This window comes from Streptomyces sp. NPDC006512, from assembly GCF_040611935.1.
Lineage (GTDB): Bacteria > Actinomycetota > Actinomycetes > Streptomycetales > Streptomycetaceae > Streptomyces.
In genome coordinates this window covers 55,647-112,217 of the sequence record NZ_JBEXPG010000023.1, presented here as the reverse complement: position 1 = coordinate 112,217, position 56,571 = coordinate 55,647, and the positions used below count along the sequence as shown (strand labels likewise).

Genomic DNA, 56,571 nt, shown 5'->3' with positions numbered 1-56,571 from the left:
GCCGTCGTGCAGCCTCGGCCGGGCGTGCGCGGTGCGGGCCAGGGCGGCCACCAGCAGTACGTCGTGGGGATGCGGGGCCCCGCCGGCCGGCTCCGTCGCGGCGGGCAGTTCCAGCCGGGTGACGACCCGGTGGCCCTCGGAGGTCGGCGGCCAGCTCCGCCCGGCGGTGCCCCTGGTCAGCTGCGTCCAGTGGGTGAGCTCCGCGATCCGGGACCCCGCCCCCGCCTCCGCGCCGAGCCGGGCCGCCCAGTCCAGGAGGCCGCCGGCGGGGCCGGGCGGGGCGGCGGGGGACTCCCCGTAGAGCAGCGGGAGTTCGTCGGCCAGCGTCTGCCAGCCGATGCCGTCCACCGACAGCAGGTGCGCCACGAGCAGCAGCAGTCCGGGCTCGTCCGGTCCCGCGTCGAACCAGACGGCCCGCAGCACCCGGGCGCTGCCCGGATCCAGTTCACCGGCGGCCGTCCGGACGGCCGCCGCGACGAGCCGGTCGCGGTCCCCGGCCGGCATCCCGGCGACGGGCACCCGGCGCAGGGTGTCGGCGTCGGTGCAGGCGGGCGCCGCCGAGGCGGGCCGCACCTCCTGGCTCCAGACGCCGTCCGAGCGGTGCAGGGCCAGCCGCAGGGCCGGGTGCCGCCGGGCCAGCCCGGCCAGGGCCCGGCGCAGCGGGGCCGTGCCCAGCCCGGCGGGGACGCCGAGCAGGACGGCCTCGTGCGCCGAGTCCACCGGGCCGCCGGCCGCGCGCAGCCGGTGCGCGGCGGGCAGCAGGGGCAGGGGCCCGGCCTCGCCGTCGGCCGGGACCGGGGCCGGTACGGCCGACGCCGTCGCCGAGCGCCGGGCGGGCCGGTCGGGGGTACGGCCCAGGGCGGTCAGCATCGCGGCGAACCCCCGCGCGTGCTCCTCCAGCGAACCGGCGTCGTACAGGGCCGGGTTGCCGTCGACGTCGAGCCGCAGGCGGCCGTCCGGACCGCAGGACGCGGCCACCGAAAGGTCGTCCACGGGGCCGGAGGCCAGGCTGACCACGTGCCCCGCCGTGCCGCCGAAGTCCAGCTCGGTCTCGAAGGGACGCAGGTTGACCAGCAGCCCCGGGACGCGCCCCCCGGGCAGGCGCCAGATGTGCCGGGCGAGGACCTCGCCCCGCACCCTCTGGTGGCGGCGCAGGAAGTCCAGTTCCGCCGAGGCCTGCCGGAGCAGGTCGCGGAAGGTGTCGTACGGGCCGGCCGTCAGGCCGGCCGGGAGGATGTTGACGGCGGTGCCGGGGACCCGCAGGGTGCCGGGCGCCGTACGGGCCGTCGTGTACAGGGCCATGGGCGTCCGGCCGCCCTCGCCGTACGGGGCGAGGTGGGCGGCGCACGCCGCGAGCACGGCCTCGCCCCACGTGCCTCCGGCGAGCCGTGCCGTGGCGGCCACGGCTGCGCTGTCCGCGCGGCCGAGGAGGACGGTGCGCCGCACGGTGGCATCGGAAGCGGGGGCCTCCCGCCCGGCGGGACGGACCGGCACGGGCGGTACGGGATGGCGGCGGGACCAGGCTTCCAGGTCGGCCGCGTGGGCGGCGGAGCGGAGGTAGGCCCGTTCCGCGCGGGCCAGTACGGACACCGGGGCGAAGGGTGAGGCGGGCGGACGGGAGCCCGTCACCAGGGCGGTGTAGTGCTCGCTGACGCGGCGGCTGAGCAGGGACACGCCGTAGCCGTCGACGGCGAGCTGGTGGAAGTACTGCACCAGCAGGTGGTGTTCGGGGCCGAGGGTGACGAGCACCGCGCCGACCAGGTCCGGGGTGTGCTCCGGCGCGGGCGGGTCGAGCAGCAGGTCCAGGCGGGGCGGGCAGGCGAGCTGTCCGCGCACGAGGTCCAGGGCCGCGGCGACCGGGTCCGGGGCTCCGGAGGTGTCCAGCCGCGGCAGCCGCCGTCCGGCGGGCCGCGCGGTCACCGGGGCCTGGCCGTAGCGGCCGTCGTCGAGGGTGAGGCGGAACCGCAGCCAGGGGGCTTCGCCCAGGGTGAGGCCGAGGGCCTCCTCCAGGGCGGCGGCGTCGAGCGGGCCGACGAGTTCGATGTACTGGCCGACGTGGTGGCCGGCGTACGAGGGGTTCGCGCGCTGCGCGGCGAGTACGTGGGCCTGGGCGGCCGTGAGTTCCTCGGGGGCCGGGCCCGCGGGGGCGGTCGCGGTGGCGGTGGTCGCGGACACGGGTCAGCTCCGGGAGGGCGCGGTGGGGTGCGCCGACGGGGTCGCCGTGACCGGCGGGCCGGTGCGGACGGTGCGGCCGGAGCCGTGGCCGGACCGGTCCCGTACGGCGGGGTCTTCATTCCCGGTTCCGGGGTTCGCACGTGGTGCTGACATGCCCATCCTTCCTCTGTCCTGCCCAGGTCGTCAGGCAGGGCGTACCCAAGCTGACTTATGGGGTGATACGTGTCAAGTAGCCCTGAAATCGGCCTAATTGCTCGCTCGGTGGTTCCTTGGTGGTTCCTCGGTGGCCCCGTCCCGAGCGCCGTCGGGCCGGGTCCGGGCGCGCGGAGAGGACCCTGCGGCCCGTACGGGCGAGGGGGCTCCGGGGCGGGCTCCGGGCGCGCCGTCGCGGCGCGTACGGAACCCGTCGTGGGCAGGGGCGCGGGGGCTTACGGCGGGTCGTGCTCCGCATCCTGGCCCGGGGTGTCGCGGGGGGAGGTGAAGGATCGTTCCGCCTCCCGGTCGTGACCCGAAGACGGCGACGGGCGTCCGACCAGCCGCGGAGACAGCAGGGGGTCGTCCATGTGCACGAGGCGGTATCCGGCCGAGGACCTGCCCCGGGCGGAACCCGGCCCCGGTCCGGACCCCCGCGCGCGCCTGGCCGTGCCGGCGCGGGCCTTCGGCCGGGCCCGCTGGGCCGCCTCCACCAGGGCGCCGACGGCCGGCGCCTCCTGGCGCAGCCGGTTGAAGCCGCGGATGGAGAACCCGGCGAGCTTCGCCGCGTACGGCCAGGGAGCACCCTGCCGGATGGTCCGCAGCACGAGGTGGATCATGGCCGGTGTGGGGTCGTGTCCCGCGTGCAGGCCGCGCGAGGCGGCCAGGGACCGGGCCGCGGACACGGCGTGTGCGAAGGCGGGATCCTTCTCCAGCCAGTCGTGCAGCATCCGTTCCGTCAGACCGGCCGCCGCTGCGGCCGCCTCGGCGGACAGGCCCTGGGCCGTGGCCTTCAGGGCCTCGGCCATCCGGCTCGCGATGTCCCACCGGTGGCTCGCCATCTCGGGCAGTGCCGCCCGCAGCCGGCCCTCCGCCTCGTCGTGGCCCTCCAGCCAGTCGACCAGGTCCTCCGCCCAGTCCTCAGGTCCGGGCGCCGTGTTCCGATCCGCGTGCACGGCCTACACCCCCACGGGAACGCGGCCGGAGCCGTCCCCGTACGCCCGCCCGCCCCGCTGCCGCCGGTCCGGCGGTGTGCTGTGAACCCTCATGCTTCCTGCCCCCTTCAGGTCCGTCCCGGGTGCCGCGGCGCGGAACCCGGGACGCCACGTCCTAGATGTCGCCGACGGCGGGCGCGAGCACCCACAGCCGGTGGTCCCAGCCGATGTCCCGGCAGTCGCGGACCCGCAGGCCCGCGCCCTCCGCCAGCTCGGTGATCTCCTCCTGCGAGCGCACCGCCGATCCGAACGCCGAGGCAAGGCGCAGGTGGTGCAGGGCGGCCTCGACGTCGTCGGCGTCCGTACCCGTCACCTGCTCGACCAGCAGCAGCGTTCCGCCGGCCGGCAGCGCGGCGCCGCTCTCGCGCAGCACGAGGGCCGCGTCCGCGTCCGGCAGCAGGTCGAGCAGCCGGCACAGCAGGACGGTCTCGTCGCCGGGCGGGACCGGGCCGCTCGTGCCCAGCAGCTCCACCCGGGGCAGCACGTCGGCGTCCAGCACGCGCTCCCCGAGGACCCGCAGGGCCGAGGGCTGGGCGGCGACGGTCACCTTGAGCCCGGGGAAGGCCCGGACCAGGGAGTTGACGACGGCTCCGGCCCCGTGTCCGCCGGCGGTCAGCGAGGCCGTCGACGCCCAGTCGTACCCGCCCACGACACCCGGCGCGATCCACAGCGCCTCGTCCTCGACGGCCGCCCGCGCCGACCCGGCCAGCCGCTCGTCCGATGCCATCGCCTCGGCCAGCGGCAGCCCCGACAGGGTCCGGTAACCCGCCCGCCCCGTCCACAGGCTCTCCGCCAGACCGGCGAGGGACAGGTCGAGCGCCGCCTGCGCCCCGCGCAGGTCGTACTCCTCCAAGGAGTGGTCGTCCTCGACGAGTTCCTCGCCGACCGGGGTCAGCGCGTAGCCGCCCCCGTCCTCGGCGAAGACGTCGAGCGCGACCAGGTACGTCAGCAGCGCGCCGAGCGTGCGCGGCGCCGCCCCGGTACGGGCGGCCAGCTCCGGCGCCGTCCGTACGCCCTGGTAGACCAGGTCCACCAGGCCGAGCGTGACGGCGGCGCGGACGGCCAGGCCCGGCGCGAGATCGGTGAGCTCGTGCAGCCGGTCGTGCGGGTCCTGCTCCTCCGCGGCCACGGCGGCGTCGGCCGGCCCCTGGACCGGGGCGGGCTCGGCGCGGCGCCAGTAGCCGGTGATGTGCGTCCGCTCGCGCGGCACCTGACGGTCCGCCGCGAGGTGGCGGCGGATGCCCTTGAGGGTGACGGCCTCCCCGGCGGCCCAGGCGAAGACCTCACCCGGCAGCCACCGCATGCCGCGCACGGCCCGCTCCAGCAGGTCGGTGCTGCCGGCCGGGGCGCCGTCACGCACCAGCCAGGTGATCTCGGCGTCGGCCCGCGTCGGGAGCTCCTGGCGGTGGCTCTCCTCGGCGACCTCGACGAACACGCGGGCCACCGTCCCGGCCGGCATCTCCTCCAGCCACCGCGCGATGGCGGGCAGGGCGGTCTCGTCCCCGATCACCAGCAGCCAGTCGGCGCCCTCGGGGTGGCCGTGCGACATCTTGGGCCCGGCGATCCAGGTGACGTCACCGGGCTTCGCCGCCTGGGCCCACGACGAGGCGACCCCGCCCTCGTGGTTGACGAAGTCGAAGTCGATCTCCCCGGCCTCCGGGTCGTACCGCACCGGGGTGTAGTCCTTGGTCAGCGGCCGGGCGTCGGGCCAGTCCAGGCTGGAGACGTTCTGCCCGGGCAGCACCGGGTGCTCCGCGCCCTCCTCCGCGAAGAAGAACTTCACGTGGTCGTCGAAGCCCTCGGAGCGCAGCGCCGGCAGGTCCAGGCCGTCCTTGGCGAACGCGCCCAGCTGGGGCCCGCCCAGGGTCAGGCGCCGCATGCCCGGAGTGACGTCCCGGACCCGGAGCACGGTGAGCTCGCGCAGCACGATGGGGAAGGTGACGACCGGACGGGGATTGCGGCTGGACATCGGGAGGGCTCCTCAGGGGTTCGGGAAGGCACGTGGAGTGCGGTGCGCTCGGGGGCGACAGCCCCGGGCGCCTGGGGGTGGGGCCGGGCGTCGGCCCCCCCGCACCCGCAGGGGTGCGGGGGCCGCCGTACCGCGGGCCGGCTACTGGCCGGCGACCGCCTTGGCGAGCAGCGGGGTCAGCTGCTGGGTGACCCACGGAGCGCTCAGCGGGTCGGGGTAGGCGATCGCCGAGGCGAGGGTGTTGTCCGACGGGACGACGGCGAAGTGCTTGTTCTTCACCGAGTTCAGCGACTGGAAGAGCTTGTTGCCCTCCAGCTCCTTCGGGCTGATGACACCGCGGTCACCGAACGGGTACGTCACCAGCAGGACGTCGGCGTCGAGCTGGTCGAGGTTCTCCAGGCTCACCCCGTTCTTGTCGGGGCCGTAGTTCTTCGCCTTGTCCGTCTTCGTGAAGCCGAGCTTCTCGAAGACGCCCGGGTCCTGGGCCTCGTACGACATGAAGCTGATCTGCTCCGGGTGGACCACCGTGTAGGTGTAGGTCTTCCCCTTGAACTCGGGGTGCGCGGCGGCCGCGTCGTTGGTGGTCTTCTCGTTCGCCGCGATCACCTCGGCGGCCTTGTCCTCCATCCCCAGGGCCTTCGCCGCCGTCTTCAGGCGGTCCTGCCACGTGAGGGTGTCGGCCTGGGCCTTGTCGGTGAAGGTGACGACCGGGGCGATCGGGGACAGCTTCGCGTAGTCCTTGTCCATCTCCCAGGTGTTCATGCCGAGGATGACGTCCGGGGCCTCGGCGGCGATCGCCTCGTAGGCGGTGCCGTCGGTGTCGTCGTACGTCTTGAGCTTGCTCGCGCCGAGCTTGGTGATCGCCGCCTGCTTGTACTCGGCGACCGGGGAACCGTCCTCGACGTCCGGGGTGATGACCGGGACCAGCCCGAGGGCGAGCGCGATCGCGGTGTCGCCGTCCGAGACGGTGGCCACCTTGACCGGCTTCTTCTTGACCTCGGTGGTGCCCCAGGCGTTCTTGAGGCTGACGGGGGAGAAGGCCTTGCCGCCGTCGGCCGCGCCGCCGGAGGCGGCGGGCGTGCCCGCGGCGTCCCCGGAACCCTCGCCGCAGCCGGCGAGCAGACCGACGCAGACGGCGGTGGCCGCGAGGGCGGTGAGGGTACGGCGTCTGTTCACGCTGTGCACGGGATGTCTCTCCTACTGGATGGTGTGACGGCCCAGGGGGAAGATCTGGGGCCGGTCGGATCGGGGATGGGGGACGACGAGGCAGTCGAGGCCGAACACGTCGGCGACCGTCCGCTCGGTGAGGACCTCTGCCGGAGTGCCCTGCCGTACGATCCGGCCGTCGCGCATGGCGACGATCGTCGAGGCGTACAGGGCGGCCTGGTTGAGGTCGTGGGAAACCAGGACGATGGTCTTGCCGGACTGCTCGTTCAGTTCCGCGAGCAGGTCCATGACCTCGATCTGGTGGGCGATGTCCAGGTAGGTGGTCGGTTCGTCCAGGAGCAGCAGCGGGGTCTCCTGGGCCAGTGCCAGGGCGATCCACACCCGCTGGCGCTGGCCGCCGGAGAGCTGGTCCACCGGGCGGCCGACGAGTTCGGCGGTTCCGGTGGCGGCCAGCGCCCGGGCGATGACCTCGTCCTCGGCGGCCGTACGGCGCTGCCCGAACCGCTGGTGCGGATGGCGCCCCCGCCAGACCAGGTCGGCGACCGTGATCCCCTCGGGGGCGATCGGGGACTGCGGCAGGATGCCGAGCCGCCGCGCCACCTCCCGCGTCGGCAGGGCGTGGATGTCCCGCCCGTCCAGGAGGACGGAGCCGGCGGCCACCGGCAGCAGCCGGGCCATCGACTTCAGCAGGGTGGACTTGCCGCAGGCGTTCGGGCCGACGAGGGCCGTGATCCGGCCCGGCTCGATCGTCAGCGACAGTTCCTCGATCACGTGCCGCCGGTCGTAGCCGGCGCTGATCGCCCGGGCTTCCAGCCCGGGGGCGCAGGGGCCGGCGGCGGCGCGGCCATGGGCGTCGGGGGTCATGAGGTCTTTCACGAGGGTGCTCCTTGCCGCCGCAGCAGCAGCCGGACGAAGTAGGGGGCGCCGATCAGCGCCGTCAGGGCGCCGGTGGGTACCGGGCTGATCAGCGGGCCGTGCTGGGCGAGTACGTCCGCCGCCAGCACGATCACCGCGCCGACCGCGGGCGCCACCACCAGGGCGCGTTCACCGCCGACCAGCCGGACCGCTATCGGCCCGCTGATCAGCGAGACGAAACCGATCGGGCCGGTCACGCCCGTGGCCAGCGCCGCGGCCGCCGCACCGAGCAGCAGGGTGGCGGTACGGGTGGCCCGCACCCGGGATCCGAGTCCGTGGGCCAGCTGGTCCCCGAGGGACAGGGCGCCGAGCGCCCGGCTCAGCGGTACCGCGCAGACCGCGGCGCAGCCGAGGGCGACGGCGAGGACGCCCACTCCGGTCCAGTCGGCGCCCGAGACGCTCCCGACGAGCCAGCGGGTGACCTGCGCGATGCTGTGCTGCCCGGCCGAGGAGAAGAGGTAGTTGACGTACGCGGCGCACACCGCCGACAGGGCGATGCCGATCAGGACGAGCCGGTGGGTGTCCACCCGGCCTCCGCGCCGGCTGAGCAGCATGATGGCGCCGACCAGCAGGAACGATCCGGCGAGCGCGGCGCCCTCCACCCCGTACGGGATGGCCGGGGCGAACAGCAGCACGGTGACGGCCCCCGCGCCGGCCCCCGCGGAGATGCCCACGATGTCGGGGGTGGCCAGCGGGTTGCGGATCAACCGCTGGTACAGGGCGCCGGAGAGTCCGAACAGCGCCCCTGCCAGCAGCGCGGCCAGGGCCCTGGGAAGCCGGATGCGGTGGATGACGTAGTCGGCGAGGCCGGTGCGCATCCCGAACGCGGCGGGCAGTACGTCCCCGCCGGGGATCCCGCGCAGTCCGCCGAGCAGCACCGAGGCGACGAGCAGGCCGAGCGACAGGGCGACGAGCACGGCGAGGACGACCGCCGCGCGGCGCCCCGCGGCGAGCCGGTCGCGGCGCAGCCGGGCAGCCGTGGCCGCGAGGGCCTCGGGGCGGGGTGCGGCCGGAGCCGCCGGGGGACGTACGGTCGCGGCGACGGCCGCGTTCCCGGGGGTGAGTTCCGTGTCGCTCATGCCCGCTCCGTCCCGCGGCGCCGGGCCAGCCACACGAAGTACGGGGTGCCCACGACCGCGGTCATCACCGAGACCTGGATCTCGCCGTGTTCCAGCACCAGCCGGCCCGCCGTGTCCGCCCCGACGACCAGAACGGCGCCGCAGAGCAGGGACAGCGGCAGCGACCAGCGGTGGTCGCTGCCGACCAGCAGCCGGGCCACGTGCGCCGCGACGAGGCCGACGAAGGCCACGGGCCCGACGGCGGCGGTCGCGCAGGCGCACAGGGTCACGGCGACGGCGGCGGTGGCGAGCTGGGCGCGCTCGACGCGCACCCCGAGCCCGCGCGCGGTCTCCTCGCCGAGGCCCAGCACGTTGAGGGTCCGGCCGAGCGGCAGTGCGAGCAGCAGTCCGACGATCGCGAACGGGGCGATCTCGTCCAGTACCTGGGCCCGTCCGGTGAGCTGCCCGACCGACCAGAAGCGCAGGGAGGAGTACACGGCCTCGTCCCGGACGACCAGGAGGGTGACGACCGAGGCGAGCACGGCGGCGGTGGCGACACCGGCCAGCACCAGTCCGAGGGCCGAACTCCCCGTGTCGGTACGGGTGCCGATCAGGTAGACGGCCACCGCGGTGAAGGCGGAGCCGGCCAGTGCCAGCCAGAAGAAGCCGCCCGCGTCCGAGACGTCGAGGAAGAGGATGCCCACCACCACGAAGAGCGCCGCGCCCTGTTGGATGCCCAGGATGCCCGGATCGGCGAGCGGGTTGAGCGTGAGCGCCTGCATGACGAGGCCCGAGGCGCCGAGCGCCGCTCCCACCAGGAGTCCCAGCAGGGTGCGGGGGATGCGCTCGGTCCACAGGACGTCGTGGTCGTAGCCGCTCGCTCCGGGGTGCAGCAGGATCTTGACGATCTCCAGGGCGGAGATGTCGCGGGCGCCGAGGCCGACGCTCGCGACGGTCGCCGCCGCCAGGATCAGGCCGGCGGTCAGCAGGGCGACCGAACCGCGCGAGAACCGGGTTCTCGGCGGCTGCGGTGCGGCTGCGGCCACCGGCAGGGCCGTTTGAGTCATGGGGGTGTGAGAGCTCCTCAGTGCGAACTTGAACTTAGGTTAGCCTTATCTAAGTCCGTCGATCCCTTGTGGAGCTCACGGCGATCGCACTCAGCGGCCGGAATGACTCAATCCGACACCTCTGGTGCCCCGGTGTGAATGCCGGAGGGGTGCTGCCGGGCGCTGCCCGGACATGAACGTACGGCCGCCGCGGGCGCGACGGCCGTACGTTTTCGTGCCCGGTCAGCCGTGGCTGAAGTGCGGCGGGCGCTTGTCCACGAACGCGGACATGCCCTCCTTCTGGTCGGCCGTCGCGAACACCGCGTGGAACAGACGGCGTTCGAACCGGACGCCCTCGGTCAGCGTGGTCTCGAAAGACCGGTTCACGGCCTCCTTCGCCATCATCGCGACCGGCTTCGACATGCCGGCGACGGTCTCGGCCACCGAGAGGGCCTCGGCGAGGAGCTCGTCGGCCGGCACGATCCGGGACACGAGCCCGGCGCGTTCGGCCTCCTCCGCGCCCATGGTGCGCCCGGTCAGGCACAGCTCCATCGCCTTGGCCTTGCCGACGGCCCGGGTGAGCCGCTGGGAGCCGCCGATGCCGGGGATGACGCCCAGCTTGATCTCGGGCTGCCCGAACTTCGCCGTGTCGGAAGCCAGCAGGATGTCGCAGAGCATGGCGAGCTCGCAGCCGCCGCCCAGGGCGTAGCCGGACACCGCGGCGAGCGTCGGCGTACGGACCTGACCGAGCCGGTCCCAGGCGGTGAACCAGTCGGAGAGGTACATGTCCATGTAGCTCCGCGGCCGCATCTCCTTGATGTCGGCGCCCGCCGCGAAGGCCTTCGCGGAGCCGGTCAGGACGATGCAGCCGACCTCCGGATCCCGGTCCAGCTCCTCCGCCGCGGCCACCACCTCGGTCATGACCTGGAGGTTGAGGGCGTTGAGTGCCTGCGGCCGGTTGAGGGTCAGCAGGGCCACCCGGCCCTTGCGCTCCAGCAGGATCGTCTCGTAGGACGTCCCGGTGTTCTTCGCTCCGGTGACGGAGTCGGTGTCGGTGTCGGTGTCGATGTCGGCGTCGGCGTCGGTGTTGATGTCGGTGTCGGTCATGCGGTCGTTCCGTTCTGCGGTCGGAGGGTGCGGACGATCGCCGAGAAGTCCAGTCCGGCGCCCTCGCCCCCGGCGAACGCGGCGTACAGTTCGGCGGCCTTCAGGCCCAGCGGCGCGTCCACGCCGCCGGCCCGCAGGGCGTTGGCGGCCAGGCCGAGGTCCTTGGCCATGAGCGGAGCGGCGAACCCGGGCCGGTAGTCGCGGTTGGCGGGACTCGTCGGAACCGGCCCGGGCACGGGGCAGTTGACGGTGAGGGCCCAGCACTGACCGGAAGCCGTGGAGGCCACGTCGTACAGGGCCTGGTGGTCCAGGCCGAGGCTCTCGGCGAGGACGAAGGCCTCGCTGACACCGATCATCGACACGGCGAGGATCATGTTGTTGCAGATCTTCGCCGCCTGTCCGGCGCCCGCCGCCCCGCAGTGCACGGCCTTCTTGCCCATGGCGTCGAGCAGCGGCAGCGCCGCCGCGTACTCCGCCTCCCCGCCGCCCGCCATGAAGGTGAGCGTGCCCGCCTCGGCCCCCACCACCCCGCCGGACACGGGCGCGTCGAGCGCTCGGTGCCCGGCCGCGGCGACGGCCTCGTGGGCGGCCCGCGCGTCGGCCACGTCGATCGTCGAGCAGTCGACGAACAGGGTCCCCGGCCGGGCGGCCGCGAGCAGCCCCTGCTCCCCGTACAGGGCCAGGACGTGACGGCCGGCCGGCAGCATGGTGATCACCACGTCGGCCTCCCGCGCCGCGGCGACGGCCGAGACGGCCGGCTCGACACCCGCCGCCGCGGCCGCGGCCAGCAGGTCCGGGACGAGGTCGAAGCCGAGCACGCGGTGGCCGGCCTTGACCAGGTTGGCGGCCATCGGGCCGCCCATGTGGCCGAGTCCGACGAATGCGACGGTGCTGCTCACCAGGGCACCTCCTGAGACGACGCGGGTGCGGCGAGGCGGAGTTCGCGCTCGCCGAGCGGGGCGAAGAAGCGGTCCACGTCCGCCGGGGCGACCGCCTCCAGCGTGGCGGGGGACCAGTGCGGATCACGGTCCTTGTCGATGACCTGGGCGCGGATCCCCTCGGCCAGGTCGGGGGAGGAGAGCGCGGCGCGCGAGACGCGGTACTCCTGCTCCAGGACCCGTTCCAGCGGCCCGAGCCCGCGGGCCCGGCGCAGCGCGGCGAGGGTGACCTTCACCGCGGTGGGGGACTTCGTCAGCAGCGTGGCGGCCGCGTCCTTCGCGGCGGGGACGCCCGCCGCCAGCCGCTCGACGATCTCCTCGGCGCCGCCGGCGGCGTAGCAGTGGTCGATCCACTCGCGCGCCCCGGCCAGTTCACCCGCCGGCGGCTCCTCCACGTACCGCTCCAGTACGGCGCGTACGGAGTCGCCCGCCAGGTCCCGCGCCAGCGCGGGCAGCGCCGCCGAGGGGACGAAGTGGTCGGCGAGCCCGCACAGCAGGGCGTCCGCGGCGCCCACGGCGGCGCCGGTCAGCGCCAGATGGGTGCCGAGCTCGCCGGGGGCCAGGCCCAGCAGGTAGGTGCCGCCGACGTCGGGGACGAAGCCGATGCCGGTCTCGGGCATCGCGACGCGGGAGCGTTCGGTGACGATCCGTACGCTGCCGTGGGCCGAGACGCCGACGCCGCCGCCCATGACGATGCCGTCCATGAGGGCCACGTACGGTTTGGGGTAGCGGGCGATGCGGGCGTTGAGCCGGTACTCGTCGCGCCAGAAGTCCAGCGAGGCGGTGCCGCCGCTCTTCGCGTCGGCGTGGATCGCCCGGATGTCGCCGCCCGCGCACAGGCCGCGTTCACCCGCTCCCTCGATGACGACGGTCTCGACGGCCGGGTCCCGCTCCCAGGCGGCGAGTGCCGCGTCGATGCGGAGCACCATGGGGTGGGTGAGGGCGTTGAGGGCCTTGGGACGGTTGAGGGTCAGGTACGCGGCGTGCCCCTCGGTGCGCAGGAGGACGTGGTCGTCGTACTCGGGGTGTTGGTCGTTCATCGCATGCTCTCCGTCAGTCCGCGGGCGACGATCACGCGCATGACCTCGTTGGTGCCCTCCAGGATCTGGTGCACCCGCAGGTCGCGGACGATCTTCTCGATGCCGTACTCGGTGAGGTAGCCGTAACCGCCGTGGAGCTGGAGTGCGCGGTCGGCGACCGCGTACCCGGTGTCGGTGGCGAACCGTTTGGCCATCGCGCACAGGCGCGGGGCCAGCGGATCGCCCGCGTCCAGGGCCTCCGCCGCCTGGCGGACCAGCGCACGGGCGGCGGCCAGTTCGGTGGCCATGTCGGCGAGGCGGAACTGGAGCGCCTGCGCGTCGAGGAGCCGGGCGCCGAAGGCCTCGCGGTCGGCGAGGTAGGCCACGCTGCGGTCCAGGGCGCTCTGCGCGCCGCCGAGGGAGCAGGCGGCGATGCCGAGCCGGCCGCCGTTGAGGCCGTTCATCGCGATGCGGAAGCCGTCGCCCTCGCCGCCGAGCCGCCGGTCGGCGGGCAGGCGCACGCCGTCGAGGACCACCTGGCGGGTGGGCTGCGCGTTCCACCCCATCTTGTGCTCGTTGGCCCCGAACGAGACCCCCGGGTCATCGCGTTCGACGACGAAGGCCGAGATCCCGCCCGGCCCGGGAGCCCCGGTGCGGGCCATGACGACGTAGACGCCGGCGGCTCCCGCGCCGGAGATGAACTGCTTCACGCCCGTCAGGACGTAGTGGTCGCCGTCCCGTTCGGCGCGGGTGCGCAGGGCTGCGGCGTCGGAGCCGGCGCCCGGTTCGGTGAGGCAGTAGCTGCCCAGGGTGTCCGCCGAGCAGAGCGCTGGCAGCCACCGCGAGCGCTGGGCGGCGTCCCCGTAGCGGTCGATCATCCAGGCGACCATGTTGTGGATGGAGAGGTAGCCGGCGATGGAAGGGCAGCCCGTCGCGAGGGTCTCGAAGACGAGCACCCCGTCGCTGCGGCTGAGCCCCGAACCGCCGTGCTCCTCACGGACGTAGACGCCGCCGAGGCCGAGGGCCGCGGCCCTGCGGATGACGTCGACGGGGAAGTGCTTGTCCTGGTCCCAGGCGACGGCGTACGGGGCCAGGTGCTCCTGGGCGAAGTCGAGGGTGACCTCGGCGAGGGCGAGCTGGTCCTCGGTGAAGGTGGTCACGGCGCTCATCCCATCGTGGGGATGGTGAAGCTCGCGCCCTCCTTGACCCCGGAGGGCCAGCGCGAGGTGACGGTCTTGGTACGGGTGTAGAAGCGGATCGAGTCCGGCCCGTGCTGGTTGAGGTCGCCGAACCCGGACCGCTTCCAGCCGCCGAAGGTGTGGTACGCCACGGGCACGGGGATCGGGACGTTGACGCCGACCATGCCGGCGCCCACGCGCCGGGTGAAGTCCCGGGCCGTGTCCCCGTCGCGGGTGAAGATGGCCACGCCGTTGCCGTACGGGTGCTCGGTGGGCAGGCGCAGGGCCTCCTCGTAGTCGGCGGCCCGTACGACGCTCAGCACCGGGCCGAAGATCTCCTCGCGGTAGATCCGCATGCGCGGGGAGACCCGGTCGAAGAGGGAGGCGCCGGCGAAGAAGCCGTTCTCGTGCCCCGCGAGGGTGAACCCGCGTCCGTCGACGACGAGTTCGGCGCCCTCCGCCTCCCCGATGCCGACGTAGCGGTTCACCCGGTCGAGGGCGTCCCGGCTGACCAGCGGTCCGAAGTCGGCGTCGGGATCGTCCGAGCGGCCGATGCGCAGGGTCGCGATCCGCTCCCTCAGCTTCGCCACGAGCGCGTCCGCGGTCTCCTCGCCGACGGGCACGGCCACGGCGATGGCCATGCAGCGCTCGCCGGCGGAGCCGTACCCGGCGCCGATCAGGGCGTCGACGGCCTGGTCGAGGTCCGCGTCCGGCATCACGATCATGTGGTTCTTGGCGCCGCCGAAGCACTGGGCCCGCTTGCCGTGGGCGGCGGCGGTCGCGTAGATGTGCGCCGCGATCGGGGTCGATCCGACGAAGCCGAGGGCCTGGACCCGCGGGTCCTCCAGCAGGGTGTCGACGGCCTCCTTGCCCCCGTTGACCACGTTGAGCACGCCCGGCGGCAGGCCCGCCTCCAGGAACAGCTCCGCGAGGCGCAGCGGCACGGAGGGGTCCCGCTCGGAGGGCTTGAGGACGAAGGAGTTGCCGCAGGCCAGGGCGGGCGCGGCCTGCCACAGGGGGATCATGGCGGGGAAGTTGAAGGGGGTGATCCCGGCGACGACGCCCAGCGGCGCGCGCAGGGAGTGCACGTCGATGCCCGTCCCGGCGTTGTCGGTGAACTCGCCCTTGAGCAGGTGCGGGATGCCGGCGGCGAACTCGACCACCTCCAGGCCGCGTTGCAGGTCACCGTGGGCGTCGGCGACGGTCTTGCCGTGCTCGGCGGACAACAGCCGTGCCAGGGAATCCCGTTCGCCCTCCACCAGCTGGAGGAAACGCAGCATGACGCGGGCGCGCCGCTGGGGGTTCCACTGCCCCCAGTCGGCCTGGGCCGCCTCGGCGTCCGCGATGGCGGCCTCGGTGTCGGCGCGCCCGGCGAGCGGGACGCGGGCCTGGACGGAGCCGGTGCTGGGGTCGTACACGTCGGCGTGGAGGCCGGACGTTCCGGTGACGTGCTTGCCGCCGATGAAGTGGGTGAGTTCGCGGACCATGGGTGCCTGCTCTCGTCAGGTGCGGATCCGGGGATGGCACGGCGGACCGGCGGCCGCGCCCGGTCGGGCGCGTCGCTGGGGAAGGCCGTGGGACTACGAACGCGCGAAGGAGGTGTGCGCGCGCTCCGCCGGATCACCAGGGTCGTGGGTACAAACCGGTGCCATGCGTGTCTTCTCCATCCTCGTGGACAACACGGAACGTTCCGCGGCCGGTATCCTGACTCCCGGATCCCCGCGTGCCACCCGCCTTCCCGACAGCCCTCGTCAGTGGCGTTGGACGGCAGCACACTCCCCGGTCACAGTGGCGGGACCGTGCCGGTTTTTCACCGGCTTCCCTGCACCGCGGACCTTATGGGCACGAACATATAGTTGGACGTCCTAGTAAGTCCACCCCCGCCGGCCGCGCGCCTACAGTCGGTCCATGCGCATCGTCTCCCTCCTCCCCGCGGCCACGGACATCGTCGCGGACCTCGGTCTCGCCCCCGACCTGGTCGGACGCACCCACGAATGCGACTGGCCGGCCGGGGCGGTCGCCTCCGTACCGGTCGTCACGCGGGCCGAATGGGCGGCGGACGAACTCAGCAGCCGGGAGATCTCCGACGCCGTCGGCGGGGCCGCCCACTCCGGCTCCTCGCTCTACACCCTCGACACCGGGGCGCTCGCGGCCCTCGCGCCGGACGTCGTCCTCACCCAGGACCTGTGCGACGTCTGCGCCGTGTCCTACGCGGGCGTCTCCCGCGCCGTGCGCGTCCTCGACGCCGGACCGCGCGTCCTGAGCCTGGAGCCGCGCACCCTCGACGACGTACTGGACTGCCTGGTCACGGTCGGGGAGCTGCTCGGCGTACGGGAGCGGGCCGAGCGGCGCCGGGAGGAACTGCGGGCGCGGCTCGACGGGGTGCGGCGGCTGACCGCGGGCCGCGCCCGGCCCCGCGTGGTGACCGTCGAATGGCTCGACCCGCTCTGGCCCGCCGGCCACTGGGTCCCCGAGCAGATCTCCTGCGCGGGAGGCGAACCGCTCCTCGCCGCCCCGGGCGAGCACACCACGCCGATGACCTGGGACGCCGTCCGCGCGGCCCGCCCCGACGTCGTCCTGGTCATGCCGTGCGGCTTCCCTCCCGAACGCACCCTGCGGGAGCGCGAGTTGCTGACCTCCCTGCCCGGCTGGGAGGAACTGCCCGCCGTACGGGCCGGGGAGGTCTGGGTCCTGGACGGGCCCGCCTACTTCAACCGCCCCGGCCCGCGCGTGGTCCGCGGCGCCGAAGTCCTCGCCCACGTCCTGCACTCCGTACGGGCGGGGGAGCCGGTCACCCCGGCCGAGGCGCGGCGCCTGGACTGACCGGCCGGCCCCCGCTCAGCCACGCCCCGGCCCGGCGGGAGCGCCCGTGACCGGGTACGGGACGAAGGTGCTGCTGTTCTCGTCCACCGCCAGGGCCCGGCCCAGCGGCGGCACGGCCCGCTGCGGGCAGTCCAGCCGCTCACAGAGCCGGCACCCCATTCCGATCGGCGTCGCGGCCGCGGCGTTCCCGAGGTCGAGGCCGTCGGCGTACACGAGCCGCGACGCGTGCCGGATCTCGCAGCCGAGGCCGATGGCGAAGGTCTTCCCCGGCTCGCCCCAGCCGCCGCGGTGGCGGGTGACGGCCCGGGCGGTCCACAGGTGCCGCTGCCCGTCGGGCATGGCCGCCACCTGCACGTGGATCCGGCCGGGCGCGGCGAAGGCCTCGTACACGTTCCACAGCGGGCAGGTGCCGCCCGCGCGGGAGAAATGGAAGCCGGTCGCGGACTGCCGCTTGGACATGTTCCCCGCCCGGTCCACGCGCACGAAGGAGAAGGGCACCCCGCGCAGCCTGGGACGTTGCAGGGTGCTCAGGCGGTGGCAGACCGTCTCGTAGCCGAGACCGAAATGGTCGGTGAGCCGCTCGATGTCGTACCGGAACTCCTCGGCGGCGGTATGGAAGGCCGTGTACGGAAGGATCAGCGCGGCCGCGAAGTAGTTGGCGATGCCGATCCGCGCCAGAGCGTGCACGGGGGAGCCGGCCGGGAAGTCCTCGGCCGCCAGCCGGTCCAGCTCGTCGCCGTACTCGATCAGCCCCAGCTGGGTCGCCATCCGGAAGGCCTGCTGTCCCGGCCGGAGCCGGTTCGACAGGTGCAGGACGCGCCCGGCGGCGTCGTAGTGGTGCAGCCGGTCGCAGTCCGCGGCGATCCTCACCCCGTGCCGGCCGGCGAGCCGGCGCGTCAGCGCGTGGACGACGTCCCCCGGGCGGATCCCGATCTCGCGGGCCAGCGCCTCGGCCGCGAGGTCGGCGTCGTGGAGGTAGTTCTGCCGCCGGTAGAAGAACTCGCGGATCTCCTCGTGGGGCGACCGCGGCGCGTCGGCCACCACGTCGCGGCCGTCGGCCGCGTCGGCGAGGCGCTCCGCCAGGAGCTGGCCGCGCCGCCCCAGGTCCAGCAGCACCGCGGCCACCGCCGGCATCCGCGTGGCCAGCTCCGCCAGGTCGGAGGAGGACACCCGGGCCTCGGCGACCTCCCCGGCCAGGGCCTCGCGCAGGTCCGCGACCAGCCGGCTCGTGTCCCGCTCGGAGAAGAAGCCCGGATCCACCCCGAAGGCCTCGGTGAGCCGCAGCAGCACCGGAACGGTCAGCGGGCGCGAGTCGTGCTCCATCTGGTTGAGGTAGCTCGGCGAGATGGCGAGCACCCTGGCCAGGTCGGCCTGGGTCATCCGCCGCTCCTCGCGCAGCCGCCGCAGCCGCGCCCCCGCGTACGTCTTGCCCACCGTGCTCCCCCTCGCCCCGCATGCCCTCGACGTACGCGTCACCCTATGCGGAACCGCGCCCGCCGAGGCATTGGCAAACATGGCAAAACCGCCTCCGAAGATTCGCAAAGCTTGGCAGACGTACCTCCTTGATGGCACCCAGTGCCAGTGCCAGAGTCAGTCCTGCGGCCCGCCGGAACCGGTAGCCGGGATGGACCAAGGACCCCCGAATCACGCCCTGATGTCGAGGATCACCGCAGTCCCCTCCCGTAGACCGGCAGCATTGCTCAGCTCCTTCCCACGGGCGGGTTCGGCGGCCGCACCCCCTTCTCAGGCACAGAGTGCCAAGGGCCGGACCGGAGTCCGGGCCCTTGGCAAGACAAGCGACGGATGGAAACGGTGACGGTCATGGCAGAGGCGAACACGACGGCGGCGGCCGAGCAGCTGGAGCAGCGGTGGGCCGACGACCCGCGCTGGGCGGGCATCGAGCGGACCTACACCGCACAGGACGTGGTCCGGCTCTCCGGCAGCGTCCGCGAGGAGCACACCCTCGCCCGGCGCGGAGCCGAGCGCCTGTGGCGGCAGCTCCACGAGCGGGACTACGTCCACGCGCTGGGCGCCCTGACCGGCGGCCAGGCCGTCCAGCAGGTCCGGGCCGGACTCCAGGCGATCTACCTCTCCGGCTGGCAGGTCGCGGCCGATGCCAACCAGGCCGGTCACACCTACCCCGACCAGAGCCTCTACCCGGTCAACTCGGTCCCGCAGGTGGTCCGCCGCATCAACAACGCCCTCCTGCGCGCCGACCAGATCGCCACCGCCGAGGGCGGCGCCGACACCACCGACTGGCTCGCCCCGATCGTCGCCGACGCCGAGGCCGGCTTCGGCGGCCCGCTCAACGCCTTCGAGCTGACCAAGGCGATGATCGCCGCCGGCGCCGCCGGCATCCACTACGAGGACCAGCTGGCCTCCGAGAAGAAGTGCGGCCACCTCGGCGGCAAGGTCCTCGTCCCCACCTCGCAGCACATCCGCACCCTGAACGCGGCCCGCCTCGCGGCCGACATCGCCGACACCCCGACCGTGATCATCGCCCGTACGGACGCCCTCGCCGCGAACCTGCTGACCAGCGACGTCGACGAGCGCGACGCGCAGTTCGTGACGGGGGAGCGCACCGCCGAGGGCTTCTACCGCGTCCAGAACGGCATGGCCCCGGTCATCGCCCGCGGCCTGGCCTACGCCCCGTACGCGGACCTGATCTGGGTCGAGACCGGCACCCCGGACCTCGCCCAGGCCCGCGAGTTCGCCGAGGCGATCCACGCGCGGTACCCGGACCAGATGCTCGCCTACAACTGCTCGCCCTCCTTCAACTGGAAGGCGGCCTTGGACGACGACCAGATCGCCAAGTTCCAGCGCGAGCTCGGCGCCATGGGCTACCGCTTCCAGTTCATCACCCTCGCGGGCTTCCACTCCCTCAACCACGGCATGTTCGACCTGGCCCGCGGTTACGCCGAGCACGGCATGACCGCGTACGTCGACCTCCAGGAGCGGGAGTTCGCGGCGCAGGCGCAGGGCTTCACGGCCGTCAGGCACCAGCGCGAGGTCGGCACCGGCTACTTCGACCTGGTCTCCACCGCCGTGAACCCGACCTCCTCCACCACGGCGCTCTCCGGCTCCACCGAGGAAGAGCAGTTCCACTGAGCCCACCCGGCCCACCCGACCTACCCAGCCCACCTGCCCCACCCGAGCCACCTGCCCCACCCGCGTCGCCGGCCCGGCCGGCCGCTCCCGACGGGTGCCCGGGGGACCTCCCCCCGGGCACCCACCGCCCCGCTGAGGAGAACCGCATGCCCCTCCCGCCCCTGACCAGCAGCGTCCAGGTCCTCGGTGCACCGGGTGAGCGCCACGAGGAGATCCTGACCCCCGCGGCCCTGGAGTTCATCGGCCGGCTCGACCACGCCTTCGCGGACCGCCGCCTGGAGATCCTCAGGGAACGCCGCCGACGCTCGGGCCACCTCGCCGGCGGCACCCCGCTCGACTTCCCGCTCGCCACCCGCGCCGTCCGCGACGACCCCCACTGGCGGGTCGCGCCGCCCGCACCCGGCCTCACCGACCGCAGGGTCGAGATCACCGGCCCCCCGGAGCGCCGCATGGCGGTCAACGCCCTGAACTCCGGCGCCCGCGTCTGGATGGCCGACTTCGAGGACGCCACCGCCCCGACCTGGGACAACGTCATCGGCGGTCAGCTCAACCTGCTCGACGCCATCGAACGCCGCATCGACTTCACCACCCCCGAGGGCAAGGAGTACCGCCTCGGCGACGACCTCGCCACCATCATGGTCCGCCCGCGCGGCTGGCACCTGACGGAGGAGCACCTGGAGATCGACGGCCGCCCCGTCCCCGCCTCCCTCGTGGACTTCGGCCTGTACTTCTTCCACTGCGCCCAGCGGCAGATCGACGCCGGACACGGCCCGTACTTCTACCTCCCCAAGCTGGAGAACCGGTACGAGGCCCGCCTCTGGAACGACATCTTCTGCTTCGCCCAGGAGCTGTTGGGCATCCCGCGCGGCACCGTCCGGGCCACCGTCCTCATCGAGACGATCACCGCCGCCTTCGAGATGGAGGAGATCCTCCACGAGCTGCGCGAGCACAGCGCCGGCCTCAACGCGGGCCGCTGGGACTACCTGTTCAGCCTCATCAAGACCTTCGGCCACCGCACCGACTTCCAGCTGCCCGACCGCGCCAAGGTCACCATGACCGCCCCGTTCCTGCGCGCCTACACCGAACTCCTCGTCCGCACCTGCCACAAGCGCGGCGCCCACGCGATCGGCGGCATGGCCGCCCACGTCCCCGGCCGGGACCCAGGAGCCGACGACGCCGCCCTCGCCAAGGTCCGCCTCGACAAGGAGCGGGAGGCCGAGGACGGCTTCGACGGCTCCTGGGTCGCCCACCCCGGCCTCGTCCCCGTCTGCCGCCAGGTCTTCGACGGCGTCCTCGGGGACCGGCCGGACCAGCGCGAGCGCACCCGCGAGGACGTCGAGGTCACCGCCGCCGACCTGCTGTCCGTCCGCAGGACCGCCGCCCCGCCCACCCACGAGGGAGTCCGCTCCAACATCGCCGTGTGCCTGCGCTACTTCGACGCCTGGCTGCGCGGCAGCGGAGCCGTCGCCCTGGGCGGGCTGATGGAGGACGCCGCCACCGCCGAGATCGCCCGCGTCCAGATCTGGCAGTGGATCCGCCACGAACGCGTGGACCGGGCCACCGTGACCGACCTCCTGGACGCCGAATGCGCCGCCCTGGAGGCCGAGGACCCGCGGGCCCGCGCCCTCGAAGCCAGGGAGGTCTTCGTGGACACCGCACTGTCGGTGCGGCTGCCCGCCTTCTTCACCCCCGAGGCCTACACGCGCCACCTGGTCCGCCGCGTCACCGCGGGGGTGACCGCGTGAGCGCCCCCGCACGCCCGGCCGGCATCCGGCGCGTCGGAGTCGTCGGCGGCGGCCAGATGGGCGCCGGCATCGCCGAGGTGTGCGCCCGCGCCGGACTCGACACCGTCGTCGCCGAAGCGGACGCCGCCGCGGCCCGGGCCGCCCGCGAACGCGTCGCCGTCTCCCTGGAACGCGCCGTCCAGCGGGGCAAGCTCGACCGGATCTCCGCCGAGGACGCCCTCGCCCGGCTCGTCTTCACCGGAGACCTGGAGGACCTCGCCGACCGGCAGCTCGTCATCGAAGCGGTCACCGAGAACCCCGAGGCCAAGACCGAGGTGTTCACCCGCCTCGACAAGACCGTCGAGGACCCCGGGGCGATCCTCGCCACCAACACCTCCGCGATCCCCGTCATGCGGCTGGGGATGGCCACCGGCCGCGCCGACCGGGTGGTCGGCCTGCACTTCTTCAACCCGGTACCCGTCCTGCCCCTCGTGGAGGTCGTGACCTCCCTCCACACCTCGCAGGACACCCTCACCCGCGTCGAGGACTTCGCCCGCGACACTCTCGGCAAGACCACCGTCCGCTCCCAGGACCGGGCCGGCTTCGTCGTCAACGCCCTCCTGGTCCCCTACCTCCTCTCGGCCATCCGGATGGCCGAATCCGGGTACGCGAGCCCGGCCGACGTCGACGCCGGCATGGAACTCGGCTGCGCCCACCCGATGGGACCGCTCAAACTCGCCGACCTCATCGGCCTGGACACCGTCGCGGCCATCGCCGACTCGCTCTACGAGGAGTTCAAGGAACCCCTGTACGCCCCGCCCCCACTGCTCCAGCGGATGGTGCAGGCAGGGCTGCTGGGCCGCAAGAGCGGCCGCGGGTTCCACACCTACGGCCGGGGCTGAGGGGCCCCGGCACGTTCCCCGGGCAGAGGGTGCGCCGGGGACGCGGGAGTGCGGCGCGGGTACGGCGAGTGGTGTCGCCGCACCCGCGCCGCATCTCATTTCCCCGTCCGGCATGTGGACGGTTGGACCGGTTCTCGACCGGGTCCGCCTACGCTGGCGTCCGCAGCTGGTTCGCCCCGTCCGCCAGACGGGATGCGTCGTAAGAGGGAACCCGGTGGGAATCCGGGACTGCCCCGCAGCGGTGAGCGGGAACGACCGCCGTCATACGCACTGGGACCGGAACCGGTCCTGGGAAGCGACGGCCAGTAGGTGCCCGCCGGGAGACCGGCAGGCGTGCCCGCGAGTCCGAAGACCTGCCCGTTGCCCGTGCGCGAACGACCGCGCACGGTTTCCCGGTGACCTCGTGGGCGGGTCGGCGTGCACCTCAGGCGGATCCTCCCCGTCGCGTACCCCGTCGTACGCGGTCCCGGCGGTCCGCCCGTTCCGGCACCCCTTCGCACCCTCGGACCGTCACCGGGTCCATGGAGACACGCTCGCGAAGGAGAGTTCCGTGACCACCGAATCCGCAGCCGCGGCAGTACGGGCCACCGTGTACGGCTACCCCCGCCAGGGCCGCAACCGCGAACTGAAGAAGGCCGTCGAGGGCTACTGGAAGGGCCGGGTCAGCGCCGACGCCCTCCGGGAGACCGCCCGCGACCTGCGCCGCACCAACTGGGCCCAGCTGGCCGACGCCGGCATCACCGAGGTTCCGACCGGCGACTTCTCGTACTACGACCACGTCCTGGACACCACGGTCATGGTCGGCGCGATCCCCGCCCGCCACCGGGCGGCCGTCGAAACCGACGCCCTCGACGGGTACTTCGCGATGGCGCGCGGCACGCAGGACGTGGCCCCGCTGGAAATGACCAAGTGGTTCGACACCAACTACCACTACCTGGTCCCCGAACTCGGCCCCGACACCGTCTTCACGGCCGACTCCGCCCAGCAGGTCGCCGCGCTCCGCGAAGCCCTTGCCCTCGGCCACACCGCCCGCCCGGTCCTGGTCGGCCCGGTCACCTACCTGCTGCTCGCCAAGCCCGCCCCCGGCGTGGCCGACGACTTCGAACCGCTCACCCTCCTGGACCGGCTGCTGCCCGTCTACGCCCGGGTACTGGCCGACCTCAAGGCGGCCGGCGCCGCATGGGTCCAGCTCGACGAACCCGCCCTGGTCCAGGACCGCACCCCCGCCGAACTGAACGCCGCCGCCCGCACCTACCGGGAGCTCGGCGCGCTCACCGAACGCCCCAAGCTCCTCGTCGCCACCTACTTCGACCGGCTCGGCGACGCCCTGCCCGTCCTGGCGAAGGCGCCCGTCGAGGGCCTCGCCCTCGACTTCACCGACGCCGCCGACGCCAACCTCCGCGACCTCGCCGCCGTCGGCGGCCTGCCCGGCAAGCGCCTGGTTGCGGGCGTCGTCAACGGCCGCAACATCTGGATCAACGACCACCAGAAGTCGCTGGCCACCCTCGGCACCCTCCTCGGCCTCGCCGGCTCCGTCGACGTCGCCGCGTCCTGCTCCCTGCTCCACGTCCCGCTCGACGCCACCGCCGAACGCGACATCGACCCGCAGATCCGGCGCTGGCTCGCCTTCGCCCGCCAGAAGACCACCGAGATCACCACCCTCGCCCGCGGCCTCGCCCAGGGCCCCGGAGCGATCACCGCCGAACTCGCCGCCAACCAGGCCGACCTCGCCTCCCGCGCCACCTCCCCGATCACCCACGATCCGGCCGTCCGCGCCCGCACCGCCGCGATCACCGACGCCGACGGCCGCCGGGCCCAGCCCTACGCCGAACGCGCCGCCGCCCAGCGCGCCCACCTGCGCCTGCCGCTGCTGCCCACCACCACCATCGGATCCTTCCCGCAGACCGACGAACTGCGCGTGGCCCGCGCCGACCTGCGCGCCGGACGCGTCGACACCGCCGGGTACGAGGAGCGCATCAAGGCCGAGATCCGCGAGGTCATCGCCTTCCAGGAGAAGACGGGCATCGACGTCCTGGTGCACGGCGAGCCCGAACGCAACGACATGGTCCAGTACTTCGCGGAACGGCTCACCGGCTACCTCGCCACCCAGCACGGCTGGGTGCAGTCCTACGGCACCCGCTACGTGCGCCCGCCGGTCCTCGCCGGGGACATCTCCCGCCCCGAACCGATGACCGTCCGCTGGACGGCGTACGCCCAGCAGCAGACCGCCAAGCCCGTCAAGGGCATGCTCACCGGCCCCGTCACCATGCTCGCCTGGTCGTTCGTCCGTGACGACCAGCCGCTCGGCGAGACCGCCCGCCAGGTCGGACTGGCCCTGCGCGACGAGGTGGCCGACCTCGAAGCGGCCGGGACCTCCGTCATCCAGGTCGACGAGCCCGCCCTGCGCGAAACCCTGCCGCTGCGGGCCGACGGCCACGCCGACTACCTCGCCTGGGCCACCGAGTCCTTCCGCCTCACCACCAGCGGCGTCCGTCCCGACACCCAGATCCACACGCACATGTGCTACGCCGAGTTCGGCGACGTCCTCCAGGCCATCGACGACCTCGACGCCGACGTCATCAGCCTGGAGGCGGCCCGCTCCCACATGCAGGTCGCCGGCGAACTCGCCACCGCCGGCTACCCCCGCGAGGTCGGACCCGGCGTCTGGGACATCCACTCCCCGCGCGTCCCCTCGGCCGCCGAGGCGGCCGCGCTGCTGCGCAAGGGGCTGGAGGCCATCCCGGCCGAGCGGCTCTGGGTCAACCCCGACTGCGGCCTGAAGACCCGCGGCTGGACCGAGACCCGCACCTCCCTGGAACACCTGGTGGCGGCGGCCCGCGAGGTCCGCACCGAGACCGCCGCGACCGCCTGATCCGCCCGCTCCGATCCGGCTGATCCGCCCGCCGGCCGGAACGGCCCTTCCCGGCCGTTCCGGCCCCCTCGCGCGCGGCCCCGGCGCCGGGGGCGCCGGTCCGGGGGGCGCCGTAAGACTTCCGTCATCATGCCCGCCCTGTCGGCGCGGGCCCCGGCACCGTTGAATGGCGGGAGACGGAACACGAGGAAAGGCAGCACCCGGTGGCCATGAAGAAGCGGCGCACGACACTGATCGCGGCGGTACTGGTCGCCGCCACTGCCGCGCTGGGCGCGGGCCTGTACTGGTTCCAGCCGTGGAAGCTGTGGCAGGACGACACCGTCCGCGAAGCCCTGCCGGCCGTCGCGGCCGCCGCGCCCTCCCCGGCCCCCCGGGGTTCCGCGCCGTCCTCGCCCGCCGGCCCCCGCACGGTCGCCGAAGGCGCCCTGATCAGTCACGAGCACGCCACCACGGGCACGGCCAGGATCATCCGCCTCCCCGACGGCACCCACACCCTGCGCCTGGAGGGCCTGGAGACGAGCAACGGCCCCGACCTGCGGGTCTGGATCACGGACGCGCCGGTGAAGGAGGGGGTGGCGGGCTGGCGCGTCTTCGACGACGGGAAACACTTCAGCCTCGGCAAGCTCAAGGGCAACAAGGGCGACCAGAACTACGAGATCCCCGCCGGAGTGAACCCGGCCGAGTACACCAGCGTCACCATCTGGTGCGACCGCTTCGACGTCTCCTTCGGCGCGGCCCCCCTCGCCGCCGTGTGACCGCGCCCTGACCGCTCCGGCGGGGGCGGCTCAGCCCAGACCGCGAGCCGCCTCACGGTGGACGTGCACCGACCGCTCCAGGTCCTGGACGAGCTGCGCGGCGGAGGGCATCCGGTGCACCTCGTCCCGCAGCCGCCCGGCCGCCTCGCGGTAGGACGGGTTCCCGAGGAGTTCCCCGACGGCGCCGGCGATGTTCCCGGTGGTGTTGTCCGCGGGCAGGATCTGCACGCCCGCCCCGTACGCGGAGATGCGCGCGCCGTGATCCTCCAGGCCCGGCATGTTGGGGACGAAGACCTGGGGAATGCCGTACGCCAGGCAGGTCAGGGTGATGTTCCCGCCCGCGTGATGGACCATCAGGTCACAGGTGGGGGCGAGGACGTCCACGGGGAGCCACCCGGCGCGGCTGCCCGCCGGGAGGAGGGGCTCCAGCTTGGCCGCCACGTCGTCCGGGGTCGCCACGAGCAGCTCGACGTCCAGGGAACCGACCTTCTCGACGAGGCCGCTCAGGGAGTCGAAGTCGTCGTCCGGCGTGACCCGGCTGCCCGCGCTGACGAGCACGCGGGGGCGGCTGTCCTTGGCGTACATCCAGGGCTCCAGCGGCAGTTGCGTGCTGCACGCGATGTGGCGCAACGACAGGGCCGGGGGCGCCGTGGCGGGCCGCACGCTCGACGGCATGACGCTGATGGAGAAGTCCGGGGCGGGCGGCGCCTGGAGACCGAGCGCTTCGAGCTCCGGCGCGAGTTCCGACACCGCGGCGAGGTCGACGGACAGGGGTTCGCCGATGTCGGTCGCGAAGCGGACCCAGGGCACGCCCGCGTGGTGGGCCGCGAGGGGGCCCGCGTACGCGAGGACGTTCGAGACGACCAGGTCCGGCTGCCACCGGTCCACGAGCTCCAGCAGCCCGGGGAGGGAACTCGCCGCCAGCCGGCCGAACATCCGGCCGATGGCGATGTTGCGCTCCGGGCCGTCCGCGGGCGTCTGGACCAGGTTGCCCTGACGGTCGTAGCGACAGTCCTGGATGGTGCTCCGGGTCACGGAAACGGCGGGGATGCCTGAGTTGATGATGGCCGACATGGTGACTTCCGGGCCCGTCATGATGACCTCGTGGCCCGCGTTGCGCGCCGCCTGGGCCAACGGGATGTCGGGGAAAATGGTTCCGGCGCCGTTACCGCCTACAAAGAGAATCTTCATGTACCGAGGTTCGATCAGGAAGCTCGAGCCCGGCTAGAAGGAATCCTGATGTCCCGCCATTCGATCAGGAGACCGGCGGCCCGTACCTTTCTCAGGCTCGGGGCGGCGCGGTCCTTGTCGGAAATGAGCGGAGGCTCGGTGTACCCCCACGGGACCGCCAGTTCCGGATCCAGCGGGTCGATGTCGATCTGGGTACCGGGCACGTAGGTGCTGTCCACGGCGTAGCTGGTGCAGGCCTCCTCGCTGAGGGCGAGGAAGCCGTGCCCGACGCCTTCGGGGACGTACACCGACGTTCCGGAGGCGGCGTCGAGCACGGTGCTGTGCCAGCGGCCGAACGTGGGGGACCCGATCCGCAGGTCCACGACGAAATCGCGGATGATCCCGCGCACACAGGTGATGAATTTCGTCTGCCCGGGCGGACTGGTCACGCTGTGGATTCCCCGGAGGGTATTCTTCCGGGACACGGAATAATTGATCTGACGGGTCACGAACCGTTCCCCCGTGACGCGCTCGAATTCATCGGTGCGCATCACTTCGTAGAACGATCCCCGTTCGTCCACGATGGCTTCGGGCGTGACGACGTAGGCCCCCGGTATGGGCGTCTCCTCGATGCGCACGCCGTCACCCCGCCCGTGTGGACAGTTCGGCGGACAGCAGGTCGCCCAGTGACTCGTCCAGGCTCCTGCGCGGGGACCAGCCCAGCACCCGGCGGGCCCGGGAGATGTCCGACTGCTGCCACTCGACGTCCGTGCGGCCGGTGTCGCCCGCCCGCTCCTCGACGATCCGCACGTCGAGCCCGCTGCAGGCCGCGAGACGGTCCACGAGGTCCCGCACCGGCACCGCGGTCCCGCGTCCCACGTTGATCGTCGCGTCCTTCGGCCCGAGGGGTACGGAGGCCGCCGCGAGAACGGCGTCGCAGACGTCGCGCACGTCGACGTAGTCGCGGCGCGCCCGCAGGGGGGCCAGCCGCAGTTCGAGCTCCGGGGTACCGGCCCGCACGGCGTCGGCCAGCCGGGCCCCGACCGACCCCAGCAGACTGCCCCGGGCCGTACCGGGGCCGCAGACGTTGGCCACGCGCAGGACGACGGCGTCCAGCCGGCCGGCTTCCACGGCCCGCAGGACGGCCAGGGATCCGCGCAGCTTCGACTTGCCGTAGGCGGTGACCGGCGCGGGCTCGTGCTCTTCGGGGGTGCCGGATCCGACCGTGCCGGGACCGTACTCGTGGATGGTGCCCAGGTGGACGAGCCGGGGCCGGCCCGGCGCGGCGGCGAGCGCCTCGACCAGGTCCTCGACGGCCAGGGCGTTGGCCTCCAGCATGTCCTGTTCCGTGGCCTGCCAGGCGCGTCCGGCGGCGTTCACCACGAGGTCGGGCCGCAAGTCGTCCAGCAGGGCGGCGAGTTCGCCGGGCGCCGTCGCGGTGAGGTCGAGGCGGACCGGGCCGCCCGTGCGCGAGGCGGTGGTGACCCGGTATCCCGCGGCGTCGAAGGCAGAGTGCAGACGGGTGCCCAGGAACCCGGTGCCGCCCAAGAGCAGGACATGTCGAGGTGCAGTCGTCATCACTGGTCCGTTCGCAGGGAGGGGAGGAATCACCAGACTTGGCCATTTCTCATCCCCTGCCAAGCAAGTTGACGGGCAAATGACGTTGCGTTCGCTGCGAATTGTGATGGGGAGTGGCGCGAAGCCATGAGACCGCCGTGTCCGGAACCCGACGTTCGCTCCAACGAATCTCCATCGGCGTGGCCAAGAGTCACGCCACGGGCGGGAACGGTACCGCTCCGGTTTCGTGAGAGAGAGGAACTCCAGTGCAGAGCAAGTGGAAGCTGACGGGCGGAGCGGTCGGTTCGCTGGGTCTGGCCCTGACCGCGTTGATGGCCACGTCCGGCACCGCCGCCGCGACCACGGCCCCCGGGGTCACGACGACGAGCACCCTCCCGTACGTCTGCCAGACCCGGGTCTCCGGCCAGTGGATACCCGTCGAGTACAGCAGAAACTTCACCACCACGGCTCCGGCCAAGGTGGCGCCGTTCCACACCTTCAAGGTGACCTTCGACTCGGCGCCGATCAAGGCGATCGCCGACTACAACAAGCTGTTGAACACCATCTCGTTCAACTACAAGGTTCCGGCCAACGCCAAGATCGTCAGCTACAGGCTGACGGGCGGCAGCAACCTGGGCACCGCCCACCAGTGGGTCGAGCGCAACGGCAGCGACCTGCGCGTCAAGTCCGACGGCGAGTGGGCCGGCGGCGTCGAGTTCGACTTCCCGAACCTGGAGGTCACCCTCCGCGCCCCGGGCAGCGGCACCCTGACCACGGGCGCCGGCGGTTCCAGCTTCACCGACACCGCGTTCGGCTGGAACCGGCTGCAGCCGGTCACCAACGAGTGGGACCCCTTCCAGTGCTACGCCGACCCGGCGCAGCCGGTCGCGTTCTCGACCACCACGGTCGGCTACTGACGGGTCCGGTCACACAGCCGTACGGGCCGGCCGGGGAACACCCGGCCGGCCCGTACGCGCACGGTCAGACGAGGTCGAACCGGTCCAGGTTCATGACCTTGTCCCAGGCGGCGACGAAGTCCTTCACGAACTTCGCCTTCGCGTCGTCGCTCGCGTAGACCTCCGCGAGCGCGCGCAGCTCGGAGTTCGAGCCGAAGACGAGGTCGGCGCGAGTGCCGGTCCACTTGACCTCGCCCGTGGCGGAGTCGCGGCCCTCGAAGGAGTTGCCGTCCCCGGCCGTGGCCGACCACGTCGTGCCCAGGTCCAGCAGGTTGACGAAGAAGTCGTTCGTCAGGGTCCCCGGAGCCGTGGTGAGGACGCCGTGGCGCGACTGCTGGTGGTTCGCGCCGAGGACGCGCAGGCCGCCGACGAGGACGGTCAGCTCGGGGGCGCTCAGGTTCAGCAAGTTCGCCCGGTCGATCAGCAGGTACTCGGCCGGCAGGCGGTTGCCCTTGCCGAGGTAGTTGCGGAAGCCGTCGGCGCCCGGCTCCAGCGCCGCGAACGACTCCACGTCGGTCTGCTCCTGCGTGGCGTCCACGCGGCCCGGGGTGAACGGGACCTCGACGTCGAAGCCCGCGTCCTTCGCGGCCTGTTCGACGGCGGCGGCGCCCGCAAGGACGATCAGGTCGGCGAGCGAGATCCGCTTGGCCCCCGACTGGGCGGAGTTGAAGGACTCCTGAATGCCCGTCAGGGTCCGCAGGACGGTCGCCAGCTGGTCCGGTTCGTTGACCTCCCAGCCGGCCTGCGGCTGGAGACGGATCCGCGCGCCGTTGGCACCGCCGCGCTTGTCGCTGCCGCGGAACGACGAGGCCGAGGCCCAGGCGGCGGAGACCAGCTGGGACACGGTCAGTTCGGAGCCGAGGACCCGCGCCTTCAGGGCGGCCACGTCGTCGGCGTCCACGGTCTCGTGCGTCAGCGCCGGGAGGGGGTCCTGCCACAGCAGCGTCTCGGCCGGGACCTCCGGGCCGAGGTAGCGCACGACGGGCCCCAGGTCGCGGTGGGTCAGCTTGAACCAGGCGCGGGCGAAGGCGTCCGCGAACTCGGCCGGGTTCTCGTGGAAGCGCCGGGAGATCTGCTCGTAGGCCGGGTCGACGCGGAGCGAGAGGTCGGTCGTCAGCATCGTCGGCGCGTGGGTCTTGGACGCGTCGTGGGCGTCGGGCACGGTGCCCGCCCCGGCGCCGTCCTTCGGCCGCCACTGGTGCGCGCCGGCCGGGCTCCTGAACAGCTCCCACTCGTAGCCGAAGAGGATGTCGAAGAAGCTGTTGTCCCAGGTGATCGGCGTGTTCGTCCAGATCCCCTCCAGACCGCTGGTGATCGCGTCGGCGCCCTTGCCGGTGCCGTACGAGTTCTTCCAGCCGAAGCCCTGCTGCTCGATCGGGGCGGCCTCGGGGTCGTCGCCGACGCTCTCCGCCGGGCCCGCGCCGTGGGTCTTGCCGAAGGTGTGGCCGCCCGCGATCAGGGCGACCGTCTCCTCGTCGTTCATCGCCATCCGGCGGAACGTCTCCCTGATGTCGCGCGCCGCGGCGAGCGGGTCCGGATTGCCGTTCGGGCCTTCCGGGTTGACGTAGATGAGGCCCATCTGGACCGCGCCGAGCGGGTTCTCCAGCTCGCGGTCGCCGGTGTAGCGCTCGTCGTCGAGCCAGGTGGTCTCCGGGCCCCAGTAGACGTCCTCGTCGGGCTCCCACACGTCGGCCCGGCCGCCGGCGAAGCCGAAGGTCTCGAAGCCCATCTGCTCCAGGGCGACGTTGCCGGTGAGGATCATGAGGTCGGCCCAGGAGAGGCTCTGGCCGTACTTCTTCTTGACGGGCCACAGCAGGCGGCGGGCCTTGTCGAGGTTGCCGTTGTCCGGCCAGCTGTTGAGCGGGGCGAAGCGTTGCTGCCCGGCCCCGGCGCCGCCGCGGCCGTCGCTGATCCGGTAGGTGCCGGCGCTGTGCCAGGCCATCCGGATCATGAAGGGGCCGTAGTGGCCGAAGTCGGCCGGCCACCAGTCCTGCGAGGTCGTCAGCACCTCCGCGATGTCCCGCTTCACCGCCGGGAGGTCGAGGGTCTTGAACGCCTCGGCGTAGTCGAACTCCTCGCCGAGGGGGTTGGCGACGGCCGGGTTCTTGGCGAGGATCTTCAGGTTGAGCCGTTCCGGCCACCACTGGCGGTTCCCGCCGCCCTGGGTCGGGTGCGGGGCCCGCTCGTGCGCGACCGGACAGCCACCGCCGCCCCCGTCCTTCGCGTCTACGACGATTGCATCATGGTTCTCAGACATGGGAATCCTTCCGGACCGAGCGGATCACGGTGCTAAGGAACTGCATGTACGGGGAACAGTCGGGGCACAGGACGCGGGCCCCTCTGGAATCGGCCTCGGCCGCGTCGGTCTCCTCGACGCCGAGGTGGTCACCGTCCCGGACGGCTCTCCTGCCGCTCTGGAATCTTCCTGTCCCTTGGCTGCCAACGAATCCGATCCTACGATGGACAGGGTCCAAGTCAAGATGAACACCAAGCTCCGTGCCGTGGGCCCGGCCGCCCTCCGGCGCCGTGCGGGCCTCCCGCCTCGACCCGAACAGGTGATCCGACATGAGTGACCTGCTGGAGCGGCTGCGAGGGCGCGGCTGGAGGATGACGTCCCAGCGGCGCGTGGTCGCGGAGGTCCTCGACGGCGATCACGTGCACCTCACGGCCGACGAGGTGCACGCCCGTGCGGTGCGCAGACTCCCGGAGATCTCCCGGGCGACCGTCTACAACGCCCTGGGCGAGCTGGTCTCCCTCGGCGAGATCGCCGAGGTCACCACCGACGGCCGGGCGAAGCGCTACGACCCGAACGCGCACCACCCGCACCAGCACCTGGTGTGTACGGGCTGCGGTCTGATCCGCGACGTCCACCCGGCCGGCGACCCGCTGGCCGGCCTGCCGGACGAGGAGCGGTTCGGCTTCGCGGTCGCCGAGGTCGAGGTCACGTACCGGGGGCTGTGCCCGGCCTGCGCGTAGGCCGGAGCCGGCGGGCGGGGGAGGGCGGAGCCGAGGTGTCCGGGGCGGCCTCCGCCGTCCCGGAACCGGCAACGATCGTTGCCGTACGCGCAACCCCGCCCGCACGCTCCGCGCATGAACCCGCACAGCCGTACCCCGAACGCCCCGGACCGCTCCGGCGCCGCCACCGGGCCGGGCCCGCGCTCGGTCCGCGGCGCCCTCGCCGGCCTGTCGCTGTCCGTCCTGCTGCCCTCGCTCGGCACGAGCGTCGTCCCCGTCGGACTCCCCGCGCTGGCCGGGGCCTTCGACACCTCCTTCCGGGCGGTCCAGTGGATCGTCCTGGCCTACCTCCTCGCCCTCACCACCCTCGTCGTCGGCGCCGGCCGCCTCGGTGACCTCCTCGGCCGCCGCCGACTGCTCCTGGGCGGGACCGCCCTGTTCACGACGGCCTCGCTGCTGTGCGGCGCGGCGCCGACCCTGTGGCTGCTGATCGTCGCCCGGGCCGCGCAGGGCTTCGGGGCCGCCGTCATGACGGCCCTCGCCATGACCTTCGTCGCCGAGACGGTGCCGAAGGACCGGACCGGCAGCGCCATGGGTCTCCTCGGCACCGCCTCCGCGGTCGGCACCGCCCTCGGTCCCTCGCTGGGCGGCTTCCTGATCTCCGGATCCGGCTGGCAGGCGATCTTCCTCGTCAGTGTGCCGCCGGGCCTCCTCGTCCTGTTCCTCGCCCACCGCCACCTGCCCGCCGACCGGCCGCGGCCCGAGCCGGACCGCCCGGGCTTCGACCGACCGGGCACGCTGCTCCTGGTGCTGGCGCTCGCCGCGTACGCGCTCGCCATGACGCTCGGGCGCGGCTTCGGCCCGGTGAACGCGGCGCTGCTGCTGGCGGCCGTCTGCGGAGCGGCCCTGTTCGTACGCGTCGAGACGCGGGCGGCGTCCCCGCTGATCCGGCTGTCCGCGTTCCGCGATCCGGCGCTGAGCGCGAGCCTCGTCACGAGCGCCCTCGTCTCGACGGTGATGATGACGACGCTGGTGGTCGGGCCGTTCTACCTCGCCCGCGGACTCGGCCTCGAACAGGCCCTCGTCGGACTGGTCCTGGCGGCCGGTCCGGTCGTCGCCGCGCTGACCGGCGTCCCGGCCGGCCGGGTCGTGGACCGTTTCGGCGCGGGGCGTACGACCCTCGCGGGCCTCGCGGCCATGGCGGCCGGCGCCACCGCCCTGTCCGTTCCCGGGAACCCGGGGGTGTTCGGCTACGTGGCCCCCCTCGTGGTGGTCACGGCCGGCTACGCGGTGTTCCAGACGGCCAACAACACCGCCGTCATGGCCGACGTCCCCCCGGACCGCAGGGGTGTCGTGTCCGGGGTGCTCAACCTGTCGCGCAACCTCGGGCTCGTCACCGGCGCGTCCGTCATGGGCGCCGTGTTCGCCCTCGCGACGGCGTCCGCCGACATCGCGACGGCGGACGCCGCCTCCGTCGCCGCCGGCACGCGGATCACGTACGCGGTGGCGGCCGGGGTGACCGTCGTCGCCCTCGCCGTCGCCGCCGGCGGCCGTGCCCTCGCACGGAGCGCCCGGCGCGCGTGAGGCGGTTCACCGGCACCTCGCGCGTTGCGCAGGATGCTCCGTCCGGTCACAGAGTGGTGGAGACCACTTGTCCCCGGGTTTGAAGTCGTTCTAGCCTCCTCCAAGTTGTGCAGTACGAAACAGGCGTTGCGCACAGTGCAACGCATTCGCACTCTCTCCCGGGGACCGCCCATGAAGCTCCGCTCCCGCATAGCCGCACCCCTCGCCGCGCTCGTCCTGGCCGGACTGACGTCCACCGCCTGCGCGCCCCAGACCTCCGTCAACTCCGCCTCGAAGGACGAGAAGTCCGGCACCCTGCGCGTCTGGCTGTTCCAGGAGGTCAACAACGACCCGAAGAAGAAGGTCGTGGACGGGGCCGTCGCCGCCTTCGCCCAGCAGCACCCGGGCGTCGAGGTCGAGGTCGAGTACATCCCGGTCGAGACCCGCGCCCAGCGCGTCAAGGCCGCCTTCAACGACCCGAAGAGCGCCCCCGACCTGATCGAGTACGGCAACACCGACACCGCCGGATACGTCAAGGACGGCGGACTCGCCGACATCGGCGCGGAGTTCGGCGACTGGGCCGAGGCGAAGGACACCGACCGGACCGCCGCCCGGTCCGTCACCGTCGGCGGAAAGGTGTACGGCGCCCCCTTCTTCGTCGGCGTGCGCGCCCTGTACTACCGCACCGACGTGTTCACCGAACTGGGACTGCGCCCGCCGAAGACCCAGGACGAACTGGTCGCCACGGCCAAGCAGATCCGCAAGGCCAGGCCCGAGCTGTACGGACTGGCCGTCGGAGGCGCGTACACCTACGGCGCGATGCCCTTCGTCTGGGCGAACGGCGGCGAACTCGCCGAAGAGGACGGAGCCACCTACAAGTCCGCGATCGACAGCCCCGCCGCACGCAAGGGCATCGAGACCTACACCTCGCTCTTCGGCGACGACAACTGTCCGGCCGCCAAGTGCGCGGCCATGGGCGGCAACGCCACCGTCACCGCGTTCGCCTCGGGCAACGCGGCCATGGCCATCGGCGGCGACTTCAGCCACCAGGCCGTGGAGGCGGGCGCCGTGAAGGGGAAGTACGCCGTCGTCCCGCTGCCCGGGCTCAAGGAGGGCGAGATCGCCCCGGCCTTCGCGGGCGGCAACAACATCGGCGTCCTGAAGAGCAGTTCCCACCGCACCCTCGCGGTCGGCCTGATGAAGCACCTCGCGGGCAAGGACACCCAGCGCAAGCTCTTCGACGCCATGGGCTTCCTGCCCACCTACACCGACGTCCGGGCCGAGGCGGCGAAGAAGGACCCGTTCGTCGAACCGTTCGTCCAGACGCTCGCGGCGGGCACCAAGTTCGTACCGGCCTCCCCGGGCTGGGGCCAGATCGACGCCTCGACCGTCCTGCCGACGATGTTCCAGGAGATCGTCAGCGGCAAGAAGGACGTGGCCGCGGCCGCCGGGGACGCGGCGAAGAAGATGGACGCGGCCTTCACCAGCGCCGGCTGACCGGCCCCCGTCACCATGACCGACACGACGCACGAACCGGCAGCCCGCGCGCCCCGCGCCACGACCTCCCCCGAGACCACCCCGGACCGTACCCCCCGATCCGGACGGCCGGCACGGACCGGACGGACCGGACGGGCCCCGCGCGGACGCCACGGAAGCCGCCGGACCCCCTGGCTCTACCTCGCACCCGCCCTCCTCGTCCTGGCCGCGCTGCTGGTCTACCCGATCTACCAGCTCGGCCTGATCTCCTTCCTCGAATACACCCAGGCCCAGGTCAGCGGCGGCGAACCCACCACCTTCAAGGGCCTCGGCAACTACCGGACCCTCTTCGAGGACGCCCAGTTCTGGCAGGTCCTCCTCGCCACGGTGCTCTTCGCCGCCGCCTGCGTGATCACCACCCTCGGCGTCGGCTGCGCCCTCGCCGTCCTCCTGACCAGGATCAGAGCCCTGCCCAGGCTCGCCCTGATGCTGGCCGCGCTCGGCGCCTGGGCGACCCCCGCCGTCACCGGGTCCACCGTCTGGGTCTTCCTCTTCGACCCGGACTACGGACCGGTCAACCGGCTGCTCGGCCTCGGGGACTTCTCCTGGACGTACGGGCGCTACAGCGCCTTCGCCCTCGTCCTCTTCGAGGTCGTCTGGTGCTCGTTCCCGTTCGTCATGGTGACCGTGTACGCGGGCATCAAGGCGATCCCCTCCGAGGTGCTGGAGGCCGCCTCGCTGGACGGCGCCTCCCAGTGGCGCACCTGGCGCTCCGTCATCGCACCCATGCTCCGGCCCATCCTGATCGTCGTCACCATCCAGTCGATCATCTGGGACTTCAAGGTGTTCACCCAGATCTACGTGATGACCGCCGGCGGCGGCATCGCCGGACAGAACCTCGTCCTCAACGTCTACGCCTACCAGAAGGCCTTCGCCTCCTCGCAGTACAGCCTGGGCTCGGCGATCGGCGTCGTCATGCTGCTGATCCTGCTGACCGTCACCCTCGTCTATCTGCGCCTCATGCGACGGCAGGGAGAAGAACTGTGACCACCACCGGTACGCTCCCCGCCGCCCGCTTCGGGATCCGCCGCCCCTGGCGGCTCGCGGCCGAGGCCTCCGCACTCGCCGTCGCCCTGATCGTGGCGTTCCCGCTCTACTGGATGGTGCTCTCCGCCCTCAAACCGGCGGGGGAGATCCAGTCGACGCAGGCCCGCCCGTGGACCCTCTCCCCGTCCCTCGACTCGTTCCGCCGAGTCTTCGAACAGCAGGAATTCGGGCGCTACTTCCTCAACAGCCTCGTCGTCGCGGGCACCGTCGTCCTCGCCTCCGCGCTGATCGCGTTCCTCGCGGCGACCGCCGTCACCCGCTTCCGGTTCCGCTTCCGTACGACGCTGCTCGTCATGTTCCTCGTGGCGCAGATGGTGCCGATCGAGGCCCTCACGATCCCGCTGTTCTTCCTGATGCGGGACGCGGGCCAGCTGAACACCCTGTGGTCGCTGGTCCTGCCCCACATCGCCTTCTCGCTGCCCTTCGCGATCTGGATGCTGCGCGGCTTCGTGAAGGCGGTTCCCGAGGCCCTGGAAGAGGCCGCGTACATCGACGGCGCGAGCCGGACGCGCTTCCTCTGGCAGATCCTCTTCCCCCTGGTCTTCCCGGGGCTGGTGGCGACGAGCGTCTTCTCCTTCATCTCCACCTGGAACGACTTCCTCTTCGCCAAGTCGTTCATCATCAGCGACACCTCGCAGTCCACCCTCCCGATGGCGCTGCTGGTGTTCTTCAAACCGGACGAGAACGACTGGGGCGGCATCATGGCCGGCTCGACGGTCATGACGGTCCCGGTGCTCGTCTTCTTCGTCCTCGTCCAACGCCGCCTGGTCTCGGGCCTCGGCGGCGCGGTAAAGGACTGACCACCCCAAGGCCCCTCCCGCCTCAGGCGGGAGGGGCCGCGTGCGTGCGTCCCGTGCGGGCTCTTCAAGGGGTGGCCGATATCGCACCGGTAGCTCTACCCTGGGAACGTGGGCCTCCTGCTCCCGACAGCGGAGGCCCACCTCCACGTCACCCCTTCAACGCGCCGACCAGCTGGGCACGCTCACGCAGGTCACGTACGGCACGAACCGCACCGTGCGGCCGGAGCCGGAGGTTCATGACCTCGAAGTGCTCGTCACCCCGCGCGGACGACAGGGCCTCGTAATCGTCCAGGAACCGACCCCACGACTCGCACGCTGCCTCGACATGGCCGATGGTCAACTGCCGCTGCGCGAGGAGCCCGTAGGCGTGGAGTCGGCCCTGCCTCTCGTTGGCCGGCTGGACGCGGATCGACTCACGCAGCGTGCGCACTGAGCCGGGAATGTCCTTGGTCTCGTTCTGCACGTGCGCAACGTGGAACAGATAGGCGGTGCGGTCGTACCCGCCGACGCTCTCCCGCCGGTCGTCCGCGCGCGCCAGCGCCGCCTCTGCCTCCCGCAGCCGGGCGAACGCCTGCCGCTGGTCACCCACCATGGCCGCGCTGTGCGCCTGCTGACCGCGCAGGAACGCCACGAGACGAGACCCGGCGGCCGGGGCAGCCTCGGCCGCGGAGTCGGCCAGCTCCAGAGCGCGCCGCCCGTAGCCGAGATTCGACGCCTGGAGGGACATCCCACGAAGGGTCCGGCAGTACGTGACGTGCTCCTCCGCCTCCCCGGCCAATTTGAGCGCCGACACGTAGTAGTCCTGCCCGAGGCGGTGCTGGCGTTCATACATGGCCATCCACCCCGTGAGGTAGACGAGGTCCGAGGCCGCCGCGAGCATGCTCCGGCGAACGGGGGCCGCAGCCTCCGCCTTCAGCCAGGGCCCCACCGTGTTGACGAGGAACGCGGCGGCCATCGGGCGGGCGTGCCCGGCCCCGAGTTCGTCGAGGATGTAGGCGATCCGGTCCGTCATCGTCTCGATGGCGGCCACCTGCGCCTGGCCCACGCGGGTCGTGGCCTTCCCTGGCCGTATGGGGTCGGGGCTGTCAGCCCGCGCGAGCGTGGGGAACAGGGGGATGGCGAGTGCGGCGGAGAAGACGCCGGCCGCGATGATGCGGCGCCGTGAGGGATCCATGTCGGCCCTTCCGAGGTCTACGAGATCCCGGACAGTGTCCGCCTCTTCGACGGTGGGGGGCGGAGTGAGGCCCGCCTCGGCGTAGGTGACTGGCCGGCCCAGCTTCCGTTCGAACGCCTCGATCAGAACGGCTCTGACCTGTGCCCGGGGCTGATGTCCGGCGACCCACTGGGAAACGGCCGGCTGCCCGTACTGGAGGGCGAGTCCCGCTTCCGCGCCGATGCGGTTGACGATCAGGGCCAGCTGAGAGCGGGACCATCCGGCCTGCTCAAGGAGGGTTCTCAGACCCGCGTTGGGTGTCCGTGAGTGGTGCGCCATGTGCAACTCCCGACAAGTGCATGGCTTGCATACTTCTCCGACCCTTCAACGGTACTCCCGGAGGGGGTCACTGCGGTTCTCTCTTCATACGGATCAACGAGCGAACGGGAGTTGTCCCGGCCGCTGACGATGGTAGGGAGCCAGGCTGATGGCCGAGGTGTACGAGTACGTCCCGCACGCGCTCCTGCGCAAACAGGTTCGGGACATCGCGTCCGGAGCCGAGGGCGAGCTCATGGCAGTCATCCACGAGAACGTGTCGGACACGGCCATCGAGCACTGGATGGACCTCGCCTACGTCCGCCTCCCGTCCGGCTGCGAGTTCTCGACCCTCGTCGACAACATCGAGGCGGTATGACCGCCCCCGCCGGCCGTATCTGCGCGCGCTGCCAGCGGCCGCTCGACGCCGACTTCGAGACGGTCACCGGCCACTCGATGTCCGGAGCCCGGCCGGATCAGCACCGGCACTGGGCGAACGACCCGAAGTGCAAGCCGATCCGCCAGGCCGAGCGCGAGCGCGGCAGCTGAACTCCCGGCCGCCTGTGGTCACGGCGCAGCACAGACGGCCGGGTCCCCCACTCCGCACCGTCCTGCACACGACCCAGGGAGAAGCCTGTCCACGCCCGTACCGCCGCCCTGCCAGTCCGGCCCGAAAACCCCGTCCCTGAAAACGCTGGAGGCACCATGACCCTCACCATTCAGGACCCCCGCATCCTCATCACCCGCGCCGAGTTCGAGGCCGTCGCCGCGACGGTCGGCAGCAACAACCCGGACATCGGGCAGGCAGTGCTTCGCCGTCGACGCCGCGCTCTGGCGGGGGCCGACTGAGCTACGCTGACGGGTCATGACCTCGTGGGAGAGCCCTGATCACGGACCGCTGATCAACCACCTTCGGGAGCTGCGCCGCAAGGGCAACGTTCCGCGGCGCCGCACTGAGGTGAGAGGGTGCGCCGCGTGCCGCGGCATCCGGCGCACGATCCTCATCGACGGCGAGCAGCGCGTCGTGTACAGCGAGCCGTGCCTGGCCTGCCAGGGCGGCGGCTCCACCGAGAAGGCTCACACCCCGGCCTGACGCTCCGCAGGCCCAGCTGGAGCGCGACAACGCTGCGCCGGCGGTGATTTTGCGCCAGTACCCAAACGGTGGCGTCGGACACGCCGAGGCCCCGGCCGGTGTTGGGCGGTCGGGGCCTCGGGGTGGGCCGGCAGTGGCCGGCTCAGGGGGTTTGGGCTCAGGCGCTTTCGGCCTGGAACATCCAGTGGTGCTTTTCCAGGTCGCCCGTCAGGCCGATCAGGATGTCCTCGGTGACGGGGTCGGCGTCGCCGGTGGACTGGATGCGCTCGCGCATGCGGGTGATCACCGCGGCGAGGGCGTCCACGATGATCCGTACCGCGTCCACGTCCTTCACCCAGCCCTCCGGCACGCCGGCGATCGCGCTGGTCGACGCCACCGTGGCGGCGCGGCCGTCGGGGGCCACGCCGAGGGCGGAGGCGCGTTCGGCCACCACGTCGGAGTGGGTGCGGGCCGAGGTGACGACCTCGTCGAGCTGGAGGTGGACCGAGCGGAAGCGCGGGCCCACGACGTTCCAGTGCACCTGCTTGGCGACGAGAGAGAGGTCGACGAGGTCCACCAGGGCGCCTTGCAGGGCTTCGCCCACGATCTTCAGGTCGGCGTCCTTGAGGGAGCTCTTCACGATGGCCACTGGGGGTCTCCACTTCGCGATGTCGCCGACGGCGGGCCCCCTGCCACTCCGGGGCGTGCCGTCGACGAGCACGTTGTCTCGGTCAGACCCTCGCCTACCCGTCTGAGTCGGGAGGAAACGGCCAGGATCCCGTCATTCGGTGTACGCCGGAGGCGCCTACGGTCCCGGCGGGTGATCCCCGCCGCGCTGGAGTTCCGCGTTGAACTGCGCGCCGACGAGCAGCGAAAGGTTCGCGAGCCACAGCCAGACCAGGAAGACCACGAGCCCGGCCAGGGATCCGTACAGGCGGCTGTAGCCGCCCAGACCGCTCTCGCTGTACAGGGTGAACAGCAGGGACGCGCCCAGCCACAGCAGCGCGGCCAGTACACCCCCCGGCAGGCCCCGCCGGGTCCGGCCGGAGGCCGCCGGCTTCGGGCCCGTGCGGAACAGCACCAGGACGAGGGCCGTCACCACGACCAGCAGGGCCGGCCAGCGGGCGAACGTCCACGCACCGCTCACGTCGTGCCCCAGCATCCGCGACAGCCCGCGCGCCGCCGGGCCGGACAGCAGCAGCAGCGCGGCCCCCGCCAGCAGGAGGGCGAGCAGGGCCAGCGCGGTCAAGACGATGGTGTGCGCGGTGCGCAGGGGCGGCCGGGTGTCGGGCACGCGGTGCATGGCGTGCAGGGCCCGGCGGAACACCGCCAGGTAGCTGGACGCCGACCACAGCGCGCTGAGCAGTCCGCTGATCAGCAGGGCCCAGGTGGAGGTGTGCGAGTCGGCCAGGCCGGTCAGGACCTCGCGGAGCAGTTCCGCGGACTGGTGCGGCAGGTAGGAGGTCAGGCCCGAGACGACCCGCTCGCGGGTCGCCGCCCCCGCCAGGCCGTACAGGGAGACGGCCACCAGCAGGGCGGGCAGCAGCGCCAGGACGGAGTAGTAGGTGAGGGCGGCGGCGCAGTCGGCGAGGTTGTCGTTCCAGCCCCGGACGGCGGTGCCGCGCAGCACGGCGCGGAGCCGGCCGCCGAACGGGCCGGCGGAGCGGGCGGAGCCGGAGGGGGAAGAGGGAAGAGAGGAGAAGGAGGGAAAAGAGGACCGTGGGGAGCCGGGGGGCCGGGTCCGCGCCGCTGGAGGCACGGCCGTTCAGATCTCGCGCCAGCGGGCCGAGGCCCACGAGAACGCGCCGAACGCGACGAGCCCCACGGCCATGACGCCCAGCAGCCAGGGCCCGGCGGGCGTCTCGGCGAAGGACCGCAGGGTGTCGTCCATCCCCCTGGCCCGCCCGGGCTCGTGCCGGACCCCGGCGGCGACGGCGAACCCGCCGGCGGCGGCGAACGCCCCACCGCGGGCGATGCCGCCGACGACGCCGAGCACGTCGACGGCGCGCCGCGTCCCGGGCGTCATCCGCCCCGACTTCAGGTGCTTGCGGAAGCTCCGCCGGGCGGCCTGAACCATGATCCACACGCCCGCGCCCGCCAGGGCGGCGCCCGCCGCCACGACGATCCACTGGCCCGCCGGCCAGCCCATCACGGTGGCCGTCACATCGTCGGACTGCTGGTCGGAGGAGCCGCTGCCACTGTCCCCGGACCCGGCCGCGTAGGCCAGTACGGAGAAGGAGACGACGCCGTAGAAGACGCAGCGCGCGGCGGACAGGGCGCGCTTGCCCGGTTCGGTGCCGTCTTCACCGGCCTGCCCGAACAGGGCTTCCGACAGCCTCCAGAGGGCCATGCCGGCCAGGGCGATGCCGATCAGCCACAGCAGGACGTTGCCGAACGGCTGCCCGGCGACTTCCGCCAGGGCCCCGCCCCGGTCCGCCTGCCGGTCGCCGCCGTCGTCGGCGAAGGCGATCCGCAGGGCCAGGACGCCCACCAGTGCGTAGATGACCCCGCGTGCGACGAATCCGCAGCGGGCCCCCGTCTCGACGGCACGGCTGCCGGCGGCCCGGGCCGACCGCGAGCGGTTCCCGGGGCGGGTGAGTGAGCGTACGAAGGATGACATGCTCCCGCGCTTACCCGGGGACGACCGCCGCATCCTTGGGCCCGATGGGCGAGTTGACGGAACAGCAGGAGTGACCCTGGACGGAGCGCCGGAGCGGTGTCAGTGGGGTGTCGGGGCGGTGTCACCGGGGTCCGGGCATGCGGGCGACCGTACTCGCGGGTACCCTACGGCCGTCCCGGCACGGACAATGGCGGCCGGTGTGACGCGCCACCGACCGCGACGCGTCACCGACGACGGAAGGAACCACCGCCATGGGCCGTACTCCCGCAGTGGGGGACATCGTGGGCGACTTCTCCCTGCCCGGGGGAGTCCTGCGAGAGGACCGCTTCGAACGCTCCGACTACTCGCTGGGCGAGCAGCGCGGAAAGCCCGTGGTCCTCGCGTTCTACCCCGGCGACAACACGCCCGTCTGCACCAGACAGCTGTGCTCGTACTCCGACGGCCTCGACGCGCTCCGGACGTCCGGCGCGACCGTCTGGGGCATCAGCCCGCAGGACGTCGACAGCCACGAACGCTTCGCCCGCGACCGCGACCTGCGCATTCCGCTGCTCGCCGACCCCGGACGCACCGTCGCGCGGGCCTTCGGCATCGACGCCCCGCTGATCGGGCTGCGCCGTTCCGTGTTCATCGTCGCGCCCGACGGCAGGCTCCACTGGAAGCGCGTCGGCGCGGTGGGCGCGACGTTCCCCGCGCCCGAAGTCCTCGGCAGGCACCTGGCCGGCATCCGGTAGGCGCGCGTGCGCGGCGGCCGGCACCCGGCGCCGGCCGCCGCGCTCCACGGAGGACTGGTCCGTGACGCCCCGGTCCCTACCAGTAGTGCTTGCGTCCGCCGACGGCGTGCCCCATGGCTCCCACGATCCACAGGATGGCCCCGACGACGAGGAGGATCAAGCCGATGGTCCACAGGATGCTGATGCCGGTGACGAAGCCGATGATGAGCAGAATGAGGCCGATGACGATCATGTTGCCCTCCGATTTCTCTTGATGCTTCTTCCGGGTGGTGGACACGTCCGGAGCGGTCACGGAGGTGATCACGTGCTGCGCCTACCCGCAATCGGCACCCGCACACCCCCGGATCGCCGCACCCCCCGGACGGCCCACCACACCGGCCCCTCCCGCATCAGTCGACCCACTGCCGCCAGGTGCTCTCGTTGCGCTCGACCCACTTCTTCGCCGCCGCCTCGGGCGCCAGCTTCTCCTCGGCGATCATCAGGGACACCTCGTTCTGCTCCTCGACCGTCCAGCGGAACTTCTTCAGGAAGGCGGCCGCGGCACCGCCCCGCTCCGCGAAGCGCGCGTTCAGGTACTTCTGGAGCGGGGTGTGCGGGTAGGCGCAGGCCACCTTCTCCGGGTCGGCGTCGCAGCCCTCCTTGTACTCGGGCAGCTTCACCTCCGTCATCGGGACCCGCTCGAAGAGCCACTGGGGCTTGTACCAGTAGGTCAGGAACGGCTTGCGCTCCTTCGCGAACTGCTTGATCTGGGTGATCTGCGCGGCCTCGGAGCCGGCGAAGACGACCTCGAAGTCCAGGCCGAGGTTCTTCACCAGTGCCTTGTCGTTCGTGACGTACGAGGGGGAGCCGTCCATCAGCTGCCCCTTGCCACGGCTCTCCGCGGTGCCGAGCCGGTCGGCGTACTTGTCGAGGTTCTTCCAGTCGGTGACGTCCGGATGCTCCTCGGCGAAGTACGTCGGCACGAACCAGCCGATGTGACCGGTGACGCCGAGGTCGCCGCCCGGGGTGATCGTCTTCTTCTCCTCGACGTACCGCTTCTCCTGCTCGGGGTGGCCCCAGTCCTCCAGGATCGCGTCGACCCGGCCCTGGCTGAGCGCGTCCCACGCGGGGACCTCGTCCACCTGCACGGTGTCGACGCGGTAGCCCAGCTCGTGTTCGAGGAGGTAGGCGGCGACGGCGGTGTTCGCCTGGGCGCCGACCCAGGACTGGACGGACAGGGTGACGGTCTTCGCGCCCTGCGCGGCGGCGTACGGGGAGGCCTGGCGGGTCATGTCGGCCGCGCCGCAGCCGGTGAGCACGGCGAGGGCCGTACCGGCGGCGAACGCGGCGACGGCCCGCCGGCCCCGGCGCCGGCCGGGGCCGTGGTGGGTGAGGTCGTTCATGTCAGGCCTCCTTCGCGGGCTGGGTGACGCGGTCGAGCATCAGGCCGAGGCAGACGATCGCGGCGCCGGCGACCAGACCGGTGGCCAGGTCGCCCTGGGCGAGGCCGAGGACGACGTCGTAGCCGAGCGCGCCGCCGCCCACCAGACCGCCGATGATGACGACGGCGAGTACGAGGACCACCGCCTGATTCACCGCCAGCAGCAACGCGGGCCGTGCCAGGGGCAGCTGGACCTGACGGAGCTGCTGCGAGCCGGTCGCGCCCAGCGAACGCGCCGATTCCACGACCGCCGGACTCACTTCCAGCAGCCCCGACGTGGTGATGCGGACGACGGCGGGCAGCGCGTACACGACGGCCGCGGCCGCGGCGGGTGCCCGTCCGACGCCGAACAGCGCGACCACCGGGATCAGGTAGACGAACTGCGGCATGGTCTGGCACACGTCGAGCACCGGGCGCAGCAGACGTTCGACGCGGGGGCTGCGGGCGGCGCCCACGGCGATCGCGAAACCGAGCACGAGGGTGACGGCGACGGCCGCCAGCACCTGCGAGAGGGTGTCGAGGGAGGGCTCCCACACCCCGAGGACGCCGATCGCGGCGAGCGCGAGGACCGCGGTCAGCGCGGTCCGCCAGGTGCCCACGAGGACGCCGATCGCGCCGGTCAGCAGCAGGAGCGCCCACCAGGGTGCGGCCTGGAGCCCGCCGCGCAGCGGGTCGAGGATCCAGCCGGTGAACCGGGCCGCCCAGTCGGCGGTGCCGCCGACCACGGGCACCCCGGAGTAGAGGTGGTCGGTCATCCAGGCGACCGCCCGGTTGACGGGCTCCGCGATCGTCACGCTCCACGACCCGGGCCACTGGGTGGTGCCGGCCATGTGGCCCACGACCGCCGCGGCGACGGCCGCGAGGACCGTGAGCAGTCGCCCGTACCAGCCGGCGAACACACGGCGCAGCAGGGGCTGTTCCTCCGGGGGAACCGGGGCGCTGCCCAGCCGGCGGCCCGCCGCGTCGGTGGTCCGGTCGAGGACCACGGCGAGCAGCACGATGGGGATGCCGGCGGCGAGCGCCGCTCCGACGTCGACGGAGGCGAGGGCCTGGTAGACGCGGTCGCCGAGGCCGCCCGCGCCGATCACCGAGGCGATGACGGCCATGGACAGGGCCATCATGATGGCCTGGTTGACGCCGAGCAGGAGCTGCCGGCGGGCCAGCGGGAGCCGTGCGGTGAACAGCCGCTGGCGGCCGGTCGCGCCGAGGGAGGCCGCGGCCTCCAGTACCCCGGCGTCCGCCTCGCGCAGGCCCAGCGCGGTGAGCCGGGCCATCGGCGGGGCGGCGTACACCACGGTCGCCAGGACCGCGGCGGGCACGCCGATGCCGAAGACCAGCACCATCGGCAGCAGGTAGGCGAACGCGGGCAGCACCTGCATGGTGTCCAGGACCGGCCGCAGCGCGCGGTCGGCGCGCGGCGACAGCCCGGCGGCCAGGCCGAGCAGGGCGCCGACCACGACGGACACGGCGACGGCCACGACCATCAGCGCGAGGGTCTGCATCGTCGGCACCCACATGCCGAGGAGCCCGCACGCGGCGAAGGCCGCCACGCAGGTCACGGCGAGCCGCAGGCCGGCCAGGCGCAGGGCGACGAGTCCGGCCAGGGCGGTGACACCGGTCCAGCCCGCCGCGAGCAGGACGACGTACACGGCCCGGACGGACACCACGACGACATTGCTGACGTGCCCGAAGAAGTACAGGAAGAGCGGGTGGCCGTCCCGGTTGTCCACGATCCAGTCGCCGGCCCGGCCGAGGGGGCCGGACAGGTCGACGGACAGGGCCGCCGGCCAGCTCCCGGAGCCGGGGAAGAGGACCGCGAGGGGGATCAGCACCAGCGCGGCGACGGCGAGGGGCAGGACCCTGCGGCCGGCGCGGTGGCGCAGCAGCGCCGCCCGGAGGCGGCCGGTCCGGGATGCGGCGGGGCCGCTACCGGGGCGGGCGGCGGGCCCGCCCCCGCCCGGCCGGTCCGGGCTGGCGGGGCGCTCCCGGCGGCCGGACTCCCGTACGGGTCTGGTCGTCGTGGTCATCCGTCCCACCTCCCGGTGCCGGTCCGGCGGCTTCGGCGCGTCATGCCGCCACCCCCCGCCCGGCCGGGGACGGCAGGCCGGCCACCACCGCGAGCAGTGCCGCGTCGTCGACGACGCCCAGGCACCGGCCGTGGTCGACGACCCGCGCGGGTCCGCCGCTGCGGGCGACGGCCTCGATGGCCTCGACCACGGTGGTGGCGGGCGCGAGCGCCGGCCCGCGGCTGTCCTCGCCGTCCGTGGCGGGCCGCATCGCGCTGCGCACGGTGAGCACCTGCTCGCGCGGCACGTCGCGGACGAAGTCCCGTACGTAGTCGTCGGCGGGGGAGCCCACGATCTCCTCGGGGGTGCCGACCTGGACGATGCGGCCGTCGCGCATCAGCGCGATCCGGTCGCCGAGGCGCAGCGCCTCCGCCAGGTCGTGGGTGATGAAGACCATCGTGCGGCCCTCCTCGTGGTGGAGCCGGGCCACCTCCTCCTGCATCTCGCGCCGGATCAGCGGGTCGAGGGCGCTGAACGGTTCGTCGAACAGCAGCACTTCGGGGTCGGCGGCCAGCGCGCGGGCGAGGCCGACGCGCTGCTGCTGGCCTCCGGACAGCTGGCCGGGCCGGCGGCCCTCAAGCCCTTCGAGGCCGACCTTGGCCACCATCTCGGCGGCCCGGGCGCGACGGCCGCTGCGGCCCATGCCCTGGATCTCCAGGCCGTAGGCGACGTTGTCCAGGACCGTGCGGTGCGGCAGCAGCCCGAAGTGCTGGAAGACCATGGCGGCCCGGTGGCGGCGCAGTTCGCGCAGCCGGCCCGGATCCATGGCGAGGACGTCCTCGCCGTCGATGGCGAGCGATCCGGCCGTGGGCTCGATCAGCCGGGTCAGACAGCGCACGAGGGTGGACTTGCCCGATCCGGACAGGCCCATCACGACGAACACCTCGCCCTTGCGGACGTCGAAGGTGACGTCGCGGACGGCGGCCGTGCAGCCGGTCCGCTCGCGCAGCTCGGCGGCGGGCAGCGCGGCGTCCTCGGATCCGGGGACGCGGGCGGCCTTGCGCGAGGGGCCGAAGACCTTCCACAGGCCCTGGACCCCGAAGACGGGCGCGGCGGCGGTATCGGGAGCGGTGGTGGTCACCGGACCTCACCGCCCAGCAGCTCGGCGGCCTTCTCGCCCACCATGAGGACTCCGATCATCGGGTTGACCGCGGGCATCGTCGGGAAGACGGAGGCGTCCGCGATGCGGATGCCGTCGAGGCCCCGCACCTTCAGGTCCGGGCCCACCACGGCGTCCCGGTCGTCCGCAGCGCCCATCTTGCAGGTGCCCGCGGGGTGGTAGACGGTGTGCGCGACCGAGCGGGCGTACGCGCTGAGCGCCTCGTCGTCGGTGACGTCGGGGCCCGGGCACACCTCGCGGCGCAGCCATCCGGCCAGCGGCTCGGTCGCGGCGATCCGGCGGGCCAGCTTGATGCCGTCCACCAGGGTCCTGCCGTCGTAGTCGTCCTCGTCCGTGAAGTAGCGGAAGTCGAGGGCGGGTTTGACCTCGGGGTCCGCGCTGGTCAGGTAGAGGCGGCCGCGGCTGCGGGGCTTGGGGATGTTGGGCGTCAACGAGACCCCGTGCGCCGGGCGTTCGTAGCCGATCCGCTCCGGGTTGTCGGTGAACGGGATCTGGTAGAAGTGGAACATCAGGTCGGGCCCGGGGGAGTCCGGGTCGCGCCGCACGAACAGGCCGGCGTCGCTGTCCATCGCCGAGTTCTCGGGTATCGGCCCGTCCGTCTCCCAGACGATCACGGACTCCGGGTGGTCGAGGAGGTTCTCGCCGACGCCGGGCAGGTCGTGGACCGGGGGGATGCCGAGGGCTTCGAGGTCGGCGCGCGGGCCGATGCCGGAATGCAGCAGCAGCCTCGGGGTGTCCACGGCGCCCGCGCACACCACCACCTCGCGGCGGGCCGTGACCAGCGACTGCGTGCCGTCCGCGGCCCGCACGTGGACGCCGCGCACCCGCGTGCCGTCCAGCTCCAGGCGGTACGCCCAGGTCTCCAGCAGGATCCTCAGGTTGGGCCGCCCGTCCATCACCGGGTGCAGGTACGCCACCGAGGCCGAGGACCGCTTGTTGGTCTCCGGGTGGTAGGCGAGGTCGAAGAACCCGGCGCCCTCGTGGAACGGCTTCTTGTTGAACCCCTCGACGAGCGGAACCCCCAGAGCGTCCTGGGCGGCGTCCACGAAGTCGCGGGCGATGGCGTTACGGTCCGCCTCGTCCACCGGCACGATGTTGTTGAGGAGCCGGTCGAAGTACGGGTCCATGGCCGCCGCGTGCCACCCTTCGGCGCCCGCCTCCGACCATTCGTCCCAGTCGGAGGGGAGCGGCCTGAAGGCGATGAGGGTGTTGTGCGAGGAGCAGCCGCCGAGGACGCGGGCCCGGCTGTGCCGGATGTGCGAGTTGCCGCGCGGCTGCTCGGTGGTGGGGTAGTCGTAGTCGAGTTCGCCGCCGAGCAGGCCCATCCAGCGGCGCAGCGTCAGTACCTCGGGGCGGTCGACGTCGCTGGGGCCGCCCTCGATGACGGCGACGGTGACGTCCGGGTCCTCGGTCAGCCGGGAGGCGATCACCGATCCGGCGGTGCCGCCGCCGACGACGACGTAGTCGTACTCCTGGACGGGCGCGGCCTCTGCGGCCGCCGGCCGGGCATGGGTGTGGGGGGTGGTCATGTGCTCTCCTGACTCCTTCAGCCCGCGAACCAGCGCACGGGGCGCGGGGCGAGGTTCTGGTACACGTGCTTGGTCTCGCGGTACTCCGCCAGCCCGGACGGGCCGAGCTCGCGGCCGACGCCGGACTTCCCGAAGCCGCCCCACTCCGCCTGCGGCAGGTAGGGGTGGAAGTCGTTGATCCAGACGGTGCCGTGCCGCAGCCGGCCGGCGACCCGGCGGGCGCGGCCCGCGTCCGCCGTCCAGACGCCGCCGGCGAGCCCGTACTCGGTGTCGTTGGCGAGGGCCACGGCCTCCTCCTCGCTGCGGAAGGTCTCCACGGTCAGCACCGGCCCGAAGACCTCCTCGCGCACCACGCGCATGCGCCGGTGGCAGCGGTCGAGGACGGTGGGCCGGTAGAAGTAGCCGGGTCCGTCGGGGCGTTCGCCGCCGGCGCGGAGCACGGCGCCCTCGGCGAGCGCGCCGGCGACGTAGGACTCGGTCCGCTCGCGCTGCGCGGCGGAGACGAGCGGGCCGCATTCGACGCCCGGGTCGGTGCCGCGGCCGAGGCGGATCCGCTCGGCCCGGCGGGCGAGCTCCGTGACGAACCGCTCGCGCAGCGACTCCTCGACGATCAGGCGCGAACCGGCCGAGCAGACCTGGCCGCTGTGCATGAAGGCGGCGTTGAGGGCCTGGTCGACGGCGGTGTCGAAGCCCTCCTCGGTGGCGCAGGCGTCGGCGAAGACGACGTTCGGGTTCTTGCCGCCGAGTTCGAGTGCGACCTTCTTGACGGTGTCGGCGGCCGCGCGCATGACCTTGGTACCGCTGACGAGTCCGCCGGTGAAGGAGACCAGGTCGACGTCGGGATGGGCGGCGAGGCGCGCGCCGGCCGGGTCGCCCGCTCCGGTGACCAGGTTGGCCACCCCGTCGGGCAGGCCCGCCTCCGCCAGCAGTTCCAGGAGCGCCACGGTGGTCAGCGGGGTGATCTCGCTCGGCTTGATGACGAGGGTGTTGCCCGCCGCGAGCGCCGGTGCGACCTTCCAGCTCGCCTGGAGCAGCGGGTAGTTCCACGGCGTGATGAGGGCGCAGACCCCGACCGGTTCGTGGACGACGACGCTGTGCACGTCGGGGGTACCGGCGTCCACGACCCGGCCCGGGTCCTCGGCGGCGACGAGGCCGGCGAAGTAGCGGAAGGCGTCGATGACGCAGTCCACGTCCGTGCGGCCCTCTTCGAGGGTCTTGCCGGCGTCCAGGCTCTCCATGAGGCCGATGCGCTCGCGGTCCCGGCGGAGCAGGTCGGCCGTGCGGTGCAGGAGCGCGGCCCGCTCGGCGGCCGGCGTGGTGGGCCACGGGCCGCGGTCGAAGGCGGCACGGGCGGCGCTCACGGCCGCGTCGGCGTCGGCGGTGCCGCCCTCGGAGACCACGGCGAGGACGGAGCCGTCGGCCGGGTCGAGGATCTCCCTGGTCGCTCCCGAGGCCGCGGACCGCCATGTCCCGGCTGTGTAGATGGTCTTCTGCTCCGACACGACGCGCTGTACCTCCGCTTGTGCCACCGCGGCGGACCCGCGATGAGCTGGCAAGGTCCGCGCATGCCCCCTGCCCCGGAGGTCATGTCCCATCCGTCACTGGAAGTGACGGGCATCACGCGGCCGGCGGGCGGCGGCCCGGTCAGCGCAGGGCGACGCCCGAGCCGTCCAGCTGCATCTGCGGACGCCCGCTCACCAGCAGCCAGGCCGGCAGCAGCGCCACGCACAGCAGCGGCAGCAGACCCGGATCCGGGGCGAGGATCGCCGCGGCGAACAGGCTGAGCCAGCCCTGCCGGGTGACGGCCAGCAGCACCCCGACCACCGCGCAGGTCACCGCGACGGCCGGCTGCACCGAGGGCACCAGGCCGGTCACCGCGAAGCCGAGGGCGGTGCCCGCGAAGATGGACGGGAAGATCCGGCCGCCCCGGAACCCGGACCCGCAGGCCACCAGGACCGCGGCCAGCTTCACCACCGTCATCAGGACGAGCGATCCGGCCGAGTGCGCACCCGGATCGGCGGCCAGCTCGCCCATCTGGTCCAGGCCCTTGAAGAGGGTGAGCCGGCCTCCGAGTGCCCCGAGCAGACCGAGCGCCACCCCGCCCAGGGTCAGCGCGAGCACCGGGTGCGGCAGCAGGTGGAAGGCGCGGTGGACGTACGGGAACGCGTAGACGGCGGCCAGGGCGATGACCGCCGCCACCGAGGAGACCACCAGCGCGGCGACCAGGTCGGGCCAGTGCGGTCCCTTCAGCGGGGGCAGGGGCAGCCCGAACTGCGGGGCCTCCAGCAACCTGCTCGTCAGTCCGCCCGCCCCCGCGGCGATCAGCGGGGCGAAGAGCTGGTCCCACAGGGTGGGCGGCCGCCCGCCCGGGGCGGCCGCGGGCTGCCGGGGCGCGGACACCATCGACTCGGTGAGGATCAGCACGGCGGCCACCGGGGTGCCGAACAGCGCTCCGACGGTGCCCGCCGCGGCCAGCGCCACCCACAGTTGCGGCGGGCCCGCGGGCATGAACCGCCGGCCCAGCCAGAAGGCGAGGGCGATGTTGGCGGCGGTGATCGGGTTCTCCGGACCCAGGCTCACGCCGCCCGCGAGGGCCAGGGCGCTCGCCAGCAGCAGGCCGGGGACCACCGCGGGCGGCAGCGGGGGGTCCACCAGACCGGTGGTGGCCGGGTCCGGCCCGGCGTGCCCGTGGACCTTCCACACCACGAGGCCGACGGCGAGGCCGGTCGCCGTCAGGACCGTCAGCATCCAGGCGACGGACCAGGGGCCGATCCCGATCGCGTCGGGCAGGGTCTCCCACAGGAGGTCCTTCAGCAGGTCGGACGCCTCGCTCACGGCGATCAGCGACAGGCTGGTGCCCACGCCGACCACGAGGGCCGGCAGGACGAGGGGGAGCAGGTCCCTGGCGGGGGAGGCCGGCGGGGGCGCGGCGGGCTGCGCGGGGGCGGTCACCGGATCAACGTAACGGGAAATCATCCTGAAACCTGTCAAATCGGTACACTGCTGCGGGTCCTGTCCCCGGGATCAGGAGTTCCGCGCCATGCGCAGCCGCAGGCTGTCGTAGACCGGCACGCTCCCCATCCGGTCCGCCGTCAGCGTCGCGGCGAAACAGGCGGCGAGCAGCGGAACGAGCAGCGACGTCGCCCCGGTCATCTCGACCACGAGCACGATGCCCGTGACGGGCGCCCGCACGACCGCCGAGAACAGCGCCGCCATACCGACGACGGCGAACGCCGCCGCGCCGGTCCCGTCCAGGAACGCGGGCGCCGCGAGACCCTGTACGAGCGCTCCCCACAGGGCGCCCAGCGCCAGTACGGGAGCGAACAGCCCGCCCGGCGTACCGGCCGCGTAGCTCAGCGGACCGGCCACGAACCGCACCACCAGGTACCCCGCGAGTACGGTGACCACCGGTACCTCGCCGCCCAGCAGGCGCGCGCCCAGCTCCTCCCCGCCGCCGGCCAGCCAGGGGTCGATGCCGAGCAGCAGGCCCACGACGGCCCCGATCGCGGCCGCCCGGGCGACCGGCCCCACCCGGGTGACCCCGTCACAGAAGGCCAGCGTGCCGACGACGAGCCGGTTGTAGCCCGCCCCCAGTGCGCCCGTGGCCGCTCCGAACAGCAGGAACAGCGGCAGCAGGGCGACGGACGGGGTGGCCGGGCCGGGCATCGCGAAGACCGGCCGGTCGCCCAGCATCCACTGCGCGCATCCGGTGGCCGTAGCACTGCCGATGAGGGTGAGCAGGACCAGGCGGGGCCTGACCGTCCTCGTGACCTCCTCGCAGACGAACACCACCGAGCCGAGGGGGGCGCCGAAGGCCACCGCGAGCCCGGCCCCGGCCAGTGAGGTGTGCAGCAGGGTGACGTCCGGCGCGCTCATCCGCGTGCGGCGCCCCGCCTCCGCGCCGATCACCGCGCCCATGTGCACCGTAGGGCCCTCACGGCCGAGCAGCAGGCCCGACCCCATGGCGAGCAGACCGCCCACGAACTTCGCCGGCAGCAGCCGCAGCGGCTGCGGTTCCCGTTCCCCGCGCCACACGGCCTCGACGTCCTGGATGCCGCTCCCGGCGGCCGTCGGGACCCGCCGGGCGATCGCGCAGCCGAGGGCGGCGCCCGTCGCCGCGAGCGCGACCGGGAGCAGCCAGCCGGCGGCCCCGAGGCGCTGCGAGGTGTCCAGCAGTTCGCCGCGCAGCTCGGCGGCCTGCTCCAGGCACCAGCGGAAGCTCCCGCCGACCAGCCCCACGAGGCAGCCGGCGAGCGCCCCGACGAGGTAGAGGGCCGCCGTGCCGCGGGGAGCACCGGGCATGCGCAGACCTCCGCCGAGCCGTGGTTCCCGTCGGTCAGAGACTGACCCGCGCCCGCCGCGCCGCACCGGACATCGGGGCGGCCGCGCCGAAACCCGCCCCGACTGGGCCAACGGCCGGGCGCAGTGGCTCACGACGGCGGAATGAGCCCGGTTCATCGGCTGATGCGTGATAAGTCAGGTATCCACGCAAACGTTCCTGCGTGCCCGCGGCCCACGGGGTCACGCGTGAAAGGGGACTTCGTTGTCGAAAGATCCACCGGCCGGCCCCCGCTCCCGTACGGACATGGTGGTCTTCGGCGTCACGGCGGTCCTGACCCTCGCCTTCGTGCTCTGGGGCGCCATCGCCACCGACTCGCTGGAAAGCGTGTCGAGCAGTCTGCTCAAGGGGCTCATCCACAACGGCGGCTGGGCCTTCATGCTCGCCGCCACCGGCTTCGTCGTCTTCGCGCTGTGGCTCGCGATCAGCCGCTACGGACGCATCAGCCTCGGCCGCGAGGACGAGGGGCCCGAGTTCCGCACCGTGTCCTGGGTCGCGATGATGTTCAGCGCCGGCATGGGCATCGGGCTCATGTTCTACGGCGTGAGCGAGCCCCTGGCCCACTACGGGAAGCCGCCGCCCGGCACCCACCCCGTCGACTCCGCCGAACGCATGCAGACGGCGATGGCGACGACCCTCTTCCACTGGACGCTCCACCCCTGGGCGATCTACGCCGTCGTCGGGCTCGCCATCGCCTACAGCACGTTCCGGCGCGGCCGCCGCCAGACGATCAGCGCCGTGTTCGAGCCGCTCATCGGCGAACGGCACGCCCACGGCGCGGCGGGCCGGGTCATCGACATCCTGGCCATCTTCGCCACCCTCTTCGGCTCGGCCGCCTCCCTGGGCCTGGGTGCCCTGCAGATCGGCAGCGGATTCCAGGAACTGGGGTGGATGGAGACGGTCAGCACCGCACTCCTGGTCGGCATCATCGCCGTGCTCACCGTCGCGTTCGTGGCCTCCGCGGTCTCCGGCGTCGAGCGCGGCATCCAGTGGCTGTCGAACATCAACATGGTGCTCGCCCTCGTGCTGGCCGTCTTCGTGTTCGTCGCCGGCCCGACGATCATCGTGCTCGACCTGCTCCCCACCTCCCTGGGCGCCTACCTCGGCGACCTGCCGCAGCTCATCGGCCGCACGGAGGCCACCGGCACCGGAGAGGTCGCCACCTGGCTGGGCAGCTGGACCGTCTTCTACTGGGCGTGGTGGATCTCCTGGACGCCGTTCGTCGGCATGTTCATCGCCCGCATCAGCCGCGGCCGCACGATCCGCCAGTTCATCGGCGGGGTCATCCTCGTCCCGAGCAGCGTCAGCCTGGTGTGGTTCGCGGTCTTCGGCGGTACGGCGATGAAGCTCCAGGAGGGCGGCCGGCTCGGCGGCGAGACCACGCCGGAGGGGCAGCTCTTCGGGCTGCTCCAGCAGTTCCCGATCCCCACCGTGATGAGCCTGCTGGTGATGGTCCTCGTCGGCATCTTCTTCGTGTCCGGAGCGGACGCCGCGTCCATCGTGATGGGAACGCTGTCGCAGAAGGGCACCTTCGAGCCGGCCCGGCTGGTCGTCGTCTTCTGGGGCGTGGTCACGGGGGCCGTCGCGGCCGTCATGCTGCTCATCGGCAACGGCAAGGGGGACGCGCTCGCCGGACTGCAGAACCTGACCATCCTCGTGGCGGCCCCGTTCACCGTCGTGATGATCGGCATGTGCGTGGCGCTCATGCGCGACCTGCGCCGGGACCCGCTGATCGTCCGCGGGGAGCGCGGCGACGAGGCCGTCGCCCAGGCGGTGGTCGCGGGCCACGAGGAGTACGACGGACACTTCGAGATCCGCATCGGGCCGGGCACCGGACCGGAACCGGACGACGCCAGGCCGTCCCCGCTGGAGGAAGGGCCGTAGAGCGTCGCCGACGCGCCCCGGCCGCCCCGGGCGTCCTCAGGCGGCCGGGGCGGCCGGCGGCGCCGTCATACGGCGGACGGCCTCCACGACGGCCGCGCGGTGGCGGGCCAGCAGCTCGGCCGGCCAGCCCGTGCCCGCGTCCCCGGCTGCCGGCCCGCCCACGGCGCCGAACCAGGCCTGCGACAGGCCCATGACCAGCACGAGGAGGTCGACGGGGTCGATCGCCGCGTCGATCCGCCCGGCCCGCTGCGCCCGCTCCACCACCGCGATCTTCGCGGCGTACGATTCCGCCTCCGCGGGCGCGGAGCCCGGGCGCTCCAGCTGCTTCCACAGCACGAGCCGCATCAGGTCCGGCCGCTCGACGAGGTGGTCGAAGACCGCGCCCGCGTACCCGGGCAGGTCCTCGGCGGTGAAGGGAACCGTCTCCGAGCCGGCCTCCAGCGCCCGCTGGAGCACGACGTCGAAGAGCTGTTCCTTGTTGCCGAAGTACACGTAGATGAGCCGCTTGTTCGCCTGGGCCGCCTCGGCGATCCGGTCGACGCGCGCTCCGGCGATGCCGTAGGTCGCGAACTCGGAGAAGGCCGCGTCGAGCAGCCGTGCCTTGGTTGCGCTGGAGTCCCTTGCCATACGGGGCAGCCTAGCAAGTAACTATCTGGTTATTGACATCCCGCGATGAGGATGTGCATGGTTGACCTATCCAGTTAGTTACTTACTTGCTCACGCACCGGACACCCCGAGGAGAACACCGTGGAGATGCGCGCACTGGGCGGCCAGGGCCTGAAGGTCGGCGCCGAA

General features: G+C 72.9%; 50 protein-coding genes and 2 riboswitches (2 of these 52 running past the window's edge). Of the genes, 19 read left to right on the top strand and 31 right to left on the bottom strand.

The window, feature by feature from the left end; translation table 11 throughout:
* The 13 genes from ABZZ17_RS18180 to ABZZ17_RS18120 form a co-directional block, all read right to left on the bottom strand.
* Positions 1-2,175, bottom strand: the 5' portion of a protein-coding gene (locus ABZZ17_RS18180; RefSeq protein ID WP_356877102.1) for a condensation domain-containing protein. Its footprint begins 615 nt before the window's first position; 2,175 of the gene's 2,790 nt are visible here — the first part of the coding sequence; it begins with the start codon at positions 2,173-2,175; its stop codon lies beyond the left edge, outside the window.
* A 3-nt stretch (positions 2,176-2,178) separates the two neighbouring features.
* Positions 2,179-2,328: a hypothetical protein gene (locus ABZZ17_RS18175; RefSeq protein WP_356877100.1), complete on the bottom strand. Its 150-nt coding sequence runs from the start codon at positions 2,326-2,328 to the stop codon at positions 2,179-2,181.
* Between the two features lie 275 nt (positions 2,329-2,603).
* Complete coding sequence (locus tag ABZZ17_RS18170) at positions 2,604-3,323, bottom strand: hypothetical protein (protein WP_356877098.1); 720 nt, start codon at positions 3,321-3,323, stop codon at positions 2,604-2,606.
* A 154-nt stretch (positions 3,324-3,477) separates the two neighbouring features.
* The gene (locus ABZZ17_RS18165; RefSeq protein WP_356877096.1) at positions 3,478-5,331 is read right to left on the bottom strand and encodes a siderophore-interacting protein; all 1,854 of its coding nucleotides are present in this window, start codon (positions 5,329-5,331) and stop codon (positions 3,478-3,480) included.
* A gap of 141 nt (positions 5,332-5,472) precedes the next feature.
* The gene (locus ABZZ17_RS18160) at positions 5,473-6,507 is read right to left on the bottom strand and encodes an ABC transporter substrate-binding protein (protein ID WP_356877094.1); all 1,035 of its coding nucleotides are present in this window, start codon (positions 6,505-6,507) and stop codon (positions 5,473-5,475) included.
* Positions 6,508-6,528: 21 nt separating this feature from the next.
* Positions 6,529-7,362 (bottom strand): ABC transporter ATP-binding protein, encoded by an 834-nt coding sequence (locus ABZZ17_RS18155; protein ID WP_356877128.1) that lies wholly within the window; start codon positions 7,360-7,362, stop codon positions 6,529-6,531.
* A gap of 8 nt (positions 7,363-7,370) precedes the next feature.
* On the bottom strand, positions 7,371-8,492 hold the full coding sequence (locus ABZZ17_RS18150) for an iron ABC transporter permease (protein ID WP_356877092.1): 1,122 nt from the start codon (positions 8,490-8,492) through the stop codon (positions 7,371-7,373).
* Positions 8,489-9,538 (bottom strand): iron ABC transporter permease, encoded by a 1,050-nt coding sequence (locus ABZZ17_RS18145; protein WP_356877090.1) that lies wholly within the window; start codon positions 9,536-9,538, stop codon positions 8,489-8,491. The genes ABZZ17_RS18150 and ABZZ17_RS18145 overlap by 4 nt, the downstream gene beginning before the upstream one ends.
* A gap of 222 nt (positions 9,539-9,760) precedes the next feature.
* On the bottom strand, positions 9,761-10,624 hold the full coding sequence (locus ABZZ17_RS18140) for an enoyl-CoA hydratase (protein WP_356877088.1): 864 nt from the start codon (positions 10,622-10,624) through the stop codon (positions 9,761-9,763).
* Complete coding sequence (mmsB, locus tag ABZZ17_RS18135) at positions 10,621-11,523, bottom strand: 3-hydroxyisobutyrate dehydrogenase (RefSeq protein WP_356877086.1); 903 nt, start codon at positions 11,521-11,523, stop codon at positions 10,621-10,623. Before mmsB ends, ABZZ17_RS18140 begins: the two co-directional genes overlap by 4 nt.
* Positions 11,520-12,602, bottom strand: a complete 1,083-nt coding sequence (locus ABZZ17_RS18130; protein WP_356877084.1) for an enoyl-CoA hydratase/isomerase family protein — start codon at positions 12,600-12,602, stop codon at positions 11,520-11,522. The genes mmsB and ABZZ17_RS18130 overlap by 4 nt, the downstream gene beginning before the upstream one ends.
* Positions 12,599-13,750 (bottom strand): acyl-CoA dehydrogenase family protein, encoded by a 1,152-nt coding sequence (locus ABZZ17_RS18125; RefSeq protein WP_356877082.1) that lies wholly within the window; start codon positions 13,748-13,750, stop codon positions 12,599-12,601. Before ABZZ17_RS18125 ends, ABZZ17_RS18130 begins: the two co-directional genes overlap by 4 nt.
* Complete coding sequence (locus ABZZ17_RS18120) at positions 13,747-15,246, bottom strand: CoA-acylating methylmalonate-semialdehyde dehydrogenase (RefSeq protein ID WP_356877080.1); 1,500 nt, start codon at positions 15,244-15,246, stop codon at positions 13,747-13,749. The genes ABZZ17_RS18125 and ABZZ17_RS18120 overlap by 4 nt, the downstream gene beginning before the upstream one ends.
* Before the next feature lie 189 nt (positions 15,247-15,435).
* Positions 15,436-15,613: riboswitch (cobalamin riboswitch) on the bottom strand.
* Positions 15,614-15,667: 54 nt separating this feature from the next.
* On the opposite strand from ABZZ17_RS18120, the gene ABZZ17_RS18115 reads away from it, so the two are divergent.
* On the top strand, positions 15,668-16,582 hold the full coding sequence (locus tag ABZZ17_RS18115) for a cobalamin-binding protein (protein WP_356877078.1): 915 nt from the start codon (positions 15,668-15,670) through the stop codon (positions 16,580-16,582).
* Between the two features lie 15 nt (positions 16,583-16,597).
* Here ABZZ17_RS18115 and ABZZ17_RS18110 read toward each other — a convergent pair whose 3' ends face one another.
* Positions 16,598-18,016: a short-chain fatty acyl-CoA regulator family protein gene (locus tag ABZZ17_RS18110; protein WP_356877076.1), complete on the bottom strand. Its 1,419-nt coding sequence runs from the start codon at positions 18,014-18,016 to the stop codon at positions 16,598-16,600.
* A gap of 387 nt (positions 18,017-18,403) precedes the next feature.
* Here ABZZ17_RS18110 and aceA point away from each other — a divergent pair, with 387 nt between their 5' ends.
* The 5 genes from aceA to ABZZ17_RS18085 all read left to right on the top strand — a co-directional run bounded on the left by aceA (position 18,404) and on the right by ABZZ17_RS18085 (position 25,943).
* Complete coding sequence (aceA, locus tag ABZZ17_RS18105; protein ID WP_356877074.1) at positions 18,404-19,690, top strand: isocitrate lyase; 1,287 nt, start codon at positions 18,404-18,406, stop codon at positions 19,688-19,690.
* Positions 19,691-19,836: 146 nt separating this feature from the next.
* The gene (gene aceB, locus ABZZ17_RS18100; protein WP_356877072.1) at positions 19,837-21,435 is read left to right on the top strand and encodes a malate synthase A; all 1,599 of its coding nucleotides are present in this window, start codon (positions 19,837-19,839) and stop codon (positions 21,433-21,435) included.
* Positions 21,432-22,316, top strand: a complete 885-nt coding sequence (locus ABZZ17_RS18095) for a 3-hydroxybutyryl-CoA dehydrogenase (protein WP_356877070.1) — start codon at positions 21,432-21,434, stop codon at positions 22,314-22,316. Before aceB ends, ABZZ17_RS18095 begins: the two co-directional genes overlap by 4 nt.
* Before the next feature lie 150 nt (positions 22,317-22,466).
* Positions 22,467-22,692, top strand: a riboswitch (cobalamin riboswitch).
* Between the two features lie 174 nt (positions 22,693-22,866).
* Complete coding sequence (gene metE / locus ABZZ17_RS18090; protein ID WP_356877068.1) at positions 22,867-25,188, top strand: 5-methyltetrahydropteroyltriglutamate--homocysteine S-methyltransferase; 2,322 nt, start codon at positions 22,867-22,869, stop codon at positions 25,186-25,188.
* 209 nt (positions 25,189-25,397) lie between these two features.
* Positions 25,398-25,943: a DM13 domain-containing protein gene (locus ABZZ17_RS18085; RefSeq protein WP_356877126.1), complete on the top strand. Its 546-nt coding sequence runs from the start codon at positions 25,398-25,400 to the stop codon at positions 25,941-25,943.
* Between the two features lie 30 nt (positions 25,944-25,973).
* On the opposite strand, the gene ABZZ17_RS18080 is transcribed toward ABZZ17_RS18085, so the two are convergent.
* From ABZZ17_RS18080 to ABZZ17_RS18070, 3 genes are read right to left on the bottom strand one after another with little or no spacing between them, the layout of a single operon-like run.
* On the bottom strand, positions 25,974-27,134 hold the full coding sequence (locus ABZZ17_RS18080) for a nucleotide disphospho-sugar-binding domain-containing protein (RefSeq protein ID WP_356877066.1): 1,161 nt from the start codon (positions 27,132-27,134) through the stop codon (positions 25,974-25,976).
* A 14-nt stretch (positions 27,135-27,148) separates the two neighbouring features.
* Positions 27,149-27,751 carry a dTDP-4-dehydrorhamnose 3,5-epimerase family protein gene (locus ABZZ17_RS18075; RefSeq protein WP_356877064.1) on the bottom strand — a complete coding sequence of 201 codons (603 nt, stop codon included), beginning with the start codon at positions 27,749-27,751 and terminating at the stop codon, positions 27,149-27,151.
* Between the two features lie 4 nt (positions 27,752-27,755).
* A complete protein-coding gene (locus tag ABZZ17_RS18070; protein ID WP_356877062.1) occupies positions 27,756-28,691 on the bottom strand; it encodes an NAD(P)-dependent oxidoreductase in 936 nt (311 codons plus the stop codon).
* A gap of 245 nt (positions 28,692-28,936) precedes the next feature.
* Here ABZZ17_RS18070 and ABZZ17_RS18065 point away from each other — a divergent pair, with 245 nt between their 5' ends.
* A complete protein-coding gene (locus ABZZ17_RS18065) occupies positions 28,937-29,587 on the top strand; it encodes a hypothetical protein (protein WP_356877060.1) in 651 nt (216 codons plus the stop codon).
* 64 nt (positions 29,588-29,651) lie between these two features.
* Here the strand turns inward: ABZZ17_RS18065 and katG are convergent, their stop codons facing one another.
* Positions 29,652-31,883, bottom strand: coding sequence for a catalase/peroxidase HPI (gene katG / locus ABZZ17_RS18060; RefSeq protein ID WP_356877058.1), 2,232 nt, complete (start codon positions 31,881-31,883; stop codon positions 29,652-29,654).
* Positions 31,884-32,191: 308 nt separating this feature from the next.
* Between katG and ABZZ17_RS18055 the strand changes: the two genes are divergently transcribed.
* From ABZZ17_RS18055 to ABZZ17_RS18035, 5 genes are all read left to right on the top strand, one after another.
* A complete protein-coding gene (locus ABZZ17_RS18055) occupies positions 32,192-32,602 on the top strand; it encodes a Fur family transcriptional regulator (RefSeq protein ID WP_356877056.1) in 411 nt (136 codons plus the stop codon).
* A 114-nt stretch (positions 32,603-32,716) separates the two neighbouring features.
* On the top strand, positions 32,717-34,165 hold the full coding sequence (locus tag ABZZ17_RS18050) for an MFS transporter (protein ID WP_356877054.1): 1,449 nt from the start codon (positions 32,717-32,719) through the stop codon (positions 34,163-34,165).
* Between the two features lie 171 nt (positions 34,166-34,336).
* Positions 34,337-35,641, top strand: a complete 1,305-nt coding sequence (locus ABZZ17_RS18045; RefSeq protein WP_356877052.1) for an extracellular solute-binding protein — start codon at positions 34,337-34,339, stop codon at positions 35,639-35,641.
* Between the two features lie 15 nt (positions 35,642-35,656).
* A complete protein-coding gene (locus ABZZ17_RS18040) occupies positions 35,657-36,667 on the top strand; it encodes a sugar ABC transporter permease (RefSeq protein WP_356877050.1) in 1,011 nt (336 codons plus the stop codon).
* Positions 36,664-37,527, top strand: coding sequence for a carbohydrate ABC transporter permease (locus ABZZ17_RS18035; RefSeq protein WP_356877048.1), 864 nt, complete (start codon positions 36,664-36,666; stop codon positions 37,525-37,527). The genes ABZZ17_RS18040 and ABZZ17_RS18035 overlap by 4 nt, the downstream gene beginning before the upstream one ends.
* 148 nt (positions 37,528-37,675) lie before the next feature.
* On the opposite strand, the gene ABZZ17_RS18030 is transcribed toward ABZZ17_RS18035, so the two are convergent.
* Positions 37,676-39,019, bottom strand: coding sequence for a hypothetical protein (locus ABZZ17_RS18030; RefSeq protein ID WP_356877124.1), 1,344 nt, complete (start codon positions 39,017-39,019; stop codon positions 37,676-37,678).
* 148 nt (positions 39,020-39,167) lie between these two features.
* Between ABZZ17_RS18030 and ABZZ17_RS18025 the strand changes: the two genes are divergently transcribed.
* From ABZZ17_RS18025 to ABZZ17_RS18010, 4 genes are all read left to right on the top strand, one after another.
* Positions 39,168-39,374, top strand: a complete 207-nt coding sequence (locus ABZZ17_RS18025) for a hypothetical protein (RefSeq protein WP_356877046.1) — start codon at positions 39,168-39,170, stop codon at positions 39,372-39,374.
* Entirely contained in the window at positions 39,371-39,544 is a 174-nt protein-coding gene (locus ABZZ17_RS18020; protein ID WP_356877044.1) for a hypothetical protein, read from the top strand. Before ABZZ17_RS18025 ends, ABZZ17_RS18020 begins: the two co-directional genes overlap by 4 nt.
* A 156-nt stretch (positions 39,545-39,700) precedes the next feature.
* Positions 39,701-39,844, top strand: a complete 144-nt coding sequence (locus tag ABZZ17_RS18015; RefSeq protein WP_356877042.1) for a hypothetical protein — start codon at positions 39,701-39,703, stop codon at positions 39,842-39,844.
* 16 nt (positions 39,845-39,860) lie between these two features.
* Entirely contained in the window at positions 39,861-40,088 is a 228-nt protein-coding gene (locus ABZZ17_RS18010; protein ID WP_356877040.1) for a hypothetical protein, read from the top strand.
* A gap of 157 nt (positions 40,089-40,245) precedes the next feature.
* Here the strand turns inward: ABZZ17_RS18010 and ABZZ17_RS18005 are convergent, their stop codons facing one another.
* The 3 genes from ABZZ17_RS18005 to ABZZ17_RS17995 form a co-directional block, all read right to left on the bottom strand.
* Positions 40,246-40,716, bottom strand: a complete 471-nt coding sequence (locus tag ABZZ17_RS18005; RefSeq protein WP_356877038.1) for a DNA starvation/stationary phase protection protein — start codon at positions 40,714-40,716, stop codon at positions 40,246-40,248.
* Positions 40,717-40,872: 156 nt separating this feature from the next.
* Positions 40,873-41,697 carry a YihY/virulence factor BrkB family protein gene (locus ABZZ17_RS18000; protein WP_356877036.1) on the bottom strand — a complete coding sequence of 275 codons (825 nt, stop codon included), beginning with the start codon at positions 41,695-41,697 and terminating at the stop codon, positions 40,873-40,875.
* A gap of 135 nt (positions 41,698-41,832) precedes the next feature.
* Positions 41,833-42,687, bottom strand: a complete 855-nt coding sequence (locus ABZZ17_RS17995) for a DUF1206 domain-containing protein (RefSeq protein WP_356877034.1) — start codon at positions 42,685-42,687, stop codon at positions 41,833-41,835.
* 251 nt (positions 42,688-42,938) lie between these two features.
* On the opposite strand from ABZZ17_RS17995, the gene ABZZ17_RS17990 reads away from it, so the two are divergent.
* Positions 42,939-43,418, top strand: a complete 480-nt coding sequence (locus tag ABZZ17_RS17990) for a peroxiredoxin (RefSeq protein ID WP_356877032.1) — start codon at positions 42,939-42,941, stop codon at positions 43,416-43,418.
* A gap of 76 nt (positions 43,419-43,494) precedes the next feature.
* On the opposite strand, the gene ABZZ17_RS17985 is transcribed toward ABZZ17_RS17990, so the two are convergent.
* The 8 genes from ABZZ17_RS17985 to ABZZ17_RS17950 form a co-directional block, all read right to left on the bottom strand.
* Positions 43,495-43,650, bottom strand: a complete 156-nt coding sequence (locus ABZZ17_RS17985; protein ID WP_356877122.1) for a DUF6131 family protein — start codon at positions 43,648-43,650, stop codon at positions 43,495-43,497.
* A gap of 157 nt (positions 43,651-43,807) precedes the next feature.
* Positions 43,808-44,689, bottom strand: coding sequence for an ABC transporter substrate-binding protein (locus ABZZ17_RS17980; RefSeq protein ID WP_356877120.1), 882 nt, complete (start codon positions 44,687-44,689; stop codon positions 43,808-43,810).
* A 112-nt stretch (positions 44,690-44,801) separates the two neighbouring features.
* Complete coding sequence (locus tag ABZZ17_RS17975; RefSeq protein ID WP_356877030.1) at positions 44,802-46,865, bottom strand: ABC transporter permease subunit; 2,064 nt, start codon at positions 46,863-46,865, stop codon at positions 44,802-44,804.
* Positions 46,866-46,905: 40 nt separating this feature from the next.
* Complete coding sequence (locus tag ABZZ17_RS17970; RefSeq protein ID WP_356877028.1) at positions 46,906-47,985, bottom strand: glycine betaine/L-proline ABC transporter ATP-binding protein; 1,080 nt, start codon at positions 47,983-47,985, stop codon at positions 46,906-46,908.
* Positions 47,982-49,553, bottom strand: coding sequence for a GMC oxidoreductase (locus ABZZ17_RS17965; protein ID WP_356877026.1), 1,572 nt, complete (start codon positions 49,551-49,553; stop codon positions 47,982-47,984). Before ABZZ17_RS17965 ends, ABZZ17_RS17970 begins: the two co-directional genes overlap by 4 nt.
* 17 nt (positions 49,554-49,570) lie before the next feature.
* Positions 49,571-51,055 (bottom strand): aldehyde dehydrogenase family protein, encoded by a 1,485-nt coding sequence (locus ABZZ17_RS17960; RefSeq protein ID WP_356877024.1) that lies wholly within the window; start codon positions 51,053-51,055, stop codon positions 49,571-49,573.
* A 142-nt stretch (positions 51,056-51,197) separates the two neighbouring features.
* On the bottom strand, positions 51,198-52,529 hold the full coding sequence (locus ABZZ17_RS17955) for an ion channel protein (protein WP_356877022.1): 1,332 nt from the start codon (positions 52,527-52,529) through the stop codon (positions 51,198-51,200).
* Between the two features lie 48 nt (positions 52,530-52,577).
* Positions 52,578-53,855 carry a ClC family H(+)/Cl(-) exchange transporter gene (locus ABZZ17_RS17950; protein ID WP_356877020.1) on the bottom strand — a complete coding sequence of 426 codons (1,278 nt, stop codon included), beginning with the start codon at positions 53,853-53,855 and terminating at the stop codon, positions 52,578-52,580.
* A 283-nt stretch (positions 53,856-54,138) separates the two neighbouring features.
* Here ABZZ17_RS17950 and ABZZ17_RS17945 point away from each other — a divergent pair, with 283 nt between their 5' ends.
* A complete protein-coding gene (locus tag ABZZ17_RS17945) occupies positions 54,139-55,776 on the top strand; it encodes a BCCT family transporter (protein ID WP_356877118.1) in 1,638 nt (545 codons plus the stop codon).
* Between the two features lie 36 nt (positions 55,777-55,812).
* Here ABZZ17_RS17945 and ABZZ17_RS17940 read toward each other — a convergent pair whose 3' ends face one another.
* On the bottom strand, positions 55,813-56,403 hold the full coding sequence (locus ABZZ17_RS17940) for a TetR family transcriptional regulator (RefSeq protein WP_356877018.1): 591 nt from the start codon (positions 56,401-56,403) through the stop codon (positions 55,813-55,815).
* 120 nt (positions 56,404-56,523) lie between these two features.
* Here ABZZ17_RS17940 and ABZZ17_RS17935 point away from each other — a divergent pair, with 120 nt between their 5' ends.
* Positions 56,524-56,571, top strand: partial view of an aldo/keto reductase gene (locus ABZZ17_RS17935; RefSeq protein ID WP_356877016.1) — the 5' portion only. It continues 936 nt past the right edge of the window; 48 of the gene's 984 nt are visible here — the first part of the coding sequence; the start codon lies at positions 56,524-56,526; its stop codon lies off the right edge, out of view.

Coding starts and splice junctions, on each gene's coding strand:
- ABZZ17_RS18175 (WP_356877100.1), bottom strand. CDS start 2,328: ATGTCAGCACCACGTGCGAACCCCGGAACCGGGAATGAAGACCCCGCC.
- ABZZ17_RS18165 (WP_356877096.1), bottom strand. CDS start 5,331: ATGTCCAGCCGCAATCCCCGTCCGGTCGTCACCTTCCCCATCGTGCTG.
- ABZZ17_RS18155 (WP_356877128.1), bottom strand. CDS start 7,362: ATGACCCCCGACGCCCATGGCCGCGCCGCCGCCGGCCCCTGCGCCCCC.
- ABZZ17_RS18150 (WP_356877092.1), bottom strand. CDS start 8,492: ATGAGCGACACGGAACTCACCCCCGGGAACGCGGCCGTCGCCGCGACC.
- ABZZ17_RS18145 (WP_356877090.1), bottom strand. CDS start 9,538: ATGACTCAAACGGCCCTGCCGGTGGCCGCAGCCGCACCGCAGCCGCCG.
- ABZZ17_RS18140 (WP_356877088.1), bottom strand. CDS start 10,624: ATGACCGACACCGACATCAACACCGACGCCGACGCCGACATCGACACC.
- ABZZ17_RS18130 (WP_356877084.1), bottom strand. CDS start 12,602: ATGAACGACCAACACCCCGAGTACGACGACCACGTCCTCCTGCGCACC.
- ABZZ17_RS18125 (WP_356877082.1), bottom strand. CDS start 13,750: ATGAGCGCCGTGACCACCTTCACCGAGGACCAGCTCGCCCTCGCCGAG.
- ABZZ17_RS18120 (WP_356877080.1), bottom strand. CDS start 15,246: ATGGTCCGCGAACTCACCCACTTCATCGGCGGCAAGCACGTCACCGGA.
- ABZZ17_RS18115 (WP_356877078.1), top strand. CDS start 15,668: ATGCGCATCGTCTCCCTCCTCCCCGCGGCCACGGACATCGTCGCGGAC.
- aceA (WP_356877074.1), top strand. CDS start 18,404: ATGGCAGAGGCGAACACGACGGCGGCGGCCGAGCAGCTGGAGCAGCGG.
- aceB (WP_356877072.1), top strand. CDS start 19,837: ATGCCCCTCCCGCCCCTGACCAGCAGCGTCCAGGTCCTCGGTGCACCG.
- ABZZ17_RS18085 (WP_356877126.1), top strand. CDS start 25,398: ATGAAGAAGCGGCGCACGACACTGATCGCGGCGGTACTGGTCGCCGCC.
- ABZZ17_RS18080 (WP_356877066.1), bottom strand. CDS start 27,134: ATGAAGATTCTCTTTGTAGGCGGTAACGGCGCCGGAACCATTTTCCCC.
- ABZZ17_RS18070 (WP_356877062.1), bottom strand. CDS start 28,691: ATGACGACTGCACCTCGACATGTCCTGCTCTTGGGCGGCACCGGGTTC.
- katG (WP_356877058.1), bottom strand. CDS start 31,883: ATGTCTGAGAACCATGATGCAATCGTCGTAGACGCGAAGGACGGGGGC.
- ABZZ17_RS18055 (WP_356877056.1), top strand. CDS start 32,192: ATGAGTGACCTGCTGGAGCGGCTGCGAGGGCGCGGCTGGAGGATGACG.
- ABZZ17_RS18050 (WP_356877054.1), top strand. CDS start 32,717: ATGAACCCGCACAGCCGTACCCCGAACGCCCCGGACCGCTCCGGCGCC.
- ABZZ17_RS18045 (WP_356877052.1), top strand. CDS start 34,337: ATGAAGCTCCGCTCCCGCATAGCCGCACCCCTCGCCGCGCTCGTCCTG.
- ABZZ17_RS18040 (WP_356877050.1), top strand. CDS start 35,657: ATGACCGACACGACGCACGAACCGGCAGCCCGCGCGCCCCGCGCCACG.
- ABZZ17_RS18030 (WP_356877124.1), bottom strand. CDS start 39,019: ATGGCGCACCACTCACGGACACCCAACGCGGGTCTGAGAACCCTCCTT.
- ABZZ17_RS18025 (WP_356877046.1), top strand. CDS start 39,168: ATGGCCGAGGTGTACGAGTACGTCCCGCACGCGCTCCTGCGCAAACAG.
- ABZZ17_RS18020 (WP_356877044.1), top strand. CDS start 39,371: ATGACCGCCCCCGCCGGCCGTATCTGCGCGCGCTGCCAGCGGCCGCTC.
- ABZZ17_RS18015 (WP_356877042.1), top strand. CDS start 39,701: ATGACCCTCACCATTCAGGACCCCCGCATCCTCATCACCCGCGCCGAG.
- ABZZ17_RS18010 (WP_356877040.1), top strand. CDS start 39,861: ATGACCTCGTGGGAGAGCCCTGATCACGGACCGCTGATCAACCACCTT.
- ABZZ17_RS17995 (WP_356877034.1), bottom strand. CDS start 42,687: ATGTCATCCTTCGTACGCTCACTCACCCGCCCCGGGAACCGCTCGCGG.
- ABZZ17_RS17990 (WP_356877032.1), top strand. CDS start 42,939: ATGGGCCGTACTCCCGCAGTGGGGGACATCGTGGGCGACTTCTCCCTG.
- ABZZ17_RS17985 (WP_356877122.1), bottom strand. CDS start 43,650: ATGATCGTCATCGGCCTCATTCTGCTCATCATCGGCTTCGTCACCGGC.
- ABZZ17_RS17980 (WP_356877120.1), bottom strand. CDS start 44,689: ATGACCCGCCAGGCCTCCCCGTACGCCGCCGCGCAGGGCGCGAAGACC.
- ABZZ17_RS17975 (WP_356877030.1), bottom strand. CDS start 46,865: ATGACCACGACGACCAGACCCGTACGGGAGTCCGGCCGCCGGGAGCGC.
- ABZZ17_RS17965 (WP_356877026.1), bottom strand. CDS start 49,553: ATGACCACCCCCCACACCCATGCCCGGCCGGCGGCCGCAGAGGCCGCG.
- ABZZ17_RS17955 (WP_356877022.1), bottom strand. CDS start 52,529: ATGATTTCCCGTTACGTTGATCCGGTGACCGCCCCCGCGCAGCCCGCC.
- ABZZ17_RS17950 (WP_356877020.1), bottom strand. CDS start 53,855: ATGCCCGGTGCTCCCCGCGGCACGGCGGCCCTCTACCTCGTCGGGGCG.
- ABZZ17_RS17945 (WP_356877118.1), top strand. CDS start 54,139: ATGGTGGTCTTCGGCGTCACGGCGGTCCTGACCCTCGCCTTCGTGCTC.
- ABZZ17_RS17940 (WP_356877018.1), bottom strand. CDS start 56,403: ATGGCAAGGGACTCCAGCGCAACCAAGGCACGGCTGCTCGACGCGGCC.